Below are 57,671 nucleotides of genomic sequence, written 5' to 3' on the forward strand. Positions count from 1 at the left end.
GGTGCGGACGTGAAGTTCTGGATGTGGAACGACTACGTCATCGAGGAGGACTGGGACTTCGGCTTCGTCGAGGTCTCCACCGACAACGGCGTGACCTGGAAGCAGCTGGCGGTCAAGGACGAGGCCGGCAACCTGGTCAGCACGCCCGCCGACTACCCGGACCCGCAGAAGAACCTCGCCGCGTTCCGCAAGACCAGCGGCCTGACCGGCTCCAGCAACGGGTGGCGGCACGACAGCGTCGACCTGACCCCGTTCGCCGGGCAGAACATCAAGCTGCGGCTCGACCTGAACACCGACGCCGCGTTCATGGAGAAGGGTTGGTTCGCCGACGACTTCTCGATCACCGTGGGCACGAACACGGTGTGGTCGGACGACGTCGAGGCCGACAACGGCTGGACCGCGATCAAGGGCACCAACGCCATCACCAAGGGCAACGGGTGGGGGCGCACCAACGGCACCTTCACGCGTGAGCAGTACTACCTGCTGGAGTGGCGCAACCTGTCGGGCTTCGACGAGGGCCTGAAGTACGCGTACACCAGCGGTGAGAACGGCAAGGTCGAGCGCGTCGCGTACAACGCGCCCGGCATGCTGGTCTGGCTGCGCGACAACGAGTACCAGAACAACGGCGTCAACTTCAACATCAACAACGGTCCCTCGTGGGGCCCCAAGGGTGAGCTGTTGATCGTCGACTCGCACCCGGACCCGCTGCGTCACACCGGGGAGGCCGCGGCGCAGTTCCCCAAGCCCGACCCGAACTCGCCCGGCATCGAGACGAAGAACGTCTTCGGCAACATCGGCTCGCGGTCGCAGTCCGCGAACGCGGCGTTCGGCTTCACCAAGACGACGCCGTTCCGGGACTGCATCCCGGGCACCAAGTACTGCACCTCGTTCGGGGCCCAGGCTCCGGTGACCCTGTTCACGGACTCGCTCGGCTGGGCGCCGGGGACCGAGTTCTACCAGGGTCGCGCGCTGCCCAAGGACCGTTACGGCTCGGCCGTGGTCCCGGCGAAGGCGCCGTACACCACCAAGGTGACGACCGGCACGGGCGCGCTCGACCGGGCCAACTTCGGCAAGCAGTTCCACGGCTCCGAGTTGGGCACGGGCAACCCCGGTTTCGACAAGGCGTACGGCGTGACCGCGCTGCCGATGCTGCCCCTCCCGGGCAACACGGGCGCCGTGGTCTGGATCCTGCCGGCGCAGAAGTAGTCACACCGCGGTAGACGCAAGGAAGGGGCGCTCCCATGGCGGGGGCGCCCCTTCCCGATGTCGCGTGACGCGTCCTACGCGTCCTACGCGTCCGGCTCGTCGCGCCCGTCCGACTCGCCCGCGCGCTCGGCGCTCACCGCCGCGTCGAGCCGGGCCCGGGCGCCGTCGAGCCACTGTCCGCACACCACGGCGAGTTGCTCGCCGCGCTCCCACAGCGCCAACGACTCCTCCAGGGTGATGCCGCCGGTCTCCAGCCGCCGCACGACCTCGATCAGCTCGTCACGGGCCTGCTCGTAGGCCGGCGCCTCGTCGGGCACGGATGGGGTCTGCTGCTCGCTCATGCGGCCAGCCTAAGCCCGGATCACGGCCGGGCCGACGTGATCCGCACCGCCGCGCCGCGCTCGGGATACCCGTTCCACAGCGGATTCAGCAGCGTCGCCGAGGCCCCGTACGCGAGCGTGGGACCGGGGTCGCCGGTCCCGAGCACGGACCCCTGGTACGGGACGCCGTAGTGCGCGGGATCGGGCGTGCCGTCCGCGAGCACCACCCTGGTGCTGTACGGGCCGCGCGCGGGCACGACCGTGGACCCGTTCGTGAAGCGGTCCACCGGCGCGCCGTCGACGTACTCGACGCCGGGCGCCCAGCCGGTCGCGTCGGAGAACGCGAGGACCGGCTCGCGGGCCGCGAAGTCCTGGCACCACGCGCCGTTGGTGTGGCACGCGCCGAACGCCGGCGTGGGCGTGAAGCCGAACGCCGCGTCCGCGGACTGCGCCCGGTTCTCGATGTTCTTGCGGGGGTTGCTCTTGGACGTGTAGTGCTCGGCGGCCTCGCCGGTCCACCGGCGCGGATCGGGATGCGCGTCCACGATCAGCGTCTGCCCCTTGGCGCCGTAGCTGGGCGGTGCGCCGAGATTGAAGGTGACGCCGTTGTTCTGGTACTCGGCGTCGCGCAGCCACACGAGCATGCCGGGCACGTTGTAGCCGAGCCGCCGCACGCGCGTGCCCTGGTCGCTGCTGCGCTCCGCGGTGTACGCGTACTTCAGGCCCTCGTCGAAGCCGACCGGCGAGCGCCACTCCATGAGGTAGTACTGCTCGCGCGCGACCTCGCCGGAGGTGCGGCCCCACCCGGCGCCGCGGGTCACGGTGCCGGTGCCCTTGACCGCCGTCCAGCCGTTGTCGCCGGCCTCGACGTCGTCGGACCACACCGTGTTCGTGCCCACGGTGATCGAGAAGTCGTCGGCGAACCAACCCTTCTCCATGAACGCGGCGTCGGTGTTCAGGTCGAGCCGCAGCTTGATGTTCTGCCCGGCGTACGGGGTCAGGTCGACGCTGTCGTGTCGCCACCCGCCGCTGGTGCCGGTCAGGCCGCTGGTCTTGTGCAGTTCGCTCAGGTTCTTGTTGGGGTCGGGGTAGTCGGCCGGCGTCGTGACCAGGGTGCCGGCGGCGTCGTGCACGGCGAGCTGGGTCCAGGTCGTGCCGCCGTCGACGGAGACCTCGACGAAGCCGAAGTCCCAGTCCTGCTCGATGGCGTAGTCGTTCCACATCCAGAACTTCACATCCGCGCCGGCGGGCACCGCGAGGTCGCGGACGATCCGGGTGTCGGACCACTCCTGGTCGCGCTCGGAGTACCACATGTTCGATCCGCTGTGCGGTGTGCCGATCCGGACCCGCTCGTCCGGCAGGTTCACCCGGACCGCCTCGCGGGTGCCGGGCGCCGGATCGGCCGCGGCGCCGAGCAGCACGTTGTGCGTGCCCTCGCCGACCGGTACCACCTGCGGGTCGATCCAGCCGAGTACGTACTTCGACCACGCGCCCATGTGCGTGGGCATCGCCTGGAAGAGCGGCCCGGCGTGCGAGCCGGACGACATCAGGTCCCAGAAGTCGACGTCGGTCTCGCCGCCGCTGAAGTTGTCGTACAGGTCCGGCAGGCCCAGGTCGTGGCCGAACTCGTGGGCGAACACGCCCACACCGGAGTCCTCGGGCTGCACGATGTAGTTCGCGACCTTGAGGTCGGTGCCCGGGATGGCGTGCCCGCGCAGCACGGTGCTCGCGTGCGCCCAGATCGCGTAGGTGCCCTCGGCGCCGCCGCCGGCCGACTTGTCCTTGCCCGCGTGCACCAGGACCAGATGGTCGATCACGCCGTCGGACTCCTGCCTATTGCCGTCGTTGTCGGCGTCGCCCGGGTCCTCCTTGTCGTAGTCGGACCACGGGAAGTTCGGCTGGGTCTTGGCCAGCGCGTCGACCGCGTCGGTCACGAACTGCCGTACGCCCCGCGGGTTCTGCGGGCTGCCGCTGTTGTCCTGGCGGATCGCGCCGCAGTTGCCGGCGGCGTACCACGCCTCGGAGTGCGGGACGCCGACCCAGCCGGCCGCCTCGCCGCCGACGCTGTACGCGCCGTGCGACATCTCCTCGTACATGTTGTGCATCGTCAGCCCGGCGAGGCTGACCCCGGGGTTGCCGTCCGGGCCGGTGAGGTCGGTGCGGACGCGCTCGGTGATGCCCTCCTTGGAGTAGAGCATCCTGTCGAAGTGCGCCTTGTCGAAGTCCTTCACCCACAGCGTGTTGTTGTCCTGCCCGGCGACCGCGGGATCGGGCAGCCGGTTGTGCTGCGGGCCGTTCTTGACCGTGCCGGGCGGCTCGGTCACGCAGGTCGGGTCGACCACGCTCGTGGGGCGCTTGAACCCGGAGAAGTCGTCGTTCGCGTGGTCGTTGAACTCGACCAGGATGGTCAGCAGCTTCGCGGCGCGGGTGCCTTCGGCCGCCCGCGCGCGCGGGCTGACGCCGGTCCTGGCCGCCTCCGCCTCGGCGCGCGCGAGCCGGCGCGCGGTGACGGGATTGCCGGCGGCGAACTTGCGGTCGTACAGCCGGGCTCGGCGGTCGGCCGCGAGCGCGCGCTCGCGGACCTCGGGGGACGCGCCCGGGGGTCCGTCGGGCGGCAGCGGGTCACGCGGCGCCGCGTAGTTGAGATAGGAGTCGGCGACTGACGGGTTCCACCGCGCGGGCGAGTCGTCGGCGGCGGCCACGGAGGACGTGGCGACGCCGGTGAGCAACAGTGCGGACGCGGCGAGCAGATGACGCAACACAAGCGCAAACTAAGCCGGTTTCACCGCCGATCGGGTGAGCCATCACGGCTTGTCATACGAACGGGTCAAAGATCCGTTGTGTCGGCCAGGCGCGTCGCGGTGTGCCGCGGTTCCCCGTCGTTCACTCCTTGGGGACGACCACGTCGAAGCGCCCGGCGAAGACGCGGGCGGTCAGCTTCTCGCCGGCGGCCACGTCCGCCGGATCGCGCACCGCGTGCCCGTCGGCCTTCTGGAGCACCGCGTAGCCGCGCTCCAGGGTGGCCGAGGGGGACAGCGCCACGACCCGGGCCCTGGTGTGCGCGAGGTCGCTCGCGGCCCGCTCCAGCAGGTGCCGCAGGGTGCGCCGGGAGCGGTCCACGAACGAGGCCACCTCCTCGGCGCGCAGGTCCACCATGCGATGCGGCTCGGCGAGCACCGGCCGCGACCGGGCGGCGCGCAGGCCCTGGTACTCGCGGTCGAGCCGAGCCGCCAGCGCCATCCGGCCGCGGTCGCGGACCTGGTGCACCTTCTGCATCTCCTCGCGGATGTCCGGCACGATCCGCTTCGCCGCGTCGGTCGGCGTGGAGGCCCGGAAGTCCGCCACCAGGTCGAGCAGCGGCGAGTCCGGCTCGTGCCCGATCGCGCTCACCACGGGGGTCGTACAGCCGAAGACGACCCGGACCAACTCCTCGCTGGAGAACGGCAACAGATCCTCGACGCTGCCGCCGCCGCGGGCCACCACGATCAGGTCGACGTCCGGATCCGCGTCCAGCTCGCGCACCGCCGCGACCACCTGCGGCACCGCGCTCACGCCCTGCACGGCCACGTTGCGCACCGCGAACCGCACGGCCGGCCAGCGCCGCCTCGCGTTCTCCAGCACGTCCCGCTCGGCGGCCGAGGCGCGCCCGCAGACCAGCCCGATCCGGTGCGGCAGAAACGGCAGCGGCTTCTTGTGTCGCGGGTCGAACAGGCCCTCCGCGGTGAGCGCGCGCTTGAGCTGTTCGAGCCGGGCCAACAGCTCGCCGATCCCCACCGGCCGGATCTCCGCGGCCCGCAGCGACAGCGTCCCGCGCGCCCGGTACCAGTCCGCCTTGGCGTGCACGACGACCCGCGACCCCTCGGTCACGATGTCCGCGACCGCGTCGAAGACCTTGCGGTAACACGTCACCGAGATCGACACGTCGTGCTCGGCGTCGCGCAGCGTCATGAACACCACGCCCGCGCCCGGCCGCCGGCTGAGCTGGGTGATCTGCCCCTCGACCCACACGTCCCCGAGCCGATCGATCCATCCCCCGATCAACCGAGAGATCTCGGCCACGGGCAAGGGCGCGTCGGCGGAAGTCGTGAGAGCCATCCCCAGAGGCTAGTGCCGGACAGGGCCTTACCGCCCGAGCCGTCCACTCGGTCGAGGTCGTGCGCCACCACGCCCTACGCGGAAACGCGCGCGGGGCGTAGGTGATCGAAGCCGCGCATGATCGCGCGGTGGGCCGGGCGCTCGACGAGGGCGGTGAGTGCCCAGCCGAGCAGGATCGCGACCGCCCCCATCGCGGCCAGCTGGCCCAGCGCGCCGACCCCGTGGTCCTGGAGCCGGCGCATCACCACGTAGCCGATCGACTGGTGCACCAGGTAGACCGCGTAGGTGATCCCGGCCGCCCACTCCAGCGCGCGGCCGACCCAACCGGGCACCACCCGGTCCCAGTCCGGACCCAGCGCCGCCGCGCAGATCACCGCGATCCCGACGGCGAGCCCGACGGTCCACGACATGTGCCGGGTCTGGCACCAGTGGATCAGCACGCACGCGCCGAGCAGGAGCGCCGCGTGCGTGCCGTGGACGCGGCGTCGCGCCCACAGGTGGACCGCGATGCCGGCGATGAACAGGTGCACGCGGTAGAGCCCGAACCCGTCGTAGAGCGTGCGGAACGCCTCCGACTCCAGGTGCAGTCGGATCGGCAGCAGGAACAGCTCGGCGCCGAGCACGAGCCACAGCGCCCGCACGGTCGCGTCCCCGTGTATCCGCCGCGAACGCCACAGCGCGAGGATCGCGGTGAACCACAGCAGCTGGAGCGGAATCGTCCAATAGGCCGCGTCCACATAGGTGTACGTCTGCGGTTTCCAGTTCCACAGCATCGCCAGATTGGCCAGCACGTCGCCCAGGCCCGGCGCGTACCACCCCGGCGGGGCGCACAACCGCAGGAACAGCGACGTCCCGAGCACGCCGACCAGGAAGGCCGGCAGCATGCGCGCCATCCGGCCGACCCACCAGCGCACCACGTCGCCCTTGCGCAGCGACAGTGCCGCGAAGTAGCCGGAGATGACCAGGAGCAGGCTCGCCCCCAGCTGGTACGGAAAGACGAAAGGACGTGCGACCAGTTCGGGGTGCCATCGCCGGGCCAGGAACGTGCCGTGGAAGACCAGCACGAGCAGGACCGCGCCGACCCGCAACAGGTCCCAGCTGACCCGACGCCGTTTCGCGGACCCCCGAGAGGACGCCTTGGCGATACCGGGCCGTTCCGCTGAGCTGAAAGGCATACGACGTCTTCCCGTGGACGGCGTGGGCGGGACCGGGCGCGGTGCACCGAGGTCCGGCCCGGCAAACGAGCCTATTACGCGTGCTTTGCCCGGCGGACCCCGGCGGACCCCGGTGGATCACCCGTAACCGCCCGTACGATGGACGCATGTCGTCAACCAGCCGCGTCCTGCTCGCCGCCCCCCGGGGCTACTGCGCGGGCGTCGACCGAGCCGTCGAGACCGTCGAGAAGGCCCTCGATCTGTACGGTGCGCCGGTGTACGTGCGCAAGCAGATCGTGCACAACAAGTACGTCGTGGAAACGCTGGAGAAGCGTGGCGCGATCTTCGTGGACGAGACGGTGGAGGTGCCCGAGGGCGCCACGGTCGTCTTCTCCGCCCACGGTGTCGCCCCCGTGGTGCACGAGGAGGCGGCGGCCCGCTCGCTGCGCACGATCGACGCCACGTGTCCGCTCGTGACGAAGGTGCACAAGGAGGCCGTGCGCTTCGCCGAGGAGGGTTACGACATCCTCCTGATCGGCCACGAGGGCCACGAAGAGGTCATCGGCACGGCCGGCGAGGCGCCCGACCACATCCACCTGGTGGACGGCCCCGAGGGCGTCGCGAACGTCGAGGTCCGCGACCCGTCGAAGGTCGCGTGGCTGTCGCAGACCACGCTGTCGGTGGACGAGACCATCGCCACCGTCAAGGAGCTGCGCAAGAAGCTGCCGCTGCTGATGGACCCGCCGAGCGACGACATCTGCTACGCGACGCAGAACCGTCAGGTCGCGGTCAAGCAGATCGCCGCCGAGTCGGACCTCGTGATCGTGGTGGGCTCGACCAACTCGTCCAACTCGGTGCGCCTGGTCGAGGTCGCCCTGGAGGCCGGCGCCCGCGCGTCCTACCTGGTGGACTACGCGGAAGAGCTCAAGGACGAGTGGCTGGAGGGTGTCGGCACGGTCGGCGTCACGTCGGGCGCGTCGGTGCCCGAGGTGCTCGTGGACGGCGTGCTCGCGTGGCTCGCCGCGCGCGGCTTCGGCGACGTGCACATCCACCGCTCGGTCGAGGAGCGCCTGCAGTTCGCGCTGCCCCAGGAGTTGCGCAGGGACCTGCGCAACGCCTGAGCGGTCGATCTCCCGGACACGCCCTGGCGGGCGTCAGAACCCGAGGGCGACGCGGCGCTTGACCAGGACGACGATCCCGGCGAGCGCCGTGCCGCCCCACAGCAGGCCGGCCTTGAAGGACAGCGCGGTGACCAGGTCCAGGCCCACCCGCGCGAGGTAGCTCTCGTGGGTGTCGGCGCCCAGGAACGTGCTCACCAGCACGACGGTCACGGCGAACGCGATCGGCGGAGCGATGATCGCGGCGACCCAGTCCTGCGCGCGCACCTTCCAGGCCACGAAGGCCGAGCTGAGCACGAACGCGAGCCCGAACAGGAACCCGAGCCGGTCGGTCGCGAGGTGGTCCACGAGACCGCCGAGCAGGGTGCCGCCGAGGGCGAACACGGCCGCGCCGGCCGCGGTGAGGCCGGCGGTGCCCGGTCGGGTGGCTCCGGGGCCACCCAACCCGCGCCGGGGCGACTGGGGGCGGCGCGGGCGCACCGGTGGGCGGGCCCGACCCGGCTCACGGCCGGGCTCGCGACCCGGCTCACGGCTCGGCTCGCGGTCGCCGGCCGCCGAGCCGGCGGGAATCGGCGAGGACGCCGGTTGACGACGACGCACGGGGTCACCTCGTCCCGGTGCCGGCACGGGACGCCGTCGCGGTGGGTTCTGGTCGGGCGCGGGACGCGCTCCCGTACGGCTGCGCTGATCCATGCACCCAAGGTATTGCCGCATCACGGTCAAAACCGTCCAAGAACACGAAAAACCTCACCCCGCTCGTGTCGAACCGTCGGCCCGGTCGATGCCCTGTCCCGTCGTGGACTCACCTTTCCCTGCCCCCGTTTCGCGGGGTTTCACCAGGGAGGACGCTCGCGCGGCCCCGATTGGTGGCAGTAGGCGCGGACGAATTCCGTTCTCGTCCGACGGGGGCGGGCGTTGCCGGGCCCGCGGATCACCGCAGGGAGCCGGCCTCCACCGCGTCCACCGCCCGGATCGCGTCCGCCGAGCCGCTCACGTGCACGGGGATGCCGCGCGGGGCCGCGTAGTACCGCAGGTCGACGGCCAGGTACGGGAGCATCTCGGCGCCCAGGAAGTGGATCGCGTGCCGCTTGCGCTCACCGCCGCGCAGCGTGCAGCGCACGACCGCGTAGGCCGGCCCCTCGCCGGTGCCCTCCTTGAGCTTGGCCTCGACCGAGGCGATCTCCTCCCAGCGCAGCCCGCTGGTGTGCACCAGACCGTGCAGGACCAGGCCGTTCGGCCCGATCGAGAGCTTGCGGTACTGGTAGACCGCGTACGAGCAGAGCACCAGGAGCGCGAGCCCGACGCCGAGCGCGATCGCGACCGCACGCGGCAGCCCCAGGTCGCCGAGATCGAACAGGGCGAGTCCGACCGGGAGCAGTGCGGCGAGCAGCAACACGCGGATGGGCTTGGCCTCCCACAGCACACCGTCCACCAGCTGCCTGCGGTTGTAGTTGACGCTCGGGTTACGGCTCATCGATGTCCCCGTCGTTGAGTGGCCGGCCTGTGAAACCAGGGATGCTACTGGCCACAGGCCACCACCTACACTTTCCGGAGGCGCTTGTATGTCCGCAGCGCGCCACATCGATCGCCGAGAAGCCAGGGAATCCAGTTGTCGCTCACCATCGGAATCGTCGGCCTGCCCAACGTCGGCAAGTCGACGCTCTTCAACGCCCTGACCAAGAACGACGTGCTCGCGGCGAACTACCCGTTCGCGACCATCGAGCCGAACGTGGGCGTGGTGGGCGTGCCGGACCCGCGTCTGGACACGCTCGCCGAGATCTTCGGGTCGGCGAAGAAGATCCCGGCGACGGTGGACTTCGTGGACATCGCGGGCATCGTGCGCGGCGCCTCCGAGGGTGAGGGCCTGGGCAACAAGTTCCTTGCCAACATCCGCGAGTCGGACGCGATCTGCCAGGTCATCCGGGTCTTCACCGACCCGGACGTGGTCCACGTCGACGGCAAGGTGTCGCCGATCGACGACAAGGAGATCATCGAGACCGAGCTGATCCTGGCCGACCTGCAGACCATCGAGAAGGTCCTGCCGCGGCTCCAGAAGGACTCGCGCCTGCAGAAGGACAAGATCGCGGTGGCCGCCGCGGTGGAGAAGGCCAAGGAGGTCCTGGAGTCCGGGACCACGGTCTTCGCCGCCGGGCTCGACCCCGAGCCGCTGCGCGAGCTGCACCTGCTGACCGCCAAACCGGTCCTGTACGTCTTCAACGTCGACGAGGACGAGCTGGTCAACGAGGAGCTCAAGGCCGAGCTGCGCGAGCTGGTGGCGCCGGCCGAGGCGATCTTCCTGGACGCCAAGATCGAGTCCGAGCTGGTCGAGCTGGACGACGCCGAGGCGCTGGAGCTGCTGCAGAGCCTGGGCCAGGAGGAATCCGGCCTGACCATCCTGGCGCGGGTCGGCTTCAACACGCTGGGCCTGCAGACCTACCTGACGGCCGGCCCCAAGGAAGCCCGCGCCTGGACCATCCCCAAGGGCGCCACGGCCCCCGAGGCGGCCGGCGTGATCCACACCGACTTCCAGCGCGGCTTCATCAAGGCCGAGGTGATCGGCTTCGCCGACCTGGTCGAGACCGGCAGCCGCGCCGAGGCCCGCACGAAGGGCAAGGCCCGCATGGAGGGCAAGGACTACATCATGCAGGACGGTGACGTCGTCGAGTTCCGCTTCAACGTGTAACCGTGCATTCGCCGCACGTTACGTAATCCGTCAAGCGCGCAGGTCGGAAGGGGTCGGGCTCCGGTGAGCCCGACCCCTTCGCCGTCCCCGTGTGTTCCCTCCGCCTGGGCGACGTCAAGAGTGGTACGTTATCAGGTACCACTTGACGGAAGGATCGGGTCATGTCCATAACCGCGAGCGAAGCCCGCAAGGCTCTCTTTCCGCTGATCAAGAAGGTCAACGACGATCACGAGGCGATCGAGATCGTCTCCAGGCACGGCAACGCCGTGCTCATCTCGGCCGAGGACTACGCGGCGCTGCGCGAGGGCTCGTACCTGCTGCGCTCTCCGGCGAACGCCCGTCGGCTGCTCAAGGCGTACGAGAACGCCCTGGCTCACGTCAACGTCTCGGAGCGTGAGCTGATCGATCCGGACTCGGCGGACGCGGGTGCGGGTGCCGCGTGAGGCTTGTCTTCGAGGATCAGGGCTGGGAGGACTACACGTCCTGGCTCAAGAACGACCGCAAGATGCTCGCCCGGATCAACAAGCTCATCGAGGACGTCAGGCGTGACCCATTCTCGGGAATCGGCAAGCCCGAGCCGCTGAAATACCACTTGCCGGGTGCTTGGTCGCGACGGATCGACGATGAGCACCGGCTGGTCTATCTGGTCACGGACAAGGAGATCGTCATCCTCGCTGCCCGCTACCACTACTGATCGGCCGCCGGGCGTCCGGCCGACGTCGGGTGTCGGCCGGGTTACAGAGTGTGGGCGCTGAAGAAGGTCCACATCAGGTCGTTGGCCGAGATGTCCTTCTCGATCCGGCCGAACCCGCGCACCTCGGTGCCCGCCGCGCCCGGCCAGGTGTGACCCGCGTCGGACTGCGTGTACAGGATCACCTCGGCGCCGCCCGCGCAGCCCGTGTACGCCGAGCGCTCGACGTGCCGCGCCACGCGCGTGTGCACCGGCGCGCCGGGGCAGCCGTCGATCCGGGCCCAGCGCCGGACCGCCTCGGGGACCGGGTACGTCCAGCGCGACGCGAGCCCGCCGTCGTAGGGGTTGGCCTGGTCGGCGAGGCCGTGGAAGGTCAGCACCGGGACCGGCCGCATCGGTCGGCACGGCGCCGGTCGGGCCCCGTCCGTACCGTCCGCGCGCAGGCCCGCGACCGGTGCGATCGCCGCTATCCGCCGACTCAGCGTGCAGCCGAGCAGGGACGTCATCCGGGCCCCGCCGGAGAACCCGGTCGCGTACACCCGCCGATCGTCCAGGCACAGCGACCGGCCCAGCGCGTCCAGGGTCGCGCCGACGAAGCCGACCTCGTCCCGCCCGTCCGTCGCGGCCGGGTGTCCGCCGTACAGCGGGACGCCGGGGATGTTCCACGCGCGCCCGCCGGCCGACCCCGGGTAGGCCAGGCCGCCCTCGGGGAGCGCGACCACGAATCCGTACCGCTCGGCGGACGCACCCAGACCGGTGATCGCCATCTGCGCCGCGCCGTTGCTGTTGCTGCCGTGCAGGTTGAGCACGAGCGGCCGCGGGTCGGCCCCGTCGTAGCTCCGCGGGACGTACGCCTGGACGCGGTAGGTCCGGCCCGAGAACGTCACCGGGACCGTCGTCCACCCCTGCCGGTCCCGCCCGTTGCAGCCGCCGGCGTCGACCCGGGACGCCGCGGCGGTGTCGGCCTGCCGGGCCGTCGACCCGGCCAGTGCGACCACCGTGAGCACCGACGCGATGGCGGCGCACACCGCGAGCGCTCGGGCCGTCCCTGCGCCCGAAAGCCGGATTCCCGCCACGGTCACCTCACCTCGATCGGCGATCCGCGACCGGATCCGGTTGATCGGGGAAGCATGTCCCCCGAAGTCAGACGTTCCCCAACCTGCAAAGGTTGCCCCGTACCGCACCCGTTCGGCACGTAGAGTTGTCGGCCATGACCGGGACCCGCATCGTCGTCGGCGCCGCGATCCTCCATCGAGGCCGTTTGCTGGCCGCGTGCCGCAGCGCGCCGGCCGCGTTGGTGGGCGGTTGGGAGTTCCCCGGCGGCAAGGTCGAGCCCGGGGAGAGCGAGGCCGCCGCGCTGGTCCGCGAGTGCCGCGAGGAGCTCGGTGTGACCGTGCGCCCGGTGCGCCGGCTGCCCGGCGCGTGGCCGCTGCCCGGGGACTACGTGCTGCACGTGTGGACCGCCGACCTGGTCGCCGGCGACCCGCGGCCGTTGCAGGACCACTCGGAGCTGCGCTGGCTCGACCCCGACTCCGCGCACGACGTCGCGTGGTTGCCCCAGGATCGGCCGGCCGTGGACCTGGTCGCCGCCGCACTGCGCTCCCGGGATGGAAGGGACGAAATAGGATCAAGCCCCGGCCGTGGGGTCGGAGCGTAAGAATGTGATCAGTCGGGCAAACGGTCCGCAGCAGCAGCGACAAAGGGATCCGCGATCCATGGAGCAGCGCCGAGAAGTCGACCGGAATCCGGGGGACACGGCCCGGCGATCGACGGCGCCCGGATCGCTGTTCGATCTCGTCCCGTCGGCCACGTGGGTGCTCGACTCCGACGGCCGGATCGTGATGTGGAGCGCCGCGGCCGAGCAGCTCTTCGGATACCGGCGCGAGGACATCCTGGGAGCCCGGGCGGTCGACCTGGTGCACCCGCCGTTCACCTCCGCGCAGCAGACCGCCACCGAGGAGGAGGTGGCCAACGCCGACGTCTACGCGGGCTCGTACACGATCCGCTGCGCCGACGGCACGCTGCGCACGGTCGAATCGCGCTCGGCCTTCGCCGAGGACCTGGCCGGCCACCGCTACGTGCTGATCACGTCGATGGAGTCGGCGATCGTGCACAAGGTCGAGGCCGACCTCGCGATCCGCGAGGCGCTGTTCGACCAGTCGCCGATCGGGGTGGGCATCTTCGACGCCGACCTGCGCTACGTCGCGGTCAACGACGCGCTCGCCGCGATCAACCGGCTGCCCGCCGAGGAGCACATCGGCCGCCGGTTCGAGGAGGTCCGGCCGGGCATGGACACCGAGCGCGTGCGCACGATCCAGCAGCGCGTCCTGGAGACCGGCGAACCCGTCGTCGACTCGCGCATCTTCGGCCCGATCCCCACCGACGGCAGCCCGCGCACCGTGTGGTCGATGTCGTACAACCGACTGGAGGCGCCCGGTGGCCGGATCCTGGGGATCAGCTGCTCGCTGATCGACGTGACCGAGCGGCACTACGCGATGGTCAAGGTGGACGCCGCGCGCAAGCGGCTCGCGCTGCTCAACGAGGCCGGCACCCGACTCGGCGCCACGCTGGACATCCCGCGGATCGCCGAGGAGCTGACCGCGTCGGTGGTGCCCGGCTTCGCCGACCTCGCCGCCGTGGACCTGCTGGAGGCGATCGTGCAGGGCGAGGAGATCCCGCCCGGCGCGCACGCCGAGAAGGCCCGCCTGCAACGCGTCGCCTCCCGCGGCGCGCGCCCGGGGCGCTACACCGACGAACTGCTCCGCCAGGGCAGCACCCTGGTCTACGCGGCCGACTCGACCTTCGGCCGCTGCCTGCGCACGGGTGGCTCGTACCTGATGCGCAACGTGCAGGACGACATGTACGACGAGCTGATCCACGACCCCTCCCGGGCCGAGGCGGCCCGCGCGCTCGGGCTGCACACGATGATCGTGGTGCCGCTGAGCGCGCGCGGCGTCGTGCTCGGCACGATGCTGCTCGGGCGCGGCGAGGGGCGGCCCGCGTTCGATCCGGACGACCTCACGCTCGCCACCGAACTGGGCGCGCGGGCGGCCGTGTCGGTGGACAACGCGCGGCTGTACCACCGCCAGCGCGAGACGGCGGTCATGCTCCAGCGCAGCCTGCTGCCGCAGAACCTGCCGAAGCTGCCGGGCATCTCGGTCGCGCACCGCTATCTGCCGGGCAGTTCGGTGACCGAGGTCGGCGGCGACTGGTACGACGTGATCCCGCTGTCCGGCGGCCGGATCGGGCTCGTGGTCGGCGACGTGATGGGGCACGGCGTGCACGCCGCCGCGGTGATGGGCCAGTTGCGGACCGCGGTGCGCACGCTCGCGGGTCTCGAACTGCCCCCGGCCGAGGTGCTGGGACACCTGGACGACATCGTGGTCGGGCTCGGCGAACTGCACTACGCGACGTGCGTCTACGTCGTCTACGACCCCGTGGCGCGCACGTGCGAGTTCGCCAGCGCCGGGCACATGCCGCCGGTGCTGGTGCCGCCCGGCGGTCGCCCGCGGGTGATCGACAATCCCGCCGGCACCGTCCTGGGCGTGGGCGGGCTCGGCTTCGAGCAGGGCGACTTCGCGGTCGAGTCGGGCAGCACCCTGGTGCTGTACACGGACGGCCTCGTGGAGACCCGGGACCGCTCCCTGGACGTCGGCATCGACCTGCTGTGCACGGCCATGACGGGGCCCTCGAACGACCTGGAGAAGACCGCCGACAAGATCGTCGTCGACGTGCACGAGGAGCCCGGATTCGACGACGTGGCGCTGCTCGTGGCCCGGCTCGACGCGCTCGCCGAGGACGCGATCGCGTCGTGGTGGCTGCCCGCCGAACCGGCGGTGGTCTCCCGCGCCCGCGAGCTGACGCGCAAGACCCTCACCGAGTGGGGCCTGGACGCGCTGGTGGACATCACCGAGCTGTTGGTGAGCGAGCTGGTCACCAACGCGCTGCGCTACGGCGCCGGCCCGATCCGACTCCGCCTGCTGCGCGGTCGGGCCCTGCTGTGCGAGGTCGCCGACGCCGGCACCACCCTGCCCCGCATGCGCGAGTCGGAGGACACCGACGAGGGCGGCCGCGGCCTCCAACTGGTCAACCAGCTCGCCGAACGCTGGGGCAGCCGCAAATCCGGCCACGGAAAAACCGTGTGGTTCGAGCTGCCCCTGCCCGAATAGCTCCCGCGGCCCGGCGTCGGGTCAGTCCTTGTCGCCGCGCCGGCGGATCTTGTTGCCCAGCCACACCAGCGGGTCGTACTTGCGGTCGGCGACGCGCTCCTTCATCGGGATCAGCGCGTTGTCGGTGATGTGGATGTTCTCCGGACAGACGTCGGTACAACACTTGGTGATGTTGCACAGGCCGAGGCCGTGCTCCTCCTGGGCGGCCTTCTGGCGGTCCGCGACGTCCAGGGGGTGCATGTCCAGCTCGGCGATCCGCATCAGGAAGCGCGGGCCGGAGAAGGACGCCTTGTTGTCCTCGAAGTCACGGATGACGTGGCAGGTGTCCTGGCACAGGAAGCACTCGATGCACTTGCGGAACTCCTGCGAGCGCTCGACGTCGACCTGCTGCATCCGGTAGTCGCCCGGCTTCAGGCCCTTCGGCGGGGTGAAGGACGGGATCTGCCGGGCCTTCGCGTAGTTGAACGACACGTCGGTGACCAGGTCGCGGATCACCGGGAAGGTCCGCATCGGGGTGACCGTGACGACCTCCTCCGGCGTGAACGTGCTCATCCGGGTCATACACAGCAGCCGCGGTCGGCCGTTGATCTCGGCGCTGCACGAACCGCACTTGCCCGCCTTGCAGTTCCAGCGCACCGCGAGGTCCGGCGCCTGGGTGGCCTGCAGGCGGTGGATGATGTCGAGGACCACCTCGCCCTCGTTCACCTCGACCTTGAAGTCGCGCAGCTCGCCACCGTCGGTGTCGCCGCGCCAGATGCGGAAGTCCGCCTTGTAGGACATCAGCCCTCCTCCCCGGGAAGTTCTGCGTCGGTCAGATACTTGGCCAGTTCGTCGCGATCGAAGAGGTCGAGCAGGTCCGCGCGCATCGGCACCGCCTCGCTCCGGGACAGCGTCACCGACAGGTGCTCCGCGTCCGGGTCCACGATCGAGCAGGACAACACGACGCGCCGCCACTGTGCGGACATCGCCGGGAAGTCGTCGCGGGTGTGCCCGCCGCGGCTCTCCTGCCGCTCCAGCGCCGAGCGCGCGACGCACTCGCACACCAGCAGCATGTTGCGCAGGTCCAGGGCCAGGTGCCAGCCCGGGTTGTACTGCCGGTGGCCCTCGACGCCGGCCTTGGCCGCACGGGCCTTGAGCTCCTCCAGGCGGGTCAGCGCCTCGGTCATCTCGCCCTCGCGGCGGATGATGCCGACGAGGTCGTTCATGGTCTGCTGGAGCTCCTGGTGGACCGTGTACGGGTTCTCCGCGCTCTCCACCGCGAACGGCGCGAGCGCTTCGGCGGCGGCCGCGTCGATCTGCGGCTGGGAGGGTTCGCGCCGCGCCTCGCCGAGCTCCTCGGCGTACCGCGCCGCGTGCTCGCCCGCGCGCCGGCCGAACACGAGCAGGTCCGACAGCGAGTTGCCGCCGAGTCGGTTGCTGCCGTGCATGCCGCCCGCGACCTCGCCCGCCGCGTACAGGCCGAGCACGCCCGGCGTCGCGGCCGTGTCCGGGTCCACCGCGATCCCGCCCATGACGTAGTGGCAGGTCGGTCCGACCTCCATCGCCTCGGCGGTGATGTCGACGTCGGCCAGCTCCTTGAACTGGTGGTACATCGAGGGCAGTTTGCGGCGGATCTCCTCGGTGCCGCCGGGCATCCGGCCGACCACCGTCAGGAACACGCCACCGTGCGGCGAGCCGCGGCCCGCCTTGACCTCGGAGTTGATCGCGCGCGCGACCTCGTCACGCGGCAGCAGCTCGGGCGGGCGCTTGTTGTTCTCCTGGTCGGTGTACCAACGGTCGCCCTCCTCCTCGGACTTCGCGTACTTCTCCTTGAACACGTCCGGGATGTAGTCGAACATGAAGCGCTTGCCCTCGGAGTTGAGCAGCACCCCGCCGTCGCCGCGCACCGACTCGGTGACCAGGATCCCCTTCACCGACGGCGGCCAGACCATGCCGGTCGGGTGGAACTGGACGAACTCCATGTTGATCACCGGCGCTCCCGCGAGCAACGCGAGCGCCTGCCCGTCGCCCGTGTACTCCCAGGAGTTCGAGGTGACCTTGAAGCCCTTGCCGATGCCGCCCGTCGCCAGCACCACGGCCGGCGCGTCGAAGACCGTGAAGCGGCCCGATTCGCGCCAGTAGCCGAACGCGCCGGTGATCCGGGTGCCGGTGTCCGAACCGGCGTCCGGGACGGTCAACAGCCGGGTGATCGTGCACTCCTGAAAGACCTTCAGACGCGCCTCGGGGTCGCCGAACTCGCGCTCGTCCTCCTGTTGCAGCGCCACGATCTGCTGCTGGAGGGTGCGGATCAGCTCCAGGCCGGTGCGGTCGCCGACATGCGCGAGGCGCGGATACTCGTGGCCGCCGAAGTTGCGCTGGCTGATCCGGCCGTCGGCGGTGCGGTCGAACAGCGCGCCCCACGACTCCAACTCCCAGACCCGGTCCGGGGCTTCCTTCGCGTGCAGTTCGGCCATCCGCCAGTGGTTGAGGAACTTGCCGCCGCGCATCGTGTCGCGGAAGTGCACCTTCCAGCTGTCCTGCGAGTTCACGTTGCCCATCGAGGCCGCGATCCCGCCCTCGGCCATCACGGTGTGCGCCTTGCCGAACAGCGACTTGCAGATCACGGCCGTGCGCTTGCCGCGCATCCGGGCCTCGATGGCGGCCCGCAACCCGGCGCCTCCCGCGCCGATCACGACCACGTCGTACGCATGACGTTCCACTTCGGACACGAGTGCTACTCCTGTACTGGTGCTGGGGCGTGAGTGGTGGTGCTCAGAAGAAGCGGGGATCGTCGAAGGCGCCGCTCGCGACGAGGTACACGTACAGGTCGGCCAGTGCGACGCTGAACAGCGAGGCCCACGCGAGTTCCATGTGCCGGCCGTTGAGCCTGCTGACGAAGCCCCAGAAGCGGTAGCGCACCGGGTGCTTGGAGAAGTGCTTGAGCTTGCCGCCGACGATGTGCCGGCACGAGTGGCACGACAGCGTGTACGCCCAGATCAGCAGTACGTTCGCGAGCAGCACGAGGGTGCCGAGCCCCATGTGTCCCCACGCGCCGTGCTCGTCGCGGAAGGCGATCAGCACGTCCCATGACAGGATCACGGCCACGATCGTCGCGAAGTAGAAGAAGTAGCGGTGGACGTTCTGCATGATCAGCGGGAACCGGGTCTCGCCCGAGTACTTTCCGCGCGGCTCGGGGACGGCGCACGCCGACGGCGACGCCCAGAACCCCCGGTAGTAGGCCTTGCGGTAGTAGTAGCAGGTCAGCCGGAAGCCGAGCGGGAAGATCAGGATCAGCAGCGCGGGGGAGAGCCCCCACCAGTCGCCGAACAGCGGCGCGTTCGCGCTCATCGGCATGCTGTCGCACTTGGACGCCAGGCACGGCGAGTAGAACGGCGACACGTACGGCTCGGCGAAGTAGTCGTCGTTCGCGAACGCGCGCCAGGTCGAGTAGACGATGAACGCGGACAGGATGGCCACGGTCACCGCGGGCGAGAGCCACCAGCGGTCCGTGCGCAGATGCCGGGCCTCGATACGCGCCCGGCCGGGTGCGTTGGTGCCGGTGGCACCAGCGGGCCCCGTCGTCCCTGTAGCCAAGACGTCACCTTCCTGTACGGCGGGGCGGTCGCATGCCGCCCACACCCTCGTCGTCCGCTTCCGCGAAGAGCCCCGGGTCGTAGGGCAGGTCGGACATCACCTCGATCGGCGCCGGGCCGGCGGTCGGCACGGGTTCCGCCTCGCCGGCCGACCCGTCGACCGCCTCGCGGACGAAGCCGAGGCTGGCCCTCGCCCGTTCCACGTCGTCGCAGAGTCTGCGGACGGCGTACGTGTCGCCGAGCGTGCGCCGCAATTCGCGCACCGCGCGTGCCAGATCGTCGAGTCTGCGCCTTGCGAGGGCCAGGTCCTCTTGCGCCCGTGTCGTCAAGATCGCGCTCACCTCCTGCTTTTCCGGCGCCACATCTTCGGGGGCCGGGGGATGGGGATGGTGTTGCGGACTTGCCATTGATTCCCGAGGTGGGAACGTCGGCAGTCTGGCGCGAACGATCAATCAATGGAAAGCGTTTCGCGGATCTGGTGGGTCACAGATCGGGAAAACATGATCGCGGGCACGAAAATCACCGGAATTCGATCTTCGATGAGCAAGATCGAATTCCGGTGACCGGGTGGAACGGGGTTGAAGATCTTCGAATACAGAGGTTCGCGAGGTTTAACGATCTTCGAGGTGCATCGTCGCGGCCGGGCTGGATTCCACCCGGGCGCGAGTCGCGGCAATTCGGGGTCGACCGGGCAGAACGCCCTCCGCCGCGACCAGTGCCTCGCGTGCCGCGCCGATATCGCCGACCGCGCACACGCACAGGGCGAATGTGCACAACGCGTCCGCGTGCCCCGCCCGTGACGAGCGCTTTTCGATATCCACGAGGCGTTTGGCGGCCCGCACCGCCTTCGCGGCATTCCCGTGCAGCACCATCAGCAGCGGCTCGTCGTCCTCGGACTCGAACCGGATCGTCGCGCCCGAGGGATGCAGGTAGGCGTCGCCCGGTTTGCGCAGCGCCTCCTCGGCGGCCGCCAGGTTGTCCGCGAGCGGCACCGTGCCCATGATCAGCGCCTGCACCATCACCTCGCCGAACAGCGCGCGGGCGGTGTCCCACGCCGGGTGGCTCGGCCCGATCCGGTCCAGATAGGCCCGGGCGACCGCCGCCGCGGCGGCGTCGTCGGCGTGCGCCTCCAGGGACTGGACACGCGCGAAAGTGCGATAGGGCTCACTTTGCGGCCCCTCGGGGATCAGGTCGGCCAATTGTTCGACCATTGCGACATCGCCGTCCCGATACGCCTCGGTCGCCCGCTCGTACAGCAGTCGGGCCCGCCCCTCGGGGGTGCCCTGGTCGGACGGTGGAGGGGTCGCGTCGGCCCCGATACCGGAAGGAACGGGTCCAAAGCCCCCGTCCGGCCGGTCGGCGGACCGCCTTGACCACCGCTTGCGGATGCGCTCGTTGAAGGACTCGCCAGACTCGCTCACACCTACGGATTCTGCCTTGTGGGGCCTTCGAACGGCACGTGACGGGCTCCGGGACGAAGCGCCGGACGGTACTCCCCGTACGATTGAGCTTGGCGCCGAGGAGGCAGGCCGGTTCGCGCGGTGCCCATCGCGCGGCGGAGGAGGCCCACGGAACGCCAGCCCGTCCGTAGCATCCCCGACTGAAGCCGAGAGACACGCAGCCGTGCCCACGCGCCATGACATCCGCAACGTCGCCATCGTCGCCCACGTCGACCACGGCAAGACCACCCTCGTCGACGCCATGCTGAAGCAGGCGGGCACGTTCAGTGCCCACCACCAGATGGACGACCGGGTGATGGACTCCAACGACTTGGAGCGCGAGAAGGGCATCACCATTCTCGCGAAGAACACCGCCGTCGCCTATCACCCCAAGGACGGTGGCCCCACGGTCACCATCAACATCATCGACACGCCCGGCCACGCCGACTTCGGCGGCGAGGTGGAGCGCGGACTGTCGATGGTGGACGGTGTCGTGCTGCTCGTCGACGCTTCGGAGGGCCCGCTCCCGCAGACCCGCTTCGTGCTCCGCAAGGCGCTCGCGGCGAAGATGCCGGTCATCCTGTGCATCAACAAGGTCGACCGTCCCGACTCGCGCATCTCCGAGGTCGTCGACGAGACCTACGAGCTGTTCATGGACCTGGACGCGACCGAGGAGCAGATCGAGTTCCCGATCGTCTACGCGTGCGCGCGGGACGGCGTGGCCACCCTCGTGCGCCCGTCCGACGGCTCGGTGCCGACGGACAGCGACAGCCTGGAGCCGTTCTTCCAGGCGATCCTGGACTCCATCCCGGCTCCCGAGTACGAGGAGGGCGCGCCGCTCCAGGCGCACGTGACCAACCTGGACGCGTCGAACTTCCTCGGTCGTATCGCACTGTGCCGCGTGCACCAGGGCACGATCCGCAAGGGCCAGCAGGCCTCGTGGTGCCGGCACGACGGCACCATCGAGCGGGTCAAGATCACCGAGCTGCTGATGACCGACCAGCTCGAGCGCAAGCCCGCCGAGTCGGCCGGTCCCGGCGACATCATCGCGATCGCCGGTATCCCGGACATCATGATCGGCGACACCATCGCCGACCCCGAGGACCCGCGCCCGCTGCCGCTCATCACGGTGGACGAGCCCGCGATCTCGATGACCATCGGTACCAACTCCTCGCCGCTCGTCGGCAAGGGCGGCAAGGGCCACAAGGTCACCGCGCGCCTGGTGAAGGACCGCCTGGAGCGCGAGCTGGTCGGCAACGTGTCGCTGCGCGTGCTCCCGACCGAGCGTCCCGACACGTGGGAGGTGCAGGGCCGCGGTGAGCTGGCCCTGGCGATCCTCGTGGAGACCATGCGCCGCGAGGGCTTCGAGCTGACCGTCGGCAAGCCGCAGGTGGTCACGCGCGAGGTCAACGGCAAGATCCACGAGCCGGTCGAGCGACTGACGATCGACTCGCCCGAGGAGTACCTCGGCGGGATCACCCAGCTCCTCGCGTCCCGCAAGGGCCGCATGGAGACGATGACCAACCACGGCACCGGCTGGATCCGGATGGAGTTCGTGGTCCCGGCCCGCGGCCTGATCGGCTTCCGGACCGAGTTCCTGACCGACACCCGCGGCACCGGCATCGCGCACAGCGTGCACGAGGGCTACGAGCCGTGGTTCGGCGAGATCCGGACCCGCAACAACGGCTCGCTCGTCGCCGACCGCGCGGGTGTCGCGACGCCGTTCGCGATGATGAACCTGCAGGAACGCGGCCAGATGTTCGTCGAGCCGACCACCGAGGTGTACGAGGGCATGATCGTCGGCGAGAACTCGCGCGCCGACGACATGGACGTCAACATCACCAAGGAGAAGAAGCTCACGAACATGCGCTCGTCAACCTCCGACGAGACCGAGAAGCTGATCCCGCCGCGCAAGCTGTCCCTGGAGCAGGCCCTCGAGTTCTGCCGCGAGGACGAGTGCATCGAGGTCACCCCGGAGACCGTGCGGATCCGCAAGGTCGTTCTCGATCAGAAGGAGCGCGGCCGCTCGGCCTCGCGCGCCAAGCGCTGACACCCTGACGGTCGCTCCACGGCGACCCGAAACGAGCCGGTGACCTGCGGTCGAATCCGCAGGTCACCGGCTTTTCGCATGCTGAGACCAAGTCGATATCTTTGCCCGGTTATATTCGTTATGTTGGCTATGTGAGCAAAATATTCGATCAGTGGTCGATCAATTTCGAACTTTTAAAGAAACCTAAATGTTAAATTCTTTTCGCTTCAAGGTTTACTCTGACTGCCTCTTGACGTCCGGGTAATTGGGTTGCGAGAGTCCGTGCGGCCACCAAACCAAACGGCACTCGGTCGAACCCGACCTCACCTCGGGGGTATTTTCGGCAATGACCATGCAACCCCAGCTGGTCCCGGAAGCGGGCGGATCCCCGACTTCGGGGGAACCAGGCACGGCACTCGACAAAGCGGGCGTAGGCGCCGTACCGAAAGAGATAGTCGGGCGCTCGCCGAGCCAACTGGCCTGGCGGCGTTTTCGCAAGGATCGTATCGGCATGGTCTCGACGGCCATAGTGGTTTTCTTTTTCGTGATCGCTTTTGCCGCGCCCTTGATCTCGAAGCTGTACGGCAAGAACCCCTACACCCGTTACGGCCAGACCGAGCCCGGCCTGCTCAACTCACGCGGCTTCCCGATCGCGCCCAACGGCGGCATGTCCGGGGACTATTGGTTCGGCATCGAGCCGACCCTCGGTCGGGACGTGCTGACCCAGCTCGTCTACGGCATCCGGACGTCCCTGCTGCTCGCGATCATCGTGGTCCTGATCGTCACGATCATGGGCACGATCCTGGGGATCACGGCCGGCTACCTCGGCGGCCGGACCGACTACGTGATCAGCCGCGTCATCGACACCCTCCTGGCGATGCCCTCGCAGCTGTTCTTCATCGCCTTCACGCCGATCGCCCTCGCGCTCTTCGTGAGCGACCGCGAGACCACGCCGACCTGGCTCCGGGCCACGGCGCTGATCATCGTGCTGTCGCTGTTCGGCTGGTGTCGGATCGCCCGCATCCTGCGCGGGCAGGTGCTGTCGATGCGCGAACGCGAGTTCATCGAAGCCGCCAAGATCAGCGGCGCGAGCTCCCGGCGGATCATCTTCCGCGAGCTCCTGCCCAACCTGTGGACCCCGATCCTGATCGTCGCGACGATCGAGGTGCCGACCTACGTCACCACCGAGGCGGCGCTCTCCTTCCTCGGCGTCGGCATGACGGAGCCGACCCCCGACTGGGGCCGGATGATCCACAAGGGCTTCGAGAACATGCAGAGCGACGTCACGTACATGGCCTTCCCGGCCGCCGCGATGGTCCTCTTCGTGCTCGCCTTCAACCTCTTCGGCGACTCGGTTCGCGACGCGCTGGACCCCAAGGCCAACCGATGAGGGGGCTTGGTCACGCCCCTGGTCGACGCGCATAAACCGCATCCCGTCAGGGCCTTCAAGACTGCTTCTGGCACTTCCTGCACGCCGTAAAGCACCAGCCGGGTGAACCCGGATTTCTTGATGAGGGGATTACATGGAAACGACGGGGAAGCACCGGTTCGCCGCGTTGCTCGCAGTGGGGGCCCTCGCGGTCTCGGCGTCCGCGTGCAGCAGTGGTGGTGGGGACGACAAGGAAGAGGAGGGCAAGCCGCAGGCCAAGACCGCGGCGGTCTCGGTGGGTACGGCCGCGGACTCGAAGGGCCCCGCCGCCGAGATCCCCGGTGCCAAGAAGGGCGGCGTGGCCGGTGTCCTGAACCGGAGCGGCTTCGCGCACCTGGACCCCCAGCGCGCGTACGTCAGCAACCTGATGACCATCTCCGAACTGGTCTCCCGGCGCCTGACCTTCTACAAGAAGGAGGGCGACAAGACCACGCTCGTCGGCGACCTCGCGACGGACCCGGGCACCACCACCGACGGTGGCAAGACCTGGAAGTACACCCTGAAGGACAACCTCAAGTACGAGGACGGCTCGCCGATCGTGGCGGCGGACGTCAAGTACGGAGTGGAGCGTTCCTTCCACAAGCCCTACAACCAGGGTCCCAAGTGGGTCCAGCAGTGGCTCACCGGCACCGAGAACTACTTCGAGGTCTACGAAGGCCCGTTCAACGGCAAGGAGTTGGGCCCCGACAAGATCGAGGTGCCCGACGCGAAGACGATCATCTTCAAGCTGCCCGAGGCGCACCCCGACTTCCCCTTCGCGCTCGCCATGGGCACCTCCGCGCCGATGCCGAAGGCCAAGGAGACCAAGGACGACAACGACCGCAAGCCGTTCGCGAGCGGTCCTTACAAGATCACCACGCACGAGCCGGACAAGCTCCTGGTGCTGGACAAGAACACGAACTGGGACCCGGCCACCGACGCGATCCGGCACCAGTACGTGGACCAGTTCAAGTTCGAGCTCGGTGTCGCGGCTCCGCAGCAGTTCCAGCGGCTGACCGCCGCGTCCGGCAGTGACGCGGCCGCGTTCACCCTGAACGAGCGCCCCGACGCCAACTTCGCGCAGCAGATCGCGACCGACCCGGCGCTCAAGAACCGGGTCACCGACGCCGTGGGCCCGTACACGAACCGCTGGGACATCAACAACAAGCGGATCACCGACGTCAACGTCCGCAAGGCGATGCTGACCGCGTTCCCGCGCAACTCGGCCCGACTGGCGGAGGGCGGCCCGACCGCCGGCGACTTCGCGAACACGCTCGCGTCGGTGACCCAGCTCGGCTTCGCGCCGTACAAGAGCCTGTTCGACGGCCTGCCGATCGACGGCGACCAGGCCAAGGCCAAGCAGATGCTGGAAGCGGCCGGCAAGGTCGGCCAGAAGGTCGTCTTCTGCTTCACCACGTCCAAGACCCAGCAGGAGCGCGCGCTGCCCATCATCGACTCGCTGAACAAGGCGGGCTTCCAGATGGAGCGCAAGGAGATCTCCGACAAGGAGTACTACGACGTCATCGGCAAGCTGGACACCCCCTGCGACCTGTACTGGGCCGGCTGGGGCGCGGACTGGCCGACCGGCGCCACCGTGTACACCCCGGTCTTCGACGGTCGCAAGATCGTGGACGACGGTGAGAACTACTCGCAGTACAGCAACTCGGGCGTGAACACGGAGATCGACCGGATCCTCAAGATCACGGACGTGAACCAGCAGGCCGTCGAGTGGATGAAGCTCGACCAGAAGATCATGGAAGACGTGCCGACGATCCCGTACCTGTACCAGCGGCACCGTCTGGTCTACGGCCCGCAGATCGGTGGGGCCGGGCTCAACATCCACGGTGCGATCGACCTGCACAACGTCTTCGTCAAGTAGTAGCCGTCAGCCCCTCTTTCGGTTGATCCGACGGTGAAGCGGTCGGTCCGGGACCCCGAGACGGGGTCCCGGGCCGACCGCGACGGGACGGATCCACCCCCTGGGCACATCGCGGAGGAAGCCCGGCCTCATGCTTCGATTCCTGGTCCGTCGGCTGATCGGCGTAGTGGCGATCCTGCTCGTCATCAGCGGCATCACGTTCTATCTCTTCTTCGCGGCCTCCGGCGCCGACGACGTCGTACGACTTTCGTGCGGCCGAAACTGCACCCCGGAGATGCGCGAAGTCGTCCGGCAGAACCTCGGCCTGGACAAATCCCTTCTCGAACAGTTCTGGATCTTCATCTCGGGGATCTTCACGGGCCGGACCATCGGCGACAAGGCGTGCGACGCCCCGTGTCTGGGCTACTCGTTCGCCAACAACGAGAACGTCTTCGACAAGCTGGTCGACCGCTTCCCGGTGACCCTGTCGCTCGCGATCGGCGCGATCGTGCTGTGCACGACGATCGGCATCGGGATGGGCGTGCTGGCCGCGTTGAAGCGCGGCAAGACCACCGACAAGGTGACCACCGGCGTCGCGCTGCTCAGCGGCTCCGCCCCGATCTACGTCCTCGGTCCGCTGTTCATCTACATCTTCGTGCAGCAACTCGGGTGGCTCGACCGGCCGACCGACCCCCCATCGTTCTTCGGCGATCCCGGGGGATGGGCGTCCGCGTTGCTGCTGCCGTGGATCTGTCTGATGACGATCCATATGGCGATGTACTGCCGCCTCACCAGATCCACGATGGTCGACGTGCTGTCCGAGGACTACATCCGAACACTCAAGGCCAAGGGCCTGTCCGGACGCAGCGTCTACCTCAAACACGCGTTCCGCGGCGCGCTCAGCCCGATCGTCACCGTCCTCGGTGTCGACATCGGGATCCTGATGAGCGGCACGATCATCACCGAGTCCACCTTCAGTCTGCACGGCATCGGCATGCTCGCGGTGAGCTCGGTGGTCGATTCGGACCTGCCGATGATGATGGGCGTGGTGATGATCGCGGCCACCTTCACGATGCTCGCGAACCTCGCGGTGGACATGGCCTACGCGGCCATCGACCCCCGGGTGCGGCTGGCATGACGGGCGTCCCGCGATGAGACTCCGCCGCGCCGCGGCCACGAGGTCCGCCGAATCCGAAGCGTCCAGAGATTCCACCACGGCCGCGGCGTCCACGGATGCCACGGTTTCCGACGAACAGGCCCGGGAGCAGGACATGGCCGCCGGCACCGACACCACCGACGGCACTCCGAGTCTCGTCAAGCAGCGCGATTCGAGCCCGACCGGCGACCGGCCCGACGCCTTCCTGTCGGTCCGCGACCTGCAGGTCCACTTCAACACCGACGACGGCGTGGTCAAGGCCGTCGACGGGTTGTCCTTCGACGTCGAGAAGGGCCGCACGCTCGGCATCGTCGGCGAGTCCGGATCGGGCAAGTCGGTCTCGTCGCTGACCATCCTCGGGCTGCACAATCGCGACCGGACGAAGATCGAGGGCGAGATCCGCTTCGACGGCCACGAGTTGATCCGGATGCCCGAGCGGAAGCTGCGCGACCTGCGCGGCCGACGGATCTCGATGATCTTCCAGGACCCGCTGACCGCGCTGTCGCCGTTCTATACGGTCGGCGAGCAGATCGCCGAGTCCTACCGCCGGCACATGGGCGCCAATCGGCACGACGCGCACGCCCGCGCGATCGAGATGCTCGACCGGGTCGGGATCCCCAATCCCAAGACGCGCGTGAACGACTATCCGCACCACTTCTCCGGCGGCATGCGCCAGCGCGCGATGATCGCGATGTCCCTCGTGTGCGACCCCGACCTGCTGATCGCCGACGAGCCGACGACCGCGCTCGACGTTACGGTCCAGGCGCAGATCCTCGATCTGCTGCGGGACCTCCAGGACGAGTTCGGCACCGCGATCCTGTTCATCACGCACGACCTGGGCGTGATCGCGTCGATGGCGCACGACGTGCTCGTGATGTACGCGGGCAGCAGCATCGAGAAGGGCACCGTGCGGGAGGTGCTCAAGAACCCCCGCCACCCGTACACGTGGGGCCTGTTGTCGTCGATGCCCAACCTCTCGGGCGACGTCGACATCCCACTGCGGCCGGTCCGCGGCACGCCGCCGAGCCTGTTGTCCCCGCCCTCGGGGTGCCCGTTCCACCCCCGCTGCGACTACGTCGACGTGGTCGGCGGCGATCGGTGCGCGACCGAACGACCGCCGCTCTCCCTGGTGGACGGTCGCGGCGCCGCGTGCCACCTGAGCGCCGAGGACAAGCAGCGGATCTTCATCGACGACGTCCGCCCGCTGCTCGGCTGACCGCCCAAGCCCGGCCGACGGTAGAAAGCAGGAGAACGACGATGACCGAGACGATCAGCGAGTCCCCGGCGCCGACCCCGGACCCCGCGCCCGAGTCGCCCGGCGAGCCGCTGCTCGACGTGCGGGGCCTGGTCAAGTACTTCCCCGTCAAGGGGGGCGGCCTGGTCCGCCGCAAGTCACTGAACGTGCGGGCGGTCGACGGGATCGACCTGTCGGTCGGGGCGGGGGAGAGCCTGGGCCTGGTCGGCGAGTCCGGCTGCGGCAAGTCCACGACCGGCCGGCTGATCAGCCGGCTGCTCGAACCCACCGGCGGCACCATTCGCTACGACGGCAAGGACATCACGCACGCCACCCGGCGGCAGATCGCGCCGATCCGCACCGAGATCCAGATGATCTTCCAGGACCCGTACTCGTCGCTGAACCCGCGGCAGACGGTGGGCGCGATCATCGCGTCGCCCATGGAGGTCAACGGGATCAATCCCGAAGGTGGCCGAAAGAAGCGGGTCCAGGAGCTCCTCGAGCGCGTGGGCCTCAACCCCGAGCACTACAACCGCTTCCCGCACGAGTTCTCCGGCGGGCAGCGGCAGCGGATCGGGATCGCCCGCGCGCTCGCGCTGCAGCCGAGGCTGATCGTCGCGGACGAACCGGTCTCCGCGCTCGACGTGTCGATCCAGGCCCAGGTGGTCAACCTGCTCCAGGGCCTGCAACGGGACATGGGCATCGCGTTCGTGTTCATCGCGCACGACCTCGCGGTGGTCCGGCACTTCTCGCAGCGGGTCGCGGTGATGTACCTCGGCAAGATCGTCGAGATCGCCGACCGCAAGTCGTTGTACGCGAATCCGCACCACCCGTACACGCACACGCTGCTCGCCGCGGTGCCCGAGGCCGACCCGGACAAGAGCGCGAACCGGACACGCGTACACGCGTTCGGGGACATGCCCAGCCCGATCAATCCGCCCTCCGGATGCCGGTTCCGGACCCGGTGCCCGAAGGCGCAGGACGTGTGCTCGAACGAGGAGCCGCCGCTGATCGGCGTCGACACGCTGCTCGCGGGGCACCGCGTCGCGTGTCACTTCCCCGGGCCGATCGAGGCGACCGTGCAGGCCGAGGAGGTCATGCCCGACGCGCGGATCGAAGCCGCCCTGGAGGCGGGCATCTCGACGGACCCGCAGTAACGACCGTCGCTTATATCGCAGGATCGAACGGGGTGCCACCGATTTGGTGGCATCCCGTTTTTCGTGCTTTCCTGCAGGTCAGCTACGCGCGTTGACCCGGATCATGGTGATCGGTCCGCGCCGCCGCGCCCGGGCGAGCATCGTCACCCTCGGTAGCGTTTCTCGCCAGGCGAGACGAGGCAGGGACGTCTTTATGGGTGTTCGTTCATCGGACTGTATGCTCCGGGCAGCGGTACATAGTGTCCGTTTGATGCGGCTTCATTACTGGTCTCATATGTCTGGGTTTCGAGATTGATCACGGATTTACGTGATCAAACTGAAACCTGTAGGGGATTGGTCGCAGCCAATCGGTGACGGATAGTAGATCCGCTTGTGCTCGGAACCTGGTCACGCGCTCGGGGGCGCCGACTCTACGAGCAGCTGTGACGGAAGCATCCCGATTTGGGGCGCCCCGTTGCACTTCACTTCGGTAGTGATTCCTTGAGGAGGCAACCCATGCGCGGAACAACGCGCGTGAAGTGGGTCGTCGGTGTGGCCGTTCTCGGCCTGGCCGCGACCGCGTGTGGCAGCGACGATAAGGACGACAAGGCCAAGGGCGGCGGCAACGGGCTTCCCGCGGGCTACTACACGGCCAGCAGCACCGAGCCGCAGAACCTGATCCAGCCGGCGAACTCGAACGAGACCGGTGGGTTCTACGCCCTCCAGCTGATGTTCCGCGGCCTCTACACCTACGACTCCAAGACCGGCCAGCCCGTGCCGGCCATGGCCGCGTCGGTGGACAGCCCGGACTCGACGAACTACACCGTGAAGCTCAAGCCGGGGTGGACCTTCCACAACGGCGAGCCGGTCACGGCGAAGTCCTACGTCGACGCCTGGAACTGGGGCGCCAACTCGGACAACCAGCAGATCAACGCGAGCTGGTTCTCCAAGATCGAGGGCTACGACGCGGTGCACCCCAAGGAGGGGAAGCCCACCGCCAAGGAGCTGTCCGGCCTCAAGGTCGTGGACGAGAACACGTTCACGATCAAGCTGACCCAGGCGGTCTCCTCGTTCAAGGCGAGCCTCGGCTACGTGGTCTACGCGCCGCTGCCGCAGGAGTTCTTCAAGGACCCGAAGAAGTACGGCGAGGCGCCGATCGGCAACGGTCCGTTCCAGATCGACGCCGCCAACGGCGGCTGGAACCACAAGAAGTCGATCACGGTCAAGAAGTTCGACAAGTACGCCGGTGACGACAAGGCGAAGTCGAACGGTGTGCGTCTGGACATGTACACCACGTACGACGCCGCCTACACGGCCCTGCGCGACAACAAGCTCGACGTGATCGACCAGATCCCGACGTCGGCGGTCGGCAACTACAAGAAGGACCTCGGCGACCGCGCGCTCGAGGCCCCGCAGTTCTCGATCCAGAAGATCGCCTTCCCGCTGTACGACGCCGGCTGGGCCGCGCCGGGCAAGGACAAGGTCCGTCAGGGCCTGTCCATGGCGATCGACCGCGCGAGCATCGTCAAGGCGCTGTACAAGGGTGCCGAGCAGCCCGCGACCGACTGGCTGGCCCCGAACATCCCGGGTTACAGCAAGGAAATCACCGGCGAGCTCACCAAGTACGACCCGGCGAAGGCTCGCCAGCTCGTCACCGAGGGCGGCGGCATCCCCGGCGGCAAGCTCACGATCGCCACGAACGCGGACGGCCCGCACAAGGAATGGGTCACCGCGGTCTGCAACAGCATCAACGAGGCGCTGCAGAAGCCGGGCGCCTGTGAGCCGAAGCTGTACCCCGAGTTCAGCGTCGCGCGTGAGGACATCTCGAACCACAAGATGACGGGCGCGTACCGGACCGGCTGGAAGGCCGACTACCCGTTCCCGGACAACTTCCTCGCCGATGTGTACCTGACCGGTGCCGCGTCCAACGACTCGGGCTACACCAGCCCGGCGTTCGACGACCTGGCCAAGCGCGCGATGGCCGCCCCGGACCAGACCGAGGGTGTCAAGCTCTGGCAGCAGGCCGAGCAGCAGATGGCGAAGGACGTCCCGTCGATCCCGCTGTGGTACTACGTGACCAAGGCCGGCTCCTCGACCAAGGTCTCCAACGTCCTGTTCGACCCGTACGGCAACCCGGTCTTCACCGAGGTCACCGTCAAGTAGTGGTCCGGACATGACCCGGCACTGACTACGGTCCGGCCGCACCCCAACCGGTGCGGCCGGATCTTGCCAGTGGCGGGCCGGGCCGGCGACGTGCGATCCACGGCGCCGGCCTCTGGTCCGATCCCCCGCTTCGGGCCGACGACGACAGCAGGAGGCTGGCATGGGGCGATATGTCGTACGGCGGCTGCTCCAGATGATCCCGGTGTTCATCGGGACCACGTTCTTGATCTATTTCATGGTGTACCAGCTCGGTGGGGACCCCATCGCAGCCATGTTCGGCGACAAGGGTGCCGACCCTGTCTTCGTGCGCCAGATGCGGGAAGAGTTCCATCTGAACGACCCGCTGATCGTGCAGTACTGGTACTACATCACCGACCTGCTCCACGGTGACTTCGGGACGAGCTTCAACGGCCGTCCCGTCGCCGACGAGCTCAAGCGGGCCTTCCCGGTGTCGATCCGGCTCGCGATGATCGCGTTCGCGATCGAGGTCGTCGTCGGTGTCGGCCTCGGCCTGCTGGCCGGCCTGCGCCGCGGCAAGTTCGTCGACTCGATGGTGCTCGCCGGCACGCTGGTGGTCATCTCGATCCCGGTCTTCGTGCTCGGCACCGTCGCGCAGTTCTGGCTGGGCACCGAGTGGGGCATCTTCGAGGCCACCGCCAGCGTGGGCGACGCGACCTGGAGCCAGCTGCTGCTCCCGGGCATCGTGCTCGGATCGCTGTCCCTGGCCTTCGTCGCCCGACTCACCCGGACGAGCGTCGCGGAGAACATGCGCGCCGACTACGTCCGCACGGCGACCGCCAAGGGCCTTCCGCGCCGTCGCGTGGTCACCCGGCACCTGCTGCGCAACTCGCTCATCCCGGTGGTGACGTTCCTGGGCGCGGACCTCGGTGCACTGATGGCCGGCGCGATCGTGACCGAGGGCATCTTCAACGTCGACGGTGTCGGCCGCCTGATCTACCTCGCGGTCACCAAGCACGAGAGCGCGACAGTGGTCGGCGCGGTGGCGGCGTTGGTGATGATCTATCTGGTCATGAACCTGATCGTCGACCTGCTGTACGCCGTCCTGGACCCGAGGATCCGGTATGCCTGACATGAACAAGGGGCAGCGCGAACAGCTGCCGACCTCCAGCGACGAGCAGGCCCAGTACGGCTCCGTGGAGACCCCCGGCGTGATGCTGGCGGACGAGGAGGGCCTGACCATCGAGAAGCTCGGCGCGTACGCGGCGCCGGACGTACAGGGTCCACAGGACAAGCCCCGCGGTGCCTGGGGCGAGGCGTGGCGCGAGCTGCGGCACAGCCCCGGCTTCTACGTGTCGGGCCTGCTGCTGCTGTTCCTGGTGTTCATGGCGATCTTCCCGGGCGTCTTCACCAACGTCGACCCCCGGCACTGCCCGATTTTGGACACCAACAAGGACCCGTCGGGCGACCACTGGTTCGGTACCAACACCCAGGGTTGCGACGTCTACGCGCGCACCGTCTTCGGTGCCCGCGCGTCGATCATCGTCGGCGTCGCGACGACCGCGCTGATCGTGGCCGTCGGCGGCGTCGTCGGTGCGTTGTCCGGTTACTTCGGGGGCTGGTTCGATTCGATCCTGGCCCGCGTCACGGACATCTTCTTCGGCATTCCGCTGCTGCTCGGCGCGCTGGTGTTCATGAGCGCGTTCAAGGACCGCACCGTGTGGACCGTGGTGATGGCGCTCGGCATCTTCGGTTGGATGCAGATCGCGCGCATCATGCGTGGTTCGGTGATCACCGTGAAGAAGTCCGACTACGTGGTCGCCGCCAGGGCTCTCGGCGCCGGCACCAACCGGATCCTGACCCGGCACGTACTGCCGAACGCGGTCGCCCCGGTGATCGTCGTCGCGACCATCTCGCTCGGTACGTTCATCGCGGCCGAGGCCACGCTGTCCTTCCTGGGCATCGGACTGCCGCCCACCGAGATCTCGTGGGGTGCGGACATCAGCACCGCGACCACGGCGCTGCGCGATTCGCCGTACCAGCTGATCTTCCCGTCGATCTTCCTCTCGATCACGGTGTTCAGCTTCATCCTGCTCGGCGACGCGGTGCGCGACGCCCTCGACCCGAAGCTCCGCTGAGGGAGGGGACAGACTAGTGACGACGATCGACATGAAGAAGCCCGAGGAATCGGGTCCGGCCGGCGCCGCGCCGCTCCTCGAAGTGGACAACCTCCACGTCGAGTTCCGCACCCGCGACGGCGTGGCCAAGGCGATCAACGGTGTCTCGTACGACGTCAGCGCCGGCGAGACGCTCGCGGTGCTCGGCGAGTCCGGTTCGGGCAAGTCGGTGACCGCGCAGACGATCATGGGCATCCTGGACATGCCGCCGGGGCACATCACCGGTGGTGAGATCCGGTTCCACGGCAAGGACATGCTCAAGATGTCCAAGGAGGAGCGCCGGAAGATCCGCGGCCAGAAGATCGCGATGATCTTCCAGGACGCCCTCTCCGCGCTCAACCCCGTGTACTCGGTGGGCTTCCAGCTCGCCGAGATGTTCACCGTGCACCGCGGGATGTCGAAGAAGGCCGCCAAGCTCAAGGCCATCGACCTGATGGACCAGGTGCGCATCCCGGCCGCCAAGGACCGGGTGAACGACTACCCGCACCAGTTCTCCGGCGGTATGCGCCAGCGCATCATGATCGCGATGGCGCTCGCGCTCGACCCCGAGCTGATCATCGCGGACGAGCCGACCACCGCGCTCGACGTGACCGTGCAGGCGCAGGTCATGGACCTGCTCGCGGAACTCCAGCGCGAGCGCAACATGGGCCTGATCCTGATCACCCACGACCTCGGCGTGGTCGCCGACGTCGCGGACAAGATCGCGGTCATGTACGCGGGCCGGATCGTCGAGGAAGCGCCCGTGCGCGACCTGTACCGGCAGCCGACGCACCCGTACACCAAGGGTCTGCTCGAGTCGATCCCGCGTCTGGACCACAAGGGCCGCGAGTTGTACGCGATCAAGGGTCTGCCGCCGAACCTCATGCGCATCCCGTCCGGCTGCGCGTTCAACCCGCGCTGCCCGTACGCGCAGGACGTGTGTCGCAGCGACGTTCCGCCGCTGCACGAGATCTCGGTCGGGCGTGGCAGCGCGTGCCACTTCTGGGAGAGCGTGATGGAGGGAGAAGTCCGTGGCTGAGTCCCCGACCGGCGCGACCACCGCCGATGTGCGCAAGGTCGTCAAGCCGGTGGCACAGGGCGAGCCGATCCTTCAGGTGCGGGGTCTGGTCAAGCACTTCCCGATCACCCAGGGCATCCTCTTCCAGAAGAAGATCGGCGCCGTGAAGGCCGTCGACGGCGTGACCTTCGACCTGATGAAGGGCGAGACGCTCGGTCTCGTCGGCGAGTCGGGTTGTGGCAAGTCGACGGTGGCCCGACTCCTGATGAACCTGGAGTCGATCACCGCCGGCAGCGTCCTGTACAAGGGCGACGACCTCGCGAAGCTGTCGGGTCGCGCGCTCAAGGCCGTGCGCCGCAACATCCAGATGGTCTTCCAGGACCCGTACACCTCGCTCAACCCGCGGATGACGGTCGCCGACATCATCGGCGAGCCGTACGACATCCACCCGGAGGTCGCCCCCAAGGGCGATCGCAAGCGGCGGGTACAGGAACTGCTCGACCTGGTGGGGCTGAACCCGGAGCACATCAACCGCTACCCGCACCAGTTCTCCGGCGGCCAGCGCCAGCGCATCGGGATCGCCCGCGGCCTCGCGCTCAACCCGGAGATCATCATCGCGGACGAGCCGGTCTCGGCGCTGGACGTGTCGGTGCAGGCGCAGGTGGTCAACCTGCTGGAGAAGCTCCAGAACGAGTTGGGCCTGTCGTACCTGTTCATCGCGCACGACCTGTCCGTGGTGCGGCACATCTCGGACCGCGTCGCGGTGATGTACCTGGGTCGGATCGCCGAGATCGGCACCGACGAGCAGATCTACGACCACCCGACGCACCCGTACACGCAGGCGCTGCTGTCCGCGGTGCCGGTGCCGAACCCGGACGGTCGCGAGTCGCGCGAGCGGATCATCCTGACCGGTGACGTGCCCTCGCCGGCGAACCCGCCGTCGGGTTGCCGGTTCCGCACCCGGTGCTGGAAGGCGCAGGACATCTGCGCCGAGCAGGAGCCGTTGCTGCAGATCCAGAAGGGCCTCGGCCTCAAGGGCCAGGGCGCGCACGACAGCGCGTGCCACTTCGCCGAGGAGAAGGACATCGTCGGCGCGAGCTGACGCCGTCCGCACGCCGAAGAGGCCCGCCGCCCCGAGGGGTGGCGGGCCTCTTCGGCGTTCGCGGACCGGCGGGGATCAGTCGGTCGCCGGCTGTGCCAGGGCGCGGTGCAGGAACTCGACCTGGAGCAGCAGGAGGTTCTCCGCGACCTGCTCCTGCGGGGTCATGTGGGTGACCCCGGACAGCGGCAGCACCTCGTGCGGGTAGCCCGCCGCGAGCAGCGCGCTGCTCAACCGCAGCGTGTGCGCCGCGACGACGTTGTCGTCGGCGAGACCGTGGACGAGCATCAACGGGCGGCGGGTGTCCGCCACCTCGCCCAACTCGATGCCGCGGACCAGGGATGTCCGGCGGTACACCTCGACCTGCTCGTCGGGCAGGCCGAGGTAGCGCTCGGTGTAGTGCGTGTCGTAGAGCGCCCAGTCGGTGACGGGCGCGCCCGCGACCGCCGCGTGGAACACGTCCGGACGGCGCAGCACGGCGAGCGCGGCGAGGTGGCCGCCGTAGGACCAGCCGCGGATGCCCACGCGTGTGGTGTCCAGGTACGGCCGCTCCGCGGCGATCGCCCGGAGCGCGTCCACCTGGTCCTGGAGGGTGACCGGGCCCATGTCCAGGTGGATCGACTTCTCCCACTCGGGGGAGTGCCCGGGTGTGCCGCGCCCGTCGGCGACGACGACGGCGAAGCCCTGGTCGGCGAACCACTGCGAGGTCAGGTGCGGGTTGCGCGCGGCGAGCACGCGCGGGCCGTGCGGGCCGCCGTAGGGGTCCATCAGGACCGGCAGCCGTACGCCCGACGCGGGATCGAAGCCGGTCGGCAGCAGCAGCGCGCACGGGATGCCGCGCTCGCCGGCGCGCAGCAACTCGACGTTCGCGGTGAGCACCGGGGTGGCCGCGTGCGAGGTGACCGCGGCGATCTCGGTGCCGCCCCGGTGCACGGTGACTCCGGCCCCGAAGCGGTCGAGCGAGGACGACAGCAGGACCGTCGTGTCGCCGGCGCGGACCGCGTTGTGCACGCCCGGCTCGGTGCTCACCCGGGTGACGCCGTCGGCCGCGACGCGGTACACGTGGATCTCGCCGATCTCCGGCTCGGCCGCGTCGGTGCCGGCGGAGGCGGTGATCAGCACGTCCTCGTCGGCGATGTCCAGGATCGAGCGCACGAACAGGCGACGGTCGGTCAGTTCCTTGTCCGCGACGACCAGGCGGCGCCCGCCGTCGGTGTCGACGATCCGGACGAGCCGGCCGTCGGGCGTCCACGCGGGCACGCCGGGGAAGAGGTCGATCCACACGTCGTCGGTCTCGGTGTGCAATTCGCGGGTGGCGCCCGAGGCGACGTCCGCGGCGAGGGTGAGCAGCCGCTTCTGGTCGCGCGGCTGCACGTTCAGCAGCGGGTCGCCGCCGGCGGACCAGTGCACGCTCGCCAGGTAGGGGTACGCGTCGTGGTCCCAGACCAGCTCGGTGCGGGTGCCGTCGAGGCCGATCAGCCACGCGGTGACGTCGGCGTTGGGGGTACCGGCCGCGGGGTAGGCGATCTCGGTCGGGGTGGTGGCGGGGTTGGCGGGGTCGCCGATCCACCAGCGGTCCACCGGCGCGTTGTCCACCCGCGCGACGATCAGCGCGGTGCCGTCGGGAGCCCACCAGTAGCCGCGGAAGCGGGACATCTCCTCGGCCGCGACGAACTCGGCCAGGCCCCATGTGACCTCGTCGCCGTCGGGCTCGGCGAGAGCGGTGTCGCCGGAGCCGTCGGCGGCCACCACGCGCAGCGCGCCGGCGGCCACGTAGGCGATGTGCGTGCCCGTGGGGGAGGGCCGCGGGTCGATGACCGGACCCGGTACGGCCAACTCGCGCGGAGCCGCGTCACCCGTGAGCGACACGGTGAACAGCCGACCCGAAAGGGTGAACGCCGCGAAGTCGCCCGCGCCGTCGAGCGCGTACCCGACGATGCCGGCCGCCCCCTCGCGACTGCGTTCGCGCCGGGCGCGCTCCTCCGCGGACAGGTGTTCGGCGGCGCCGCCGAGCAGGGTCGCAGGATCGGCCACCAAGCGCTCGTCGTGGGTGTCCGGATCGAGTGCCCACAGGCACGTGGCGGAGTCGTCGGCGGCCTTGGACCGCAGGAATGTGATCCGGCCGTCGGCGATGCCGAAGCTGCGTGGAGCGCCTTGGGTGAAGCGCTGCGTGCGGGCGTATTGCCGGGGAAATGTGATCTCCGAGCTCATGCGCCACAGCGTACGGGGCGGGGTGCCGGGCGAAACAGGGATGGCGGGGAGAGTGCGGACGGCCGTGCGAACACCACCTCGCGCCCGCTGAACGAGTGAATGCACGTCGTGACCGTTGGCTTACATTCTGTGTGTAGACATGTCCCTTTGGGTCCAGAGGCTGGTTTCCCCGAGCGAGCCGCGGACCCCCTGCGCACAGGAGGTGCGTGACAGTGGTGGTGTCCGTCTCTGCCGTGCTGCTGCTCGGTGCCGCTGTTTTCTTCCTCGTCCGAAAGGCGGCCCTGCGGCCGATGCACGCGATCGTCTGCGCGCTGCTGGGCTTCTATCTGTCGTCGACGTCGATGGCCCCCTCGATCCGCATCGCGGGTACGAGCTTCGCGAGTGTGGTGAACGGGATCCATTTCTGAGCGAGTCTCGTAGGCGTGGGGTCCGGGGGTCGCTCCCGGGTTGGTGCAGTGCGAGTGTGGTGAACGGGATCCATTTCTGAGCGAGTCTCGTAGGCGTGGGGTCCGGGGGTCGCTCCCGGGTTGGTGCAGTGCGAGTGTGGTGAACGGGATCCATTTCTGAGCGAGTCTCGTAGGCGTGGGGTCCGGGGATCCGTTTCCGAGGGCTCTGCACGGCGGGCTTTGTAGGCTCGTCTGCCATGACCAATCGATGGCTGGCCAATACCGGTGGCACACGTGGGCCCGAGTACGCCGAGCGGTTCCGCAGGATGGCGGCCGAAGGGCGTGACCTGCATGGCGAGGCGCGGTTCTGTGACGAGCTGCTGTCCGAGCCCGCGCGGGTGCTCGACGCCGGGTGCGGGACCGGTCGGGTCGCGATCGAGCTGGCCCGGCAGGGCCACGAGGTGGTCGGCGTCGACCTGGACGCCTCGATGCTGGCCGAGGCCGAGACCGCCGCACCCGGCCTGACCTGGGTCCTGGACGACCTCGCCGATCTGGATCCGGCCCCGCTCGGCGGGCGCGGGAGCTTCGACCTCGTGGTGGCCGCGGGCAATGTGCTGATCTTCCTGGCCCCGGGCACCGAGGCCGACGTCGTGGGCGCGCTCGCCGGCATGCTCCGACCGGGTGGGATCCTGGTCGCCGGCTTCAGCCTCACCGGCGGCCCCGGCGAGGCCGGCGCGACGCTCTCCGCCGCCGATTACGAGGCCGCCTGCGCGGCGGCCGGCCTGGTGCGCCGTACCCGGTACGCGGGCTGGGGGCGGGAGCGCTGGGTCGACGGCGGCGACTACATGGTCGCCGTGCACGCGGTTCCGGCGGTCTGAATTCCGGTCCGGGGGTCGCCCCCGGTCCGGTCCGGTCCGGCTGCGTAGGCTGTCGAGCATGACCGAACGCACTGCCGAGACCCCGCTGCGACTGTTGCTCGTCCACGCGCACCCGGACGACGAAGTGATCAACAACGGCGCGTCCATGGCGCGCTACGCGGCCGAGGGCGTGCACGTCACGCTCGTCACCTGCACGCTCGGCGAGGAGGGCGAGATCCTCGTCCCCGAGCTGGCCCACCTGGCCGCCGACCGCGAGGACGGGCTCGGCCCGCACCGGATGACCGAGATCGCCGACTCGATGAAGGCGCTCGGGATCTCCGACCAGCGCTTCCTGGGCGGCCCCGGCCGCTACCGCGACTCCGGGATGATGGGCGTGCCCAGCAACGACCGGCCCGACTGCTTCTGGCGGGCCGACGTCGACGAGGCCGCCGCGCACCTGGTGCCGATCATCCGCGAGGTGCGCCCGCAGGTGCTCGCGACCTACGACGAGCAGGGCGGCTACGGCCACCCGGACCACATCCAGGCGCACCGCGTGGCCCTGCGCGCGGCCGAGTTGGCCGCCGACCCGACCTACGCCGAGCACGAGGGCCGGTCGTGGACCATCGCGAAGGTCTACTACAACGTGATGCCGCGCTCGGTCCTCAAGGCCGGCATCGAACGGATGGTCGAGGCCGGCCAGGAGGTGCCGTTCACGGTCGTCGAGGTGGACGAGCTGCCGTTCGCGGTGGACGACGACCAGGTCACCACGGCCGTCGACGCCGGCGACTACGTGGCCGCGAAGTTCGACGCGCTGCGCGCCTATCCCACCCAGGTCTCGGTGGAGGAGGGCTTCTTCGCGCTGTCGAACAACATCGGCCAGAGCATCATGTCGGTGGAGCACTACCGCCTCGTCCGCGGCGAGCTCGGGCCCACCGGCCCGGACGGCCGAGAGGGCGACCTGTTCGCCGGACTGCGCCCGTAAGGTAGCCCTCGTGCCAGACAAAGTCGGCCGCGTCGCGGCATACGTGATGCTGTTCCTGCTCGGCGTCGTGATCGCCTTCCTGGGGGCGTTCACCCAGGCGGCCTACCCGCCTGCCGGACTGATCGTCGCGCTCGCGGGCAGCGGCGGCCTCTTCGTCGCGGGCGGCTCGCTGCTCAAGACGAAGGCCGGGGCCGCGGTCCCGGTCGCCGGGTGGATGCTGACCGTCCTGTTCTTCGCGAGCTGGACCAAGCCGGAAGGCGACTGGATCTTCGTCAGCGGCTTCCTCTCGTACGTCTACCTGTTCGGTGGCACCATCTTCGGCGTCGCCGCAGCCACTTTCCCCTGGGGCGGCCACAAACCCGTCCTTCTTTCGGGTGAATCGCTGAAGACGCATGCGGGATGAAGCCCTTGCACCGCCATGCTTGCCGACGGCGCATGCTTCGCGGCATGCGGCGACGCGAGGTAACGGTGTGGCAGGAGCGCAGTATTGTGTCTGGCGAGGTGCGGTGCGTGTCATGCCCTGTCCACAGGGCCGTCGCGACCGACTCCTCTAGCCCGTCGTACCGGGCAACCTCGGTGGCCGAGTTCGTCCACTCGCCTTCGGTGGGGAGCAGGAATCCCTTGAAGGCCGTGTGCACGACCCGCACGCGGCGTAGGTCAACGCACCGCCGCCGCACTTTCCTGGACACCGCCCGACCCCGGGCGGGGGCGGCCGTGCGCCGCAACGCAACCTTCAGCTGTCGGAGAGCTCGTTCTTCGTGAGTAACGACCAGCCCCCCACGTCCGACGACCCGGGCGCGCAGCCGCGCCGCGACGACCTCGGCGGTGATCCGCATCCGTTCTTCGGACGGGTCGGCCGGCCGTCGCCCGCGGCGCCCGCTGCGCATGAGCGATCCGCCGCGCCCGCGTCGTCTCCCCATCCATCCCCCGATCCGTTCGGGGACGAGGACGAGTTCGCGTCGTGGTTCGACGACGAGCCGCCCCGACCCGCGCCCGTCGCGGGGCCGCCCGGGGGGTCGTCGTGGCCCAGCGCGGACGACGACGTGCCGCCCGCGGCGGAACTGCCGCGACAGGAGGAACCGCCCGTGGCGGCCAATGGTCTGCCGCTGCGCGTTCCCGGTGCGTCCGGAGCCAGGAGCCTGACGGCCGACGGCACCGGCGGGCCCGGACCGGTGCCGTTCTCCGACGTCCCGCCGCCCCCCTTCGTGCCGATCCAGACCGGCCGGATGCAGCGATCCGAACCGCAGCATCCACACCAACCGCAACATCCACACCAACCGCAGCACGCCGCGCCGGTCGACCACACCGGTGGGCACGCCATGGGCACGGGCCTGGACGACGCCGGATACGGCCCGCCGCTCGCCAACGCGGCCGAGCACCCGGATCCGACCGTGCCGACCGGGCAGGGGCCCGGCGAGGCCCGGGCCGAGGGCGGCGCGCTGCCCTCCCGGGCCGGCCGCCGCCGGCTCATCGGCGGCTTCGGCACCCCCGAGGCCAACCCGGCCGCGCCGGTGCCGCCGGTCGCGGACGAGGACGCGGTCCGACAGGACACGGACGCCGAGTCCGGCGACCAGACCATGACCACCCGGGTCAGCATCAAGATCCCGGGGTCGCGGCCGATCCCGCCCGTCGTGCTGCGCGGCCAGGCCCCGCTGCCCTCGCGCGAGGCACCGCACTGGACCCGGGACGAGGAACCCACCGGGCCGTACGAGTACCAGTCGATGCAGGAACAGGACGCCGCCGAGCACGGGTTCCCGCAGTACGGGACGACCGACGCGCACGCGGCCGCGACCGAGGCGACCGACGACGGCGACGGCCGGTCGACCGACGCGCCCCCCGCGCCGGCTCGGCCCAGGCGGCGCAAGCCGAAGGCGCTGATCGCGTGCGCGGCCGGGATCGCGGTCCTGGGCGGCGTGTACGGCGCGTCGCTGGCCTACGCGGGCGGCGGGGTGCCGCGCGGCACCTCGGTGCTCGGTGTCAACATCGGTGGTCAGTCCCGCGACGAGGCCGTCCGTACGCTCGAACAAAAGCTCGGCGACCGCACCACGAAGTCGATGCTGCTGACGCTCGGCGGCAAGGAGCTCAAGCTCGACCCGGCCGTCGCCGGGCTGCTCCTGGACGCGCGCGCGACCGTCAGCGAGGCGTCGAAGGGCGGGATGAACCCGCTCACGTCGGTGCCGGCGATGTTCGGCAAGACCCGCGAGACGGCGCCGCGCACGGTCGTCGACCCGATCAAGCTGGGTGCCGCGCTGGAGGCGCTCGCCGCCGAGGCCGGTGGCGCGCAGAAGGACGGCGGGATCTCGTTCGCGGGCGGCAAGGCCACCGCGGTCGCGCCGGCCACGGGCAAGGTCCTCGACACCGCGGCCGCGATCAAGCTGGTCGAGGCGGCCTTCCTGCGCGGCGACGGCCCGATCGCACTGCCGACCAAGGCGGCCGATCCCAAGGTCACCCAGGCCGAAGTGGACCGCGCGATGCGCGAGTTCGCCACGCCCGCGATGTCCGGGCCGGTCACCCTCACCGCCGGCGGCAAGAACCTCAAGCTGACCCCGGCGGCGCTGGCCAAGTACCTCACGATGGTCCCGGACAACAGCGGCAGGCTGCAGCCCAAGATCGACGTGAACGGGTTGCAGGAGGAACTCGGCCAGACCTTCTCGTCGGTCGGCGACAAGCCGAAGAACGCGACGTTCAAGGTCGCGGGCAAGCTCGTGGCCGGCGCCAAGGTGACCGTCGAGCCGTCGGTGCCCGGCAAGGGCGTCTCCGGCGCGACCGCCGCCGACGCGCTGCTCACCGCGCTGCCCAAGACCTCGGGCCGCACCGCGAAGGTCACGCTCGGTCCGGTCGAGCCGGAACTGACCACCGAGGCCGCGAACAAGCTCGGCATCACCGAGGTCATGTCGACCTACACGACGAGTTACCCGTACGCCGCGTACCGGCTGACCAACATCCACCGGGCGGCCGATCTGATCACCGGCTCGGTGATCAAGCCGGAAGAAACCTGGAGCCTGAACAAGACGGTCGGCGAGCGCACGGCGGAGAACGGCTTCGCCAAGGGCACGATCATCAACAACGGGCGATTCCAGACCGACTTCGGCGGCGGCGTCTCGCAGGTCGCGACGACGACCTTCAACGCGGTGTTCTTCTCGGGTCTCAAGGACGTCATGCACCGCCCGCACAGCTTCTGGATCGACCGCTACCCGGCCGGCCGCGAAGCGACCGTGGCGTGGCCCTCGCTCGACCTGCAGTTCCGGAACGACTCCGGCAAGAATGTCTACCTGGAGTCCACGTACACCGACTCGACGGTGACCGTGACCCTGTTCGGGACGCGCAAGTTCGACGACATCAAGGCCGAGCCCGGCAGCAAGTACGACATCGTCAAGCCCAAGACGGTGGTGGACAAGTCGGCCGGCTGCGTCGAGCAGGCCGCATCCGACGGGTTCAAGATCGACGTCACCCGCGTGTTCTTCCAGAACGGCAAGGAGACCGCGCGCGAGAAGTTCCACACCAAGTACGACCCGGCAGACAAGATCACCTGTGATCGCAGCGGCGGCGCCGAGGGCGAGGGCCAGGCCCACGACTCGCCGCCGGCGGGCGGGATGCCGGTCCGCGTGTCGGACGACTAGTCGCCCTTCGCTCGCGTCCGTTCAGGCCCGGCCCACGTCCCGGGCCAGGTCGAGCGCGAGGAACCGGTCCACGTGCACGAGCGCCTCGAACCGCGCGCCCGGGGACAGCTCCCGGTCGTGGGCCAAGGCGACGAGCAGTCGGATCGCCGTCGGCGTGTCCAGGTCGTCGTCGAGCGCGGCGTGGATCCGACCGAGCGCCTCGATCGGCAGCGCCGCCGACGGCGACTCGGCGCACAGCGCGGTCAGTCGCCGCAGCTCCGCGAGCGTGTGCTCGGCCTCGGCCGCCCCCCGATAGCCCCGCTCCCCGGCTCGCAACGGCTCGTCCGCCCCGAGCGAGAGCAGGATCAGGCGCAGCGCGAGCGGGTCGTCGGGGTGCGGCACGGGACAGCGCCGAGCGGCCTCGACCACGGCCGGCGGCAGCAGCACGTGCACCCGCGCGCGCGGGCCCTCGTCGCCGGTCTCGCCGATGTACACGTCGATCGCGCCGTCCGGGGTGCCGGTGGTCGGCACCGGCATGTTGTACCGCCCGTAGCCCGCGGGGTCCGCGAGTTGGGCGCGGTAGGGCAACTGGTGGATCGTCACGGTCAGCCGGTGTCGGCCCGCGACCCGGCGGAACGTGTCGGCCACGATCGCCGCCCGCAGCGAGCGGTAGGGATAGGCGACCCGCACCCTCCTGCCGATCGACGTGCCCACGGTCTCGGACTTGCCGGTCTGTGAATCGGTCAGACGCACCATGCCTGCCACGGTAGGCGCCCATGACATCTGTCATGGCGCGTTCAGGAGGTTTCCCACTTCGCCGTACACCCTGCCCGAACCACTCTTGGAACATGACGATCACGGCTGGAAAAAGCACGACCGCGCCGGTCGTCGCGCTCAGGGGCGTCGGCAAGCGCTTCGGCGACCTGCGCGCCGTCGACGGGCTCGACCTCGAACTGCACCAGGGCGAGACGGTCGCGCTGCTCGGCCCCAACGGCGCCGGCAAGTCGAGCACGCTCGACCTGCTGCTCGGCCTCGGCCGGCCCACCGAGGGCTCGGTCTCGCTGTTCGGCGGACAGCCGCGCGACGCGATCCGCGCCGGCCGGGTCGGCGCGATGCTGCAGAGCGGCGGTCTGCTGCCGGACGTCACCGTCGGCGAGATGGTGCGGCTCGCCCGCGACCTGCACCCGCGGCCGCTGCCGCAGGACGAGGTGCTGCGCCGCGCGGGCATCGAGGACCTGGTCGGCAAGAACGTGGACAAGCTCTCCGGCGGCCAGGCCCAGCGGGTGCGCTTCGCGGTCGCCATCGCCGGCGAGGTGGACCTGATCGTCCTGGACGAGCCCACCACCGGCATGGACGTGGACAGCCGGCAGCGGTTCTGGGGCAGCATGCGCGAGCAGGCCGAACTCGGCCGCACCGTGCTGTTCGCGACGCACTACCTCGAAGAGGCGGACAACGTCGCCGACCGCGTGCTCGTGCTGCACCGCGGCAGGCTGCTCGCCGACGCGAGCGCCGCGCAGATCAAGGCCCGCGCGGGGCTGCGCCGGGTCGCGTTCGACCTGGACGGGCCGGTGGCGGAGTACGAACCCACGCTGCGCGCGCTCCCGGGCATCGCGCGGATCGAACTGAGCGGCACCACCGTGCGCATCCGCAGCGACGACGCCGACGAGACGGTCGCCGCGATCTACGCCGCGGGCCTTCGGCCGCGCGGCCTGGAGGTCGCCGGACTCGGCCTGGAGCAGGCGTTCCTGGCGATCACCCAGCAGGCGGACGAGCAGGCGGACGAAGCGGAAGGCATGGAGATCCCGGCATGAGAACGATGATGCGGCTCGAAGTCCTGCGGATGCTCCGCAATCGCCGGTACCTGATCTTCACGCTCGCGTACCCGGTCGCGATGTACCTGATCTTCGGCAGCCAGTCGGGCGACGTCGACGGGACCGACGTCGCCGCCTACATCATGGTGTCGATGGCCTCGTTCGGCGCGGTCGGCGCGACGCTGAGCGCGGGGGTGCAGCGGATCGCGGCGGAGCGGCAGAGCGGGTGGACCCGGCAGCTGCGGCTGACCACGCTGACCGGTCGGCAGTACGTGCTCTCCAAGCTCGCGTCGGCGGCCGTGGTGAGCCTGCCGGCGATCCTGCTGGTGCTGGGGACCGGCTTCCTGCGCGGGGTGCGCCTGGACGCGTGGCAGTGGGCCGTGATCGTGCTCGCGCTGTGGTTCGGCTCGTTCGTGTTCGCGGTCCTGGGGATCGGGCTCGGCTACCTGGTCGCCCCCGACTCGGCGCAGCCGGTGTTCATGCTGGTCTACCTCGGCATGGCGGTGCTCGGCGGCATGTGGGTCCCGCTCACCGGGTTCCCGCGGCTCCTGCAGGACATCGGGCACCTGATGCCGACGTACCGGCTCGGCCAACTCGGCTGGGAGGTCCTGGACGGGCGTCACCCGCAGGTGTCGGACGTCGTGGTGCTCTCGGTCTACCTGGTCGCGTTCACCGCCCTCGCGGCCTGGCGCTACCGTCGCGACGAGCAGAAGGTCGCGGCCTGAAGCGCGATCGATCGCACGGAGAGGCGCACGGCATGGACTGGTCGGATCCGACCCGGCAGGACTCTGCGCGCGGGCGTGCGATCCGGTTGTCGTGGTCGCTGTTGTGGCTGTTCTTCCTGACTCCCGTGGTGCACGACCTCGCGACCGGCCCCTACGGTCCGGTCCGGCTCGCGGTGGGCTCGCTCGGACTGCTGGTGGTCGTGGTCTGCTACGTGTCGCTGGTGTTCGGCGGGATCGGTTGGTTCGGGCTGTTCCGCCGGGTGGAGGGCCGGCTGCGCTCGCTGTTGGACTCCGACCGGGCACAGCAGCTGACCTGCCTGCTGCTGTGGGCGACGGCGGTCGGGCTGATCCTGACCTTCGACGACGCGTGGCTGGGGCTGATGGTCTACGTGTCGGTGTCGGTCGGGGCCGGGCTGCGCTTCCCGCTGTCGATGTGGGCGATCCTGGGGTGTGTGGCGTCCGGGGTCGGGCTCGGCCTGGTGTTGGACGCGTCCGGCGACGACGTGCTCGTGCTCGCGTTCGTCACGGTGCTCACCGGCGGTCTGATGATCGGTGTACGGCGGCTCCTGGAGACGCTCGCCGAGCTGCGCGAGGCCCGCGAGATCGTCGCGCAGCTGTCGGCGAGCGAGGAGCGCCTGCGAATGGCGCGCGACCTGCACGACGTGCTCGGCCACTCGCTGTCGTTGATCACCTTGAAGAGCGAACTCGCCGGACGGTTCCTGCCCGCCCACGTCGACCGGGTGGCCGAACAGATCGCGGACATCGAGCGGGTCAGCCGGCAGGCGCTGGTGGACGTGCGCGAGGCGGTGGGCGGCTACCGGCGGCCGACCTTCGCGGTCGAGCTGGCCGGGGCGCGGATCGCGGCCCGCGCGGTGGGCATCGAACTGACGATCCTGCCCGACCGGTGGCCGGCGTGCCCGGACCCGGAGGCCGAGAGCGTGCTCGCGTGGGCGCTGCGCGAGGCGGTCACCAACACGATGCGACACAGCGGCGCGCGGCGCTGCACGGTCGAGCTGAGCACCGGACCGCGGTGGAGCCTGCGGATCGCGGACGACGGGCGCGGCGCGGCCGGGTGCGAGGGCAACGGATTGACCGGGTTGCGCGAGCGGCTCGCGCTCGCCGGCGGCTCCCTGGGTGTCGGGGCGTCGGAGGGCGAGCGGGGGTTCGGGTTGACCGCATCGGTCCCGGTGCTTCCCGGAAAGGACGGCCGGGACCCGAACCGCTAACGTTCGCCCCGTGATCAACGTGCTGCTCGCCGAGGACCAGGCCATGGTGCGCGAGGCGCTGGCCGCGTTGCTCGGCCTGGAGGACGACATCCGCGTCGTCGCGCAGGTCGCGCGCGGGGACGAGGTGGTGGAGGCGGTGCGGGCCGGCGGCGCCGACGTCGCGCTGCTGGACATCGAGATGCCCGGACAGGACGGCCTGAGCGCGGCCGTCGACCTGCGCAGGGCCGTACCGGACTGCCGGATCGTCGTGTTGACCACGTTCGGCCGGCCCGGCTACCTGCGCCGGGCGATGGAGCTGGGCGCCGACGCGTTCCTGGTCAAGGACGCGCCGGCGGCCCAACTGGCCGACGCCCTCCGGCGGGTGCTGCGCGGCGAGCGGGTGATCGACCCGACGCTGGCGGCGACCGCGCTCTCGGTCGGCGCCGATCCGCTCACCGAGCGCGAACGCGACGTGCTGCGCGCGGCGTCGGACGGCTCGACCGTGTCCGAGATCGCGACCCGCCTGCACCTGTCCCAGGGCACCGTGCGCAACCACCTGTCGTCGTGCATCGGCAAGACGCACGCGCGCAACCGGGCCGACGCCGTGCGCATCTCGCACGACAACGGCTGGCTGTGAGCGCGGCCGGTCCTCAGACCCTGACCGCGACGAAGCGCAGCCGGACGTAGTCCGCGTACCAGCCGCCGTCGCGGAACTGCCGATCCCGCTCATCGTCGCGTCGGCGTCGATGCCGTGCACCCGCGCGCCCGTTCCGGCGATCTCGACCGCCAGGTCACCGGTGCCGCAGCCCAGGTCCAGGATCGACTCGCCGGGGCCCGGTTCCAGCAGATCGATCATGGAGCGTCCATGTGCCGAGACGAACCCGAAGTTGCTGTCGTACCTGCCCGCGTTCCACTTCATGCCTTGCAATCTATGAGGCGTATCCACAATCCGATACCCAAATATCGAATACTGAGACAATGGATCTTCCGAAAGCGATCCACCGCCGCCGACGATGGGACGGCGAGCCGAAGGCCGGTAGAGTCCTCGTGCCCGGCGGCCCGAGTGCCGCCGGAAAGGATGTCGGAGGAATGGCATGGGGTCGCATCGGGCAAGCGGACCCGAGCCGGGCGCCATTCGTCCGCGCCGAGAGCGCGTGCGCTGGGCCGCCGCGAGCTTCGCGCTCGCCGCACTGCCCGCCGCGCTGATCGTGGCCCTGTCCGGGGAATCGTCGTCGCACGAGTCCGTGGTCAGCGCCGACTACGTGCGCACCGGCTCGTGGCCCACCGGGTACAGCGGGCAGTACGTCCTGCGCAACGCCGGCGACGAGACGGTCAAGGGCTGGACCCTCCGGTTCGACCTGTCCCCGGACGCCCGGCTCGCGAACGTGTGGAACGGGCGCCTCGACCGCGCCGACGGCACGTACACGGTGCGCAACGAGGACTGGAACAAGGCATTGCGCCCCGGCGAGAGCATCGTGGTCGGCTTCGAGGTACGCCGGGACGGCGCCACCGTCGCCGGCGCGGCCGAGTCCGCCCGCACCGACGGCCCGATAGCGTGCACGATCAACGAGAAGCCGTGCAACGCCCCCGGCGCGACCGTGCCCGGCGCACGGCCGGCCGGGTCCGGCCGACCGCCGACCGCCCCGCCGGGCAGCCCGGGGGGCCGATCCGACACGCCGTCGCCGACCGGCACCGCCAAGGCGTCGAGCGCCGCGCCGAACCCGGCGAGCGCGCCCCCGAGCACGACCGCGGCCCCGGCGACGGGCGCGGCGGCCATCGAGCACGTCGCCCCCTACATCGACATGACGCTCGCGGTGCCGTTCGACCCCGCGCGCGCCCCGCGGCAAGGCGGCGTGCGGGAATGGACGTTGGCCTACGTGGTGGACGGCGGCGGCTGCCGGCCGATGTGGGGTGGGGTGACCCGCCTCGACGATCCGGCGATCGCCGCCCGGATCGCGGTGCTGCGCGAGGCCGGCGGATCGATCCGGGTCGCCTTCGGCGGCAGCGCGGGCACCGACCTGGCGACCTCGTGCGCAACCCCCGAGGCACTGGCCGCCGCGTACCGGCAGGTTCTGGAGGCGACCCAGGCCGGTGCCATCGATCTCGACATCGAGGGTCGCTCGCTGGTCCGCCCCGACGTCGTGCAGCGCCGCAACGCCGCGCTGCGCCTGCTCCAGGCCGGCACCCGGCCCGTGGACGTCGCGTACACACTGCCGGTCGACCCGCTCCAGGGCCTGGGCGAGGAGGCCAAGGCGCTGCTGCGGGACGCCGCCGCGCAGAAGGTGGAGGTCGCCTTCGTCAACGCCAAGGCGATGAACTACGGCGCCGGCGTGGCGCCGCGACCGGACGGCCGGATGGGCCAGTTCGCGAGCGACGCGGCCCGCGCCGTGCACGCGCAGATCCGGGACGTGTGGCCGCAGCTGACGGAGGAACAGGCCTGGCGGCGGGTCTCGGTGACGGTGATGATCGGCCGCAACGACGTCGCGGGGGAGGTCTTCACACTCGACGACGCGCGCCGTCTCGCCGACTTCGCCAAGAGCAAGCACCTCGGCCGTGTCGCGTGGTGGTCCGCCGCGCGGGACCGGGCCTGCGCCCAGGGCGCGGCGGCCGATTCCGGGGCGGACCCGAACTGCAGCGGCGTGGCGCAGGACGCCGACGCGTTCCTGCGCGTCCTCGGGGGCTGAGCCCGACCCGCCCCGGCGGGGATGTGCGGGGCCCGGCTCAGTTCAGCCTGGCCCGGGCGGCCTTCGCCTCGGCCAGGACGCCCTCGGCGACCTTGGGGTCGATCCGCTCGACCAGTTCGGCGTACTCCTGCAGCTGGCGCGCGCCGGCCGCGAACTGACCGGTCTTGGCGAGCAGCGAACCGCGCTCGTGGCGCAGCGCCGCGGGGTGGCGCGGCAGCAGCAGGGACAGCTCGACCGCCCACAGCCGGGTCCACGCGCCCTCGATCCCGCGTTCGGGCTGCGCGGCCCACGCGCGGATGTTGTTGAGCACCCGGAGCAGGATCGCGGTGGGCCGGGCCGGCTGCAGCAACGCGGGATCGCCCGGCTGCCCGCCCGCCTCGGCGGCCAACCGGCGGGCCCGCGAGATCGGCAGCGGAACACCGCCGTGGAACGGGTCGGCCAGCTCGAACTCTCCGTCGGGATCCCCGATCCCGACCACGAAGTGCCCCGGCAGCGCGACCCCGTACACCGGCAGGCCGGCGCGCCTGCCGACGTCGATCCACACCATCGACAACAGGATCGGCAGCCCGCGCCGGCGGCGCAGCACCTCGTTCAGCAGGGACGAGCGCAGGTCGGCGTAGTCGGACTGCTGCCCGAAGAACCGGGCCCGTCCACCGAGCACGAGCGCGAGCGCCGCGGCGGCCCTCGTCGTGCTGTACTCCGGTCCCACCTCGGCCCGCACGGCCGCCGCGAGCCGCTCCAACTCGGCGATCCCGGTGGCCGGATCGAAGGTCGGGTCGACCTCGACACCCATCAGCAGCGCGGCCTCGGCCAGGTTCACGTCGTCCGCCCGGACGACCGCCGCGAACCGATCGCGCGGATTCCCGGCGTGGTTCACGGGCGTGCGACCGGCGATCGGCGGTAGTGGTAGCGGTGGTGGTCGGTGAATCCGAGCGCGTCGTACAGCGCCCGCGCGGGCTCGTTGTCCGACTCGACCTGGAGCCACCCCGTGACCGCGCCGCGTTCCAGGGCCCGGTCGGTGAGCACGCGCATGATCGCCCGCGCGATGCCGTGCCGGCGGTGGGCCGGATCGACCTCCAGGGCCGCGAACCCCGCGTACCGCCCCTGGACGCACACCCGCCCGATCGCGACCGGATCGCCGCCGGCCGGGTCCGACACGCTCGCGAACAGCGTGCCGGGCGGACCTTGGAGCACGTGTCGTTCGGCGGCGCCCGCCGGGCCCGCGACGTGGTGGTAGAGCGCCAGCCAGCCGTCGGTGAGCCGCTCGTCGATCCGCACGGCCGAGCCGTCCACGTCGTGCAGCACGTCCGCCGCCCGCACCAGTCGGCCGGTGCGCATGATCGCGTCCCCCTCGGCCGGCCACCCGGCGGCGGCCAGGAAGCGGTCGAACGGATCGTCGTGCGCGATCTGGAACAGCGTGGGCAGACCGCGCTCGGCGTACCAGGCGTTCACTCGATCGAGTGCCTCCTCGAACGGGACGGCCGGTTCGCCGAGCACGAGCGTAGAATTGGCCCGGCGGGTGAATCCGTCGGCCGCGCGCAGCAGCCATTCGCCGAGGGTCGCGAGGTCGGGCGCCGGCCAGGAGCGGCTCGCGACGTCTTGGAGCCGGGCCGGGGACAGCCGCTGCACGGGCGGCGGGACGACCTTGGCGGCCACGATCGAGGCTTCGGCCACCCGGGCGACGCTGCCGTCCTTGCGGGTGATTGTCAGCACACCTTCGGTCCAGTCCACGAGTTCGCCGACCACGTCCGTGTAGGCCGGCCTCGGGCCCTCCCGCGGCAGCTCGCGGCGCACCGACACGCGTCTGCCCACATCCTGCGGTGTGATCCTCTTCACCTGTCCGGCTTCCCCGATCCGTGCTGACCTCGTCCGCCCACGTCTGCTGACATGTTCCCGGCCCACAGGTAAGGGCCACCTGCTAGGAGTAGGCCCCGGCCCACCGCGATACTAGTTGTGGGCACCGACGTTGCCGCGCTCCCGCGCACCCTGTACCGCCCGCATGAGGAGGAACCCGACGTGACCTACGTCATCGCGCAGCCCTGCGTCGACCTGAAGGACAAGGCATGCATCGAGGAGTGCCCCGTCGACTGCATCTACGAGGGTGAGCGTGCGCTCTACATCCACCCCGACGAGTGCGTGGACTGTGGCGCTTGCGAGCCCGTCTGCCCGGTCGAGGCAATCTTCTACGAGGACGACACCCCGGAGCAGTGGAAGGACTACTACAAGGCCAACGTCGAGTTCTTCGACGACCTCGGCTCTCCCGGTGGTGCCTCCAAGATGGGTCTGATCGCCAAGGACCACCCGCTGATCGCCGCCCTGCCCCCGCAGGCGCAGGGCGAGTAAGCGACGTGACCGTTCCGCACCCCGGTACGGACGAGCCCCTCGACCCCGCCTCGGCGCGGGGGCGAGGGGCGCGTCGCGTCACCGACCTGCTCCCCGTGTTCCCGTGGGACCGCCTCGAACCGTTCGGGGCACGCGCGCGGGCGCACCCCGACGGCGTGGTCGACCTCTCGGTGGGCACGCCCGTCGACCCGACCCCCGAGCTGATTCGCGACGCGCTGTGCGCGGGCGCCGACGCACCGGGATATCCGACGGTGTACGGCAAGCCCGAACTGCGCGAGTCGATCGCCGGATGGATGCGCCGCCGACTCGGTGTCACCGGCGCCGACCCGGACGCCGTGCTGCCGGTGATCGGCACCAAGGAGCTCGTCGCGGCGCTGCCCCAGCAGCTCGGGCTCGGCCCGGGCGACACGGTGGCGCACCCGGCGCTCGCCTACCCCACCTACGACATCGGCGCGCGCCTGGCCGGCGCCACCCCGCTCCCGGTCGTGGACGGCACGCTGCCGGACCCGGCCGGCGTGCGGATGATCTGGCTCAACTCGCCGGGCAACCCGCACGGCGCGGTGCGCACCGCCGCCGAGATGCGCGCGATCGTCGAGTGGGCGCGCGCGCACGACATCCTCGTCGTCTCGGACGAGTGCTACATCGAGCTGTGCTGGGAGGCCCAGGCGGTCTCGGTGCTGCACCCGGACGTGTGCGGCGGTTCGCACGAGGGCCTGCTCGCCGTGCAGTCGCTGTCCAAGCGCAGCAACCTGGCGGGCTACCGCGCGGGCTTCGCCACGGGCGACCTCGCGGTGATCCGCGAGTTGCTCGCGGTGCGCAAGCACTCGGGGCACATCGTGCCCGGCCCGGTCCAGGCCGCGATGACCGTCGCGTTCGCCGACGACGAGCACGTGGCCGCGCAGAGGGCGCGCTACGCGGCCCGCCGCGGCGCGCTGCGCGGCGCGCTCGAATCGGCCGGCTTCCGGATCGAGCACTCCCAGGCGAGCCTGTACCTGTGGACGACACGCGACGAGGACTGCTGGGACACCGTGGCCTGGTTCGCCGAGCGCGGCATCCTGGTCGCGCCGGGCGACTTCTACGGCCCGCTGGGCGCTCGGCACGTACGGCTCGCGTTCACCGCGACCGACGAGCGGGTGGCGGCGGGCGTGGAGCGGCTGAAACAGGGCTGAGCCGCGCCCGATCCGGCGCTGCGACGGCCCACTGCCGGGTCCGGGGGCGGCGATAGGCTTCCGGCATGACCGTGAAGCTCGATCTGTCCCTGGACGCGGCGTCGCTGACCGCACAGCTCGTCGACATCCCCTCCGTCAGCGGCGACGAGAAAGTGCTCGCCGACGCCGTCGAGGAGGCGCTGCGCGGCTACCCACACCTGACGGTGCACCGCGACGGTGACTCGGTCGTGGCGCGGACCGATCTCGGGCGCGCCGAGCGGATCCTGATCGCGGGCCACCTGGACACCGTGCCGATCGCCGACAACCTGCCGTCGCGGATCGAGGGCCCGCTGATGTACGGGTGCGGCACGTCGGACATGAAGAGCGGTGTCGCGGTCCAATTGCGGCTCGCCGCGCACCTGCCCGAGCCCAATCGCGACGTCACCTACGTCTTCTACGACTGCGAGGAGATCGAGGCGTCCCGCAACGGGCTGCTCCGGCTCGCCGGCAACCACCCCGAGTGGCTCGCCGCCGATTTCGCGGTGCTGATGGAGCCGACCGGCGGCGCGGTCGAGGGCGGCTGCCAGGGCACGCTGCGGGTGCAGATCACCACGACCGGCGAGCGCGCCCACTCGGCCCGTTCCTGGCTGGGCGACAACGCGATCCACGCCGCCGCGCCGATCCTGACCCGGCTGCAGGGCTACGAGCCGGTCAAGGTCCTCATCGACGGCCTGGAATACCGCGAGGGGCTGAGCGCGGTGAAGATCGAGGGCGGCGTCGCGGGCAACGTGGTCCCGGACGTGTGCACGGTCACCGTCAACTTCCGGTTCGCGCCCAACCGCAGCCCCGAGCAGGCGCTCCAGCACGTGCGCGAGGTCTTCGCGGGCTTCGACGTGGTGCTGACCGACTCCGCCGCGGGCGCGCTGCCGGGCCTGGACCGGCCCGCCGCCGCGGCGTTCGTGGCCGCGATCGGCACCACGCCGCGGGCCAAGTTCGGCTGGACCGACGTCGCGCGGTTCTCCGCCCTGGGCATCCCGGCCGTCAACTACGGCCCGGGCGACCCCAACCTCGCGCACAAGCGCGACGAGCACGTGGAGATCGCGCTGATCGGCGACAGCGAGACCAGGTTGCTGAACTGGCTCTCGTGACGGGCCGAGGCCGAACTCGCGTCCACCGTGCGGGAACCGTGACGGGGGCCGTGGCGTAAATCCGATCAAGTACCGCCCCGGCGTGACAGGCTGACCGGATGGACGCGCGATTCGCTCCGGAGGAGCCACCCGAGTTCGCCTCGCCCAGTGAGGTGGAGGAGCAGCACCCCGGCATGGGGCACCTCGGTACCGAGGCGTGGCGCGTGCTGCGGATCCAGACCGAGTTCGTCGACGGCTTCGGCCTGCTCGCCGACCTCGGCAAGGCGGTCAGCGTGTTCGGGTCCGCCCGGACCAAGCCGGGCTCGGACGACTACCGCACCGGCGAACAGGTCGGCCGCGCCCTGTCCGAGGCCGGCTACGCCGTGATCACCGGCGGCGGGCCCGGTGCGATGGAGGCCGCGAACAAGGGCGCGCGGGAGGCCGGCGGGATCTCCGTCGGGATCGGCATCAAGCTCCCGTTCGAGTCGGGGCTGAACCCGTACGTGGACCGCGGCATCACCTTCCGCTACTTCTTCGCGCGCAAGACGATGTTCGTGAAGTACGCGCAGGGCTTCATCGTGCTGCCCGGCGGGATCGGCACGCTGGACGAGTTGTTCGAGGCGCTCACGCTCGTACAGACCGGCAAGGTCACGCACTTCCCGGTCGTGCTGATCGGCCGCGACTACTGGAGCGGCGTGCTCGCCTGGCTGCGCGACGTGGTGATCGCGCAGGGCAAGGCGTCGCCCGCCGACCTGGACCTGATCCGCCTCACCGACGACGTCGAGGAGGCGGTGCGGATCATCCGCGAGGCCGACAACGGCGAGTTCGAGGCGGAGGCGGCGTCCCGTGCCGACAAGGCCGCCGCCGAGGGACGCGCCGGGAACTGAGCAATTGCCACCTGACGGGCATTCAGGCGCCCCGTCGCGTTCACTTCGTCGACACCGGCGGGCGAAAACGTAGGGGCGTCCTGATATTTCCTGCCTGTCACGGGAGAAACCCGATGTCGCTGTCCCGCAGGGGCTTCCTCGGCCGCACCGCCACCACCGGGGCCGGTGTCGCCCTCATCGGCAGCACCGGCATGCTGCTGGCCCCGAACGCCTCGGCCGCGTCCAGGCCCGGCGGCCACGGCCGGCCGCCGGCCACGCCCGGCTACGGCCCGCTGATCGTCGACCCCGCCGGCCGCCTCGCGCTGCCCAAGGGCTTCTCGTACACGATCGTCACCGAGGCCGGCGTCACCAAGCTGGAGTCGGGCGAGGTCACCCCGGGCAACCACGACGGCACCGGCGCCTTCAAGCTGCGCGGCGGCGGCACGGTCCTGGTCAACAACCACGAGCTCGGTGGTTCGTTCAAGGACACCCCGCTGCCGGTCCCGCACCTGTCTGGCCTGGTCTACGACGAGGGCCTCGCGGGCGGCTGCACGGTCGTCGAGGTGAACCGGTACGGCCGGCGGATCCGCGAGTACGTCGGCGTGGCCGGCACCGCGACCAACTGCGCGGGCGGGGTGACCCCCTGGGACACCTGGCTGACCTGCGAGGAGACCGAGCAGCTCGCCGGCCAGGGCAGCGCGACCAAGGACCACGGCTACGTCTTCGAGGTCGACCCGTACGACCGCCGCGCCAACCGCGACCCGAAGCCGATCAAGGCGCTCGGCCGGTTCGCGCACGAGGCGGTCGCGGTCGACCCGCGCCGCGGCCACATGTACCTCACCGAGGACGCCGGCAACCCGAACGGGCTGCTCTACCGCTGGGAGCCGCCGCGCCACTGGGACGGCGGCCGGGGCCGGCTGCGCAAGCTCGCCGACACCGCGGGCGTGCTCGCGGCGATGCGCTGCGTGGACGCGAGCGGCACGCACGTCGACGACCTCTCGCGCGCGACCGAGATCGGTACGAGCTACGCCGTCACGTGGGTGACCGTGCCGGACCGCGACGCGCGTACGGTCTCGATCCGCAAGCAGTTCCAGAACACCGACATCACCCGCGGTCGCAAGATCGAGGGCATCTGGTGGGGCGACGGCGGCGCCTACGTGGTCACCAGCTTCGCGCGGGCCGAGAGCCCGGGCACGCCGCACGACGGCCAGATCTGGTTCTACGACCCCAAGCGCTCGCGGCTGACCCTGAAGCTGCGGTTCGGCGTCAACACCACGCCGGACGTGGACGGCCCCTACGACGGTCCGGACAACATCAGCGTGTCGCCGCACGGCGGCGTGATCATCTCCGAGGACGGCGAGGGCGTCCAGCACCTGCTCGGCGCGACCGAGGACGGCAAGACCTACCCGATCGCCCGCAACGACGCCCCCGGTGGCAGCGAGATGACCGGCCCGGTCTTCTCCGAGGACGGCCGCACGCTGTTCGCCAACGTGCAGAGCCCGGGCACGATGTACGCGATCCAGGGCCCCTGGAAGCGCTGCTGACCCGCGGGCGCCGCTGAACGATCTTGGAGTTGGTGGGACGGAACGGCGGTTCCGGCCCGTCAACTCCAAGATCTTTTTTGTCTTTCGGGGCCGATCAGGCCAACGCGCGGCGGGCCACCGCGGGCTGCCGGGTGCCGTGGATCGAGGACACCATGTCGAGGACCTGGCGGGTCTCGTCGACCTGGTGCGCGCGGTAGACCCGGGCGCCCAGCCACGCGCTGACCGCGGTCGTGGCGAGCGTGCCCAGCAGGCGCTCGTTCACCGGCTTGTCCAACGACTCGCCGACGAAGTCCTTGTTGGAGAGCGACACCAGGACCGGCCATCCGGTGTCGACCAGCTCGCCGAGCCGGCGGGTCGCCTCCAACGAGTGCCGGGTGTTCTTGCCGAAGTCGTGCCCCGGGTCGATCAGGATCGCGTCCCGGCGCACCCCGAGCGACGCGGCGCGCTCGGCGAGGCCGACCGTGACGTCGAGGATGTCGGCCACCACGTCGACGTAGCCGATGCGGTGCGGCCGGGTGCGC

At 70.2% G+C, this 57,671-nt stretch carries 50 protein-coding genes and 1 pseudogene (2 of these 51 cut by a window edge); 33 read left to right on the top strand and 18 right to left on the bottom strand.

The features are described 5' to 3' along the window. Positions 1 to 1,206, top strand: partial view of an immune inhibitor A domain-containing protein gene (locus OG928_RS20630; RefSeq protein ID WP_406285897.1) — the end only. Its footprint begins 1,614 nt before the window's first position; 1,206 of the gene's 2,820 nt are visible here — the last part of the coding sequence; its start codon lies beyond the left edge, outside the window; its stop codon occupies positions 1,204 to 1,206. Between the two features lie 83 nt (positions 1,207 to 1,289). On the opposite strand, the gene OG928_RS20635 is transcribed toward OG928_RS20630, so the two are convergent. From OG928_RS20635 to OG928_RS20650, 4 genes are all read right to left on the bottom strand, one after another. Then, complete coding sequence (locus OG928_RS20635; protein WP_406285899.1) at positions 1,290 to 1,547, bottom strand: exodeoxyribonuclease VII small subunit; 258 nt, start codon at positions 1,545 to 1,547, stop codon at positions 1,290 to 1,292. Between the two features lie 20 nt (positions 1,548 to 1,567). Continuing rightward, positions 1,568 to 4,288, bottom strand: coding sequence for an immune inhibitor A domain-containing protein (locus tag OG928_RS20640; protein WP_406285901.1), 2,721 nt, complete (start codon positions 4,286 to 4,288; stop codon positions 1,568 to 1,570). Positions 4,289 to 4,409: 121 nt separating this feature from the next. Beyond that, on the bottom strand, positions 4,410 to 5,621 hold the full coding sequence (xseA, locus tag OG928_RS20645) for an exodeoxyribonuclease VII large subunit (protein ID WP_406285903.1): 1,212 nt from the start codon (positions 5,619 to 5,621) through the stop codon (positions 4,410 to 4,412). A 74-nt stretch (positions 5,622 to 5,695) separates the two neighbouring features. Continuing rightward, a complete protein-coding gene (locus tag OG928_RS20650; RefSeq protein WP_406285905.1) occupies positions 5,696 to 6,796 on the bottom strand; it encodes an acyltransferase family protein in 1,101 nt (366 codons plus the stop codon). Between the two features lie 146 nt (positions 6,797 to 6,942). Between OG928_RS20650 and OG928_RS20655 the strand changes: the two genes are divergently transcribed. Then, on the top strand, positions 6,943 to 7,896 hold the full coding sequence (locus OG928_RS20655; protein ID WP_406285907.1) for a 4-hydroxy-3-methylbut-2-enyl diphosphate reductase: 954 nt from the start codon (positions 6,943 to 6,945) through the stop codon (positions 7,894 to 7,896). Between the two features lie 33 nt (positions 7,897 to 7,929). Here the strand turns inward: OG928_RS20655 and OG928_RS20660 are convergent, their stop codons facing one another. Further along, positions 7,930 to 8,493: a DUF6542 domain-containing protein gene (locus OG928_RS20660; RefSeq protein ID WP_406285909.1), complete on the bottom strand. Its 564-nt coding sequence runs from the start codon at positions 8,491 to 8,493 to the stop codon at positions 7,930 to 7,932. Between the two features lie 331 nt (positions 8,494 to 8,824). Next, the gene (locus tag OG928_RS20665) at positions 8,825 to 9,367 is read right to left on the bottom strand and encodes a hypothetical protein (protein WP_406285912.1); all 543 of its coding nucleotides are present in this window, start codon (positions 9,365 to 9,367) and stop codon (positions 8,825 to 8,827) included. A 135-nt stretch (positions 9,368 to 9,502) separates the two neighbouring features. Between OG928_RS20665 and ychF the strand changes: the two genes are divergently transcribed. The 3 genes from ychF to OG928_RS20680 all read left to right on the top strand — a co-directional run bounded on the left by ychF (position 9,503) and on the right by OG928_RS20680 (position 11,270). Further along, positions 9,503 to 10,576 carry a redox-regulated ATPase YchF gene (gene ychF / locus OG928_RS20670; protein ID WP_406285915.1) on the top strand — a complete coding sequence of 358 codons (1,074 nt, stop codon included), beginning with the start codon at positions 9,503 to 9,505 and terminating at the stop codon, positions 10,574 to 10,576. Between the two features lie 161 nt (positions 10,577 to 10,737). After that, positions 10,738 to 11,019 carry a type II toxin-antitoxin system Phd/YefM family antitoxin gene (locus OG928_RS20675; RefSeq protein WP_406285917.1) on the top strand — a complete coding sequence of 94 codons (282 nt, stop codon included), beginning with the start codon at positions 10,738 to 10,740 and terminating at the stop codon, positions 11,017 to 11,019. Beyond that, on the top strand, positions 11,016 to 11,270 hold the full coding sequence (locus OG928_RS20680) for a Txe/YoeB family addiction module toxin (protein ID WP_168530032.1): 255 nt from the start codon (positions 11,016 to 11,018) through the stop codon (positions 11,268 to 11,270). The genes OG928_RS20675 and OG928_RS20680 overlap by 4 nt, the downstream gene beginning before the upstream one ends. 41 nt (positions 11,271 to 11,311) lie before the next feature. On the opposite strand, the gene OG928_RS20685 is transcribed toward OG928_RS20680, so the two are convergent. Continuing rightward, complete coding sequence (locus OG928_RS20685) at positions 11,312 to 12,343, bottom strand: alpha/beta hydrolase family esterase (protein WP_406285919.1); 1,032 nt, start codon at positions 12,341 to 12,343, stop codon at positions 11,312 to 11,314. A 134-nt stretch (positions 12,344 to 12,477) separates the two neighbouring features. Here OG928_RS20685 and OG928_RS20690 point away from each other — a divergent pair, with 134 nt between their 5' ends. Both OG928_RS20690 and OG928_RS20695 read left to right on the top strand, forming a co-directional pair. Continuing rightward, complete coding sequence (locus OG928_RS20690; protein ID WP_406285921.1) at positions 12,478 to 12,924, top strand: (deoxy)nucleoside triphosphate pyrophosphohydrolase; 447 nt, start codon at positions 12,478 to 12,480, stop codon at positions 12,922 to 12,924. A gap of 58 nt (positions 12,925 to 12,982) precedes the next feature. Then, positions 12,983 to 15,436, top strand: coding sequence for a SpoIIE family protein phosphatase (locus tag OG928_RS20695; RefSeq protein WP_406285925.1), 2,454 nt, complete (start codon positions 12,983 to 12,985; stop codon positions 15,434 to 15,436). A 21-nt stretch (positions 15,437 to 15,457) separates the two neighbouring features. On the opposite strand, the gene OG928_RS20700 is transcribed toward OG928_RS20695, so the two are convergent. From OG928_RS20700 to OG928_RS20720, 5 genes are all read right to left on the bottom strand, one after another. Further along, positions 15,458 to 16,216: a succinate dehydrogenase/fumarate reductase iron-sulfur subunit gene (locus OG928_RS20700; protein ID WP_406285927.1), complete on the bottom strand. Its 759-nt coding sequence runs from the start codon at positions 16,214 to 16,216 to the stop codon at positions 15,458 to 15,460. Next, the gene (locus OG928_RS20705) at positions 16,216 to 18,144 is read right to left on the bottom strand and encodes a fumarate reductase/succinate dehydrogenase flavoprotein subunit (RefSeq protein ID WP_406285929.1); all 1,929 of its coding nucleotides are present in this window, start codon (positions 18,142 to 18,144) and stop codon (positions 16,216 to 16,218) included. The genes OG928_RS20700 and OG928_RS20705 overlap by 1 nt, the downstream gene beginning before the upstream one ends. 43 nt (positions 18,145 to 18,187) lie before the next feature. Then, the gene (locus OG928_RS20710; RefSeq protein ID WP_406285931.1) at positions 18,188 to 19,009 is read right to left on the bottom strand and encodes a hypothetical protein; all 822 of its coding nucleotides are present in this window, start codon (positions 19,007 to 19,009) and stop codon (positions 18,188 to 18,190) included. Between the two features lie 4 nt (positions 19,010 to 19,013). Beyond that, entirely contained in the window at positions 19,014 to 19,337 is a 324-nt protein-coding gene (locus OG928_RS20715) for a hypothetical protein (RefSeq protein WP_406285933.1), read from the bottom strand. A 282-nt stretch (positions 19,338 to 19,619) separates the two neighbouring features. Next, positions 19,620 to 20,207 (bottom strand): hypothetical protein, encoded by a 588-nt coding sequence (locus tag OG928_RS20720; protein WP_406285935.1) that lies wholly within the window; start codon positions 20,205 to 20,207, stop codon positions 19,620 to 19,622. Positions 20,208 to 20,631: 424 nt separating this feature from the next. Here OG928_RS20720 and typA point away from each other — a divergent pair, with 424 nt between their 5' ends. The 11 genes from typA to OG928_RS20775 all read left to right on the top strand — a co-directional run bounded on the left by typA (position 20,632) and on the right by OG928_RS20775 (position 35,665). Continuing rightward, complete coding sequence (gene typA / locus OG928_RS20725; protein WP_406285936.1) at positions 20,632 to 22,497, top strand: translational GTPase TypA; 1,866 nt, start codon at positions 20,632 to 20,634, stop codon at positions 22,495 to 22,497. Between the two features lie 325 nt (positions 22,498 to 22,822). Further along, on the top strand, positions 22,823 to 23,866 hold the full coding sequence (locus OG928_RS20730; RefSeq protein ID WP_406285938.1) for an ABC transporter permease: 1,044 nt from the start codon (positions 22,823 to 22,825) through the stop codon (positions 23,864 to 23,866). A gap of 133 nt (positions 23,867 to 23,999) precedes the next feature. Continuing rightward, positions 24,000 to 25,763 (top strand): ABC transporter substrate-binding protein, encoded by a 1,764-nt coding sequence (locus tag OG928_RS20735; RefSeq protein ID WP_406285940.1) that lies wholly within the window; start codon positions 24,000 to 24,002, stop codon positions 25,761 to 25,763. A gap of 130 nt (positions 25,764 to 25,893) precedes the next feature. Beyond that, entirely contained in the window at positions 25,894 to 26,880 is a 987-nt protein-coding gene (locus OG928_RS20740; RefSeq protein WP_406285942.1) for an ABC transporter permease, read from the top strand. A gap of 133 nt (positions 26,881 to 27,013) precedes the next feature. Then, positions 27,014 to 28,114, top strand: coding sequence for an ABC transporter ATP-binding protein (locus OG928_RS20745; protein WP_406285944.1), 1,101 nt, complete (start codon positions 27,014 to 27,016; stop codon positions 28,112 to 28,114). A 41-nt stretch (positions 28,115 to 28,155) separates the two neighbouring features. After that, on the top strand, positions 28,156 to 29,289 hold the full coding sequence (locus OG928_RS20750) for an ABC transporter ATP-binding protein (RefSeq protein ID WP_406285946.1): 1,134 nt from the start codon (positions 28,156 to 28,158) through the stop codon (positions 29,287 to 29,289). Between the two features lie 495 nt (positions 29,290 to 29,784). Next, positions 29,785 to 31,431 carry an ABC transporter substrate-binding protein gene (locus OG928_RS20755; RefSeq protein ID WP_406285948.1) on the top strand — a complete coding sequence of 549 codons (1,647 nt, stop codon included), beginning with the start codon at positions 29,785 to 29,787 and terminating at the stop codon, positions 31,429 to 31,431. Between the two features lie 160 nt (positions 31,432 to 31,591). Next, a complete protein-coding gene (locus tag OG928_RS20760; protein ID WP_406285950.1) occupies positions 31,592 to 32,521 on the top strand; it encodes an ABC transporter permease in 930 nt (309 codons plus the stop codon). Beyond that, positions 32,514 to 33,527, top strand: a complete 1,014-nt coding sequence (locus tag OG928_RS20765) for an ABC transporter permease (RefSeq protein ID WP_406285952.1) — start codon at positions 32,514 to 32,516, stop codon at positions 33,525 to 33,527. Before OG928_RS20760 ends, OG928_RS20765 begins: the two co-directional genes overlap by 8 nt. Before the next feature lie 16 nt (positions 33,528 to 33,543). Next, positions 33,544 to 34,584: an ABC transporter ATP-binding protein gene (locus tag OG928_RS20770; protein WP_406285954.1), complete on the top strand. Its 1,041-nt coding sequence runs from the start codon at positions 33,544 to 33,546 to the stop codon at positions 34,582 to 34,584. Continuing rightward, complete coding sequence (locus OG928_RS20775; protein WP_406285955.1) at positions 34,577 to 35,665, top strand: ABC transporter ATP-binding protein; 1,089 nt, start codon at positions 34,577 to 34,579, stop codon at positions 35,663 to 35,665. Before OG928_RS20770 ends, OG928_RS20775 begins: the two co-directional genes overlap by 8 nt. 75 nt (positions 35,666 to 35,740) lie before the next feature. On the opposite strand, the gene OG928_RS20780 is transcribed toward OG928_RS20775, so the two are convergent. Further along, positions 35,741 to 37,873: a prolyl oligopeptidase family serine peptidase gene (locus OG928_RS20780; protein WP_406285957.1), complete on the bottom strand. Its 2,133-nt coding sequence runs from the start codon at positions 37,871 to 37,873 to the stop codon at positions 35,741 to 35,743. Between the two features lie 206 nt (positions 37,874 to 38,079). On the opposite strand from OG928_RS20780, the gene OG928_RS20785 reads away from it, so the two are divergent. The 5 genes from OG928_RS20785 (at position 38,080) to OG928_RS20805 (ending at position 43,718) form a co-directional block, all read left to right on the top strand. Further along, entirely contained in the window at positions 38,080 to 38,280 is a 201-nt protein-coding gene (locus OG928_RS20785; RefSeq protein ID WP_406285959.1) for a DUF2304 domain-containing protein, read from the top strand. A 236-nt stretch (positions 38,281 to 38,516) separates the two neighbouring features. After that, positions 38,517 to 39,137, top strand: a complete 621-nt coding sequence (locus tag OG928_RS20790; protein ID WP_406285962.1) for a class I SAM-dependent methyltransferase — start codon at positions 38,517 to 38,519, stop codon at positions 39,135 to 39,137. A gap of 58 nt (positions 39,138 to 39,195) precedes the next feature. Further along, positions 39,196 to 40,098, top strand: a complete 903-nt coding sequence (gene mshB, locus OG928_RS20795; protein ID WP_406285964.1) for an N-acetyl-1-D-myo-inositol-2-amino-2-deoxy-alpha-D-glucopyranoside deacetylase — start codon at positions 39,196 to 39,198, stop codon at positions 40,096 to 40,098. Between the two features lie 10 nt (positions 40,099 to 40,108). Beyond that, the gene (locus tag OG928_RS20800; protein WP_406285966.1) at positions 40,109 to 40,501 is read left to right on the top strand and encodes a DUF6113 family protein; all 393 of its coding nucleotides are present in this window, start codon (positions 40,109 to 40,111) and stop codon (positions 40,499 to 40,501) included. Between the two features lie 355 nt (positions 40,502 to 40,856). Next, positions 40,857 to 43,718 (top strand): VanW family protein, encoded by a 2,862-nt coding sequence (locus OG928_RS20805; RefSeq protein ID WP_406285968.1) that lies wholly within the window; start codon positions 40,857 to 40,859, stop codon positions 43,716 to 43,718. Positions 43,719 to 43,739: 21 nt separating this feature from the next. Here the strand turns inward: OG928_RS20805 and OG928_RS20810 are convergent, their stop codons facing one another. Beyond that, on the bottom strand, positions 43,740 to 44,453 hold the full coding sequence (locus OG928_RS20810; protein WP_406285970.1) for a hypothetical protein: 714 nt from the start codon (positions 44,451 to 44,453) through the stop codon (positions 43,740 to 43,742). A 92-nt stretch (positions 44,454 to 44,545) separates the two neighbouring features. Between OG928_RS20810 and OG928_RS20815 the strand changes: the two genes are divergently transcribed. From OG928_RS20815 to OG928_RS20830, 4 genes are read left to right on the top strand one after another with little or no spacing between them, the layout of a single operon-like run. Then, the gene (locus OG928_RS20815) at positions 44,546 to 45,508 is read left to right on the top strand and encodes an ABC transporter ATP-binding protein (protein WP_406285971.1); all 963 of its coding nucleotides are present in this window, start codon (positions 44,546 to 44,548) and stop codon (positions 45,506 to 45,508) included. Beyond that, the gene (locus OG928_RS20820; RefSeq protein ID WP_406285973.1) at positions 45,505 to 46,233 is read left to right on the top strand and encodes an ABC transporter permease; all 729 of its coding nucleotides are present in this window, start codon (positions 45,505 to 45,507) and stop codon (positions 46,231 to 46,233) included. Before OG928_RS20815 ends, OG928_RS20820 begins: the two co-directional genes overlap by 4 nt. Positions 46,234 to 46,265: 32 nt before the next feature. Next, positions 46,266 to 47,459, top strand: a complete 1,194-nt coding sequence (locus OG928_RS20825; protein WP_406285974.1) for a sensor histidine kinase — start codon at positions 46,266 to 46,268, stop codon at positions 47,457 to 47,459. A gap of 10 nt (positions 47,460 to 47,469) precedes the next feature. Then, positions 47,470 to 48,075, top strand: coding sequence for a response regulator (locus OG928_RS20830; protein ID WP_406285975.1), 606 nt, complete (start codon positions 47,470 to 47,472; stop codon positions 48,073 to 48,075). A 78-nt stretch (positions 48,076 to 48,153) separates the two neighbouring features. On the opposite strand, the pseudogene OG928_RS20835 reads toward OG928_RS20830, so the two are convergent. After that, positions 48,154 to 48,573 (bottom strand): annotated as a pseudogene (locus OG928_RS20835) (class I SAM-dependent methyltransferase); the annotation flags it as partial. Between OG928_RS20835 and OG928_RS20840 the strand changes: the two are divergent. Next, on the top strand, positions 48,533 to 50,122 hold the full coding sequence (locus OG928_RS20840) for a cellulose binding domain-containing protein (RefSeq protein ID WP_406285977.1): 1,590 nt from the start codon (positions 48,533 to 48,535) through the stop codon (positions 50,120 to 50,122). The pseudogene OG928_RS20835 and the gene OG928_RS20840 sit on opposite strands and share 41 nt — an antisense overlap. A gap of 37 nt (positions 50,123 to 50,159) precedes the next feature. On the opposite strand, the gene OG928_RS20845 is transcribed toward OG928_RS20840, so the two are convergent. Both OG928_RS20845 and OG928_RS20850 read right to left on the bottom strand, forming a co-directional pair. Continuing rightward, positions 50,160 to 50,999, bottom strand: a complete 840-nt coding sequence (locus tag OG928_RS20845) for a SirB1 family protein (RefSeq protein ID WP_406285979.1) — start codon at positions 50,997 to 50,999, stop codon at positions 50,160 to 50,162. Then, on the bottom strand, positions 50,996 to 51,958 hold the full coding sequence (locus tag OG928_RS20850) for a GNAT family N-acetyltransferase (RefSeq protein ID WP_406285981.1): 963 nt from the start codon (positions 51,956 to 51,958) through the stop codon (positions 50,996 to 50,998). Before OG928_RS20850 ends, OG928_RS20845 begins: the two co-directional genes overlap by 4 nt. A 180-nt stretch (positions 51,959 to 52,138) precedes the next feature. Between OG928_RS20850 and fdxA the strand changes: the two genes are divergently transcribed. The 5 genes from fdxA to OG928_RS20875 all read left to right on the top strand — a co-directional run bounded on the left by fdxA (position 52,139) and on the right by OG928_RS20875 (position 57,150). Then, complete coding sequence (gene fdxA / locus OG928_RS20855) at positions 52,139 to 52,465, top strand: ferredoxin (RefSeq protein ID WP_406291098.1); 327 nt, start codon at positions 52,139 to 52,141, stop codon at positions 52,463 to 52,465. Positions 52,466 to 52,551: 86 nt separating this feature from the next. Continuing rightward, complete coding sequence (dapC, locus tag OG928_RS20860; RefSeq protein ID WP_406291100.1) at positions 52,552 to 53,634, top strand: succinyldiaminopimelate transaminase; 1,083 nt, start codon at positions 52,552 to 52,554, stop codon at positions 53,632 to 53,634. A gap of 65 nt (positions 53,635 to 53,699) precedes the next feature. Next, positions 53,700 to 54,761 carry a succinyl-diaminopimelate desuccinylase gene (dapE, locus tag OG928_RS20865; protein ID WP_406285984.1) on the top strand — a complete coding sequence of 354 codons (1,062 nt, stop codon included), beginning with the start codon at positions 53,700 to 53,702 and terminating at the stop codon, positions 54,759 to 54,761. A gap of 98 nt (positions 54,762 to 54,859) precedes the next feature. Continuing rightward, the gene (locus OG928_RS20870; RefSeq protein WP_406285986.1) at positions 54,860 to 55,627 is read left to right on the top strand and encodes a TIGR00730 family Rossman fold protein; all 768 of its coding nucleotides are present in this window, start codon (positions 54,860 to 54,862) and stop codon (positions 55,625 to 55,627) included. 113 nt (positions 55,628 to 55,740) lie between these two features. Continuing rightward, positions 55,741 to 57,150, top strand: a complete 1,410-nt coding sequence (locus tag OG928_RS20875) for an alkaline phosphatase PhoX (RefSeq protein WP_406285988.1) — start codon at positions 55,741 to 55,743, stop codon at positions 57,148 to 57,150. Between the two features lie 94 nt (positions 57,151 to 57,244). Here OG928_RS20875 and folP read toward each other — a convergent pair whose 3' ends face one another. After that, positions 57,245 to 57,671, bottom strand: partial view of a dihydropteroate synthase gene (folP, locus tag OG928_RS20880; RefSeq protein ID WP_406291102.1) — the 3' portion only. Its footprint extends 386 nt past the window's final position; only the last 427 of its 813 coding nucleotides appear in the window; its start codon lies beyond the right edge, outside the window; its stop codon occupies positions 57,245 to 57,247.

The organism is Embleya sp. NBC_00896 (assembly GCF_045207785.1).
In the GTDB taxonomy this organism is placed as follows: domain Bacteria; phylum Actinomycetota; class Actinomycetes; order Streptomycetales; family Streptomycetaceae; genus Embleya.

Excerpts from the sequence above, each read along its gene's own strand:
- OG928_RS20635 (WP_406285899.1), bottom strand. The coding sequence starts at position 1,547 with ATGAGCGAGCAGCAGACCCCATCCGTGCCCGACGAGGCGCCGGCCTAC.
- xseA (WP_406285903.1), bottom strand. The coding sequence starts at position 5,621 with ATGGCTCTCACGACTTCCGCCGACGCGCCCTTGCCCGTGGCCGAGATC.
- OG928_RS20650 (WP_406285905.1), bottom strand. The coding sequence starts at position 6,796 with ATGCCTTTCAGCTCAGCGGAACGGCCCGGTATCGCCAAGGCGTCCTCT.
- OG928_RS20655 (WP_406285907.1), top strand. The coding sequence starts at position 6,943 with ATGTCGTCAACCAGCCGCGTCCTGCTCGCCGCCCCCCGGGGCTACTGC.
- OG928_RS20665 (WP_406285912.1), bottom strand. The coding sequence starts at position 9,367 with ATGAGCCGTAACCCGAGCGTCAACTACAACCGCAGGCAGCTGGTGGAC.
- OG928_RS20675 (WP_406285917.1), top strand. The coding sequence starts at position 10,738 with ATGTCCATAACCGCGAGCGAAGCCCGCAAGGCTCTCTTTCCGCTGATC.
- OG928_RS20690 (WP_406285921.1), top strand. The coding sequence starts at position 12,478 with ATGACCGGGACCCGCATCGTCGTCGGCGCCGCGATCCTCCATCGAGGC.
- OG928_RS20695 (WP_406285925.1), top strand. The coding sequence starts at position 12,983 with ATGGAGCAGCGCCGAGAAGTCGACCGGAATCCGGGGGACACGGCCCGG.
- OG928_RS20700 (WP_406285927.1), bottom strand. The coding sequence starts at position 16,216 with ATGTCCTACAAGGCGGACTTCCGCATCTGGCGCGGCGACACCGACGGT.
- OG928_RS20730 (WP_406285938.1), top strand. The coding sequence starts at position 22,823 with ATGACCATGCAACCCCAGCTGGTCCCGGAAGCGGGCGGATCCCCGACT.
- OG928_RS20735 (WP_406285940.1), top strand. The coding sequence starts at position 24,000 with ATGGAAACGACGGGGAAGCACCGGTTCGCCGCGTTGCTCGCAGTGGGG.
- OG928_RS20740 (WP_406285942.1), top strand. The coding sequence starts at position 25,894 with ATGCTTCGATTCCTGGTCCGTCGGCTGATCGGCGTAGTGGCGATCCTG.
- OG928_RS20745 (WP_406285944.1), top strand. The coding sequence starts at position 27,014 with ATGGCCGCCGGCACCGACACCACCGACGGCACTCCGAGTCTCGTCAAG.
- OG928_RS20750 (WP_406285946.1), top strand. The coding sequence starts at position 28,156 with ATGACCGAGACGATCAGCGAGTCCCCGGCGCCGACCCCGGACCCCGCG.
- OG928_RS20755 (WP_406285948.1), top strand. The coding sequence starts at position 29,785 with ATGCGCGGAACAACGCGCGTGAAGTGGGTCGTCGGTGTGGCCGTTCTC.
- OG928_RS20760 (WP_406285950.1), top strand. The coding sequence starts at position 31,592 with ATGGGGCGATATGTCGTACGGCGGCTGCTCCAGATGATCCCGGTGTTC.
- OG928_RS20765 (WP_406285952.1), top strand. The coding sequence starts at position 32,514 with ATGCCTGACATGAACAAGGGGCAGCGCGAACAGCTGCCGACCTCCAGC.
- OG928_RS20780 (WP_406285957.1), bottom strand. The coding sequence starts at position 37,873 with ATGAGCTCGGAGATCACATTTCCCCGGCAATACGCCCGCACGCAGCGC.
- OG928_RS20790 (WP_406285962.1), top strand. The coding sequence starts at position 38,517 with ATGACCAATCGATGGCTGGCCAATACCGGTGGCACACGTGGGCCCGAG.
- mshB (WP_406285964.1), top strand. The coding sequence starts at position 39,196 with ATGACCGAACGCACTGCCGAGACCCCGCTGCGACTGTTGCTCGTCCAC.
- OG928_RS20810 (WP_406285970.1), bottom strand. The coding sequence starts at position 44,453 with ATGGTGCGTCTGACCGATTCACAGACCGGCAAGTCCGAGACCGTGGGC.
- OG928_RS20815 (WP_406285971.1), top strand. The coding sequence starts at position 44,546 with ATGACGATCACGGCTGGAAAAAGCACGACCGCGCCGGTCGTCGCGCTC.
- OG928_RS20820 (WP_406285973.1), top strand. The coding sequence starts at position 45,505 with ATGAGAACGATGATGCGGCTCGAAGTCCTGCGGATGCTCCGCAATCGC.
- OG928_RS20825 (WP_406285974.1), top strand. The coding sequence starts at position 46,266 with ATGGACTGGTCGGATCCGACCCGGCAGGACTCTGCGCGCGGGCGTGCG.
- OG928_RS20840 (WP_406285977.1), top strand. The coding sequence starts at position 48,533 with ATGGGGTCGCATCGGGCAAGCGGACCCGAGCCGGGCGCCATTCGTCCG.
- dapE (WP_406285984.1), top strand. The coding sequence starts at position 53,700 with ATGACCGTGAAGCTCGATCTGTCCCTGGACGCGGCGTCGCTGACCGCA.
- OG928_RS20870 (WP_406285986.1), top strand. The coding sequence starts at position 54,860 with ATGGACGCGCGATTCGCTCCGGAGGAGCCACCCGAGTTCGCCTCGCCC.
- OG928_RS20875 (WP_406285988.1), top strand. The coding sequence starts at position 55,741 with ATGTCGCTGTCCCGCAGGGGCTTCCTCGGCCGCACCGCCACCACCGGG.